Origin of the sequence: Azospirillum sp. RU38E, assembly GCF_900188385.1 — a bacterium.
In the GTDB taxonomy this organism is placed as follows: domain Bacteria; phylum Pseudomonadota; class Alphaproteobacteria; order Azospirillales; family Azospirillaceae; genus Niveispirillum.
This window is the reverse complement of the sequence record NZ_FZOI01000001.1, coordinates 1,085,035-1,141,267: the sequence shown is the minus strand read 5'-3', so window position 1 is coordinate 1,141,267 and position 56,233 is coordinate 1,085,035. Positions and strand designations below refer to the sequence as shown.

At 61.6% G+C, this 56,233-nt stretch carries 59 protein-coding genes and 1 pseudogene (2 of these 60 running past the window's edge); 20 read left to right on the top strand and 40 right to left on the bottom strand.

Going from position 1 to position 56,233, the window contains the following annotated elements; genetic code table 11:
* On the top strand, positions 1–451 hold the final stretch of the coding sequence (locus CHB97_RS04965) for a HAMP domain-containing sensor histidine kinase (RefSeq protein ID WP_089286771.1). 800 nt of this gene lie to the left of the window's left edge; only the last 451 of its 1,251 coding nucleotides appear in the window; the start codon falls outside the window, past its left edge; the stop codon is at positions 449–451.
* 42 nt (positions 452–493) lie between these two features.
* Here CHB97_RS04965 and gstA read toward each other — a convergent pair whose 3' ends face one another.
* Complete coding sequence (gstA, locus tag CHB97_RS04960) at positions 494–1,099, bottom strand: glutathione transferase GstA (RefSeq protein WP_089286770.1); 606 nt, start codon at positions 1,097–1,099, stop codon at positions 494–496.
* Between the two features lie 238 nt (positions 1,100–1,337).
* On the opposite strand from gstA, the gene CHB97_RS04955 reads away from it, so the two are divergent.
* On the top strand, positions 1,338–1,769 hold the full coding sequence (locus CHB97_RS04955; RefSeq protein ID WP_200819797.1) for an OsmC family protein: 432 nt from the start codon (positions 1,338–1,340) through the stop codon (positions 1,767–1,769).
* A gap of 172 nt (positions 1,770–1,941) precedes the next feature.
* Here the strand turns inward: CHB97_RS04955 and CHB97_RS04950 are convergent, their stop codons facing one another.
* The 4 genes from CHB97_RS04950 to purU all read right to left on the bottom strand — a co-directional run bounded on the left by CHB97_RS04950 (position 1,942) and on the right by purU (position 4,875).
* Positions 1,942–2,172, bottom strand: coding sequence for a hypothetical protein (locus CHB97_RS04950; protein WP_244559389.1), 231 nt, complete (start codon positions 2,170–2,172; stop codon positions 1,942–1,944).
* A gap of 58 nt (positions 2,173–2,230) precedes the next feature.
* Complete coding sequence (locus tag CHB97_RS25785) at positions 2,231–2,869, bottom strand: hypothetical protein (protein ID WP_143270711.1); 639 nt, start codon at positions 2,867–2,869, stop codon at positions 2,231–2,233.
* A 164-nt stretch (positions 2,870–3,033) separates the two neighbouring features.
* A complete protein-coding gene (locus CHB97_RS04945) occupies positions 3,034–3,651 on the bottom strand; it encodes a calcium-binding protein (protein ID WP_089286769.1) in 618 nt (205 codons plus the stop codon).
* 351 nt (positions 3,652–4,002) lie between these two features.
* Entirely contained in the window at positions 4,003–4,875 is an 873-nt protein-coding gene (gene purU / locus CHB97_RS04940) for a formyltetrahydrofolate deformylase (protein ID WP_089286768.1), read from the bottom strand.
* A gap of 226 nt (positions 4,876–5,101) precedes the next feature.
* Between purU and CHB97_RS04935 the strand changes: the two genes are divergently transcribed.
* The 4 genes from CHB97_RS04935 to CHB97_RS04920 all read left to right on the top strand — a co-directional run bounded on the left by CHB97_RS04935 (position 5,102) and on the right by CHB97_RS04920 (position 11,279).
* Positions 5,102–5,536, top strand: a complete 435-nt coding sequence (locus CHB97_RS04935; protein ID WP_244559388.1) for a MerR family DNA-binding transcriptional regulator — start codon at positions 5,102–5,104, stop codon at positions 5,534–5,536.
* A 101-nt stretch (positions 5,537–5,637) separates the two neighbouring features.
* Entirely contained in the window at positions 5,638–6,777 is a 1,140-nt protein-coding gene (locus CHB97_RS04930; RefSeq protein WP_089286767.1) for a thiolase family protein, read from the top strand.
* Positions 6,778–6,802: 25 nt separating this feature from the next.
* Positions 6,803–9,145, top strand: coding sequence for a 3-hydroxyacyl-CoA dehydrogenase/enoyl-CoA hydratase family protein (locus CHB97_RS04925; protein ID WP_089286766.1), 2,343 nt, complete (start codon positions 6,803–6,805; stop codon positions 9,143–9,145).
* Between the two features lie 340 nt (positions 9,146–9,485).
* Positions 9,486–11,279: an acyl-CoA dehydrogenase C-terminal domain-containing protein gene (locus CHB97_RS04920; protein WP_089286765.1), complete on the top strand. Its 1,794-nt coding sequence runs from the start codon at positions 9,486–9,488 to the stop codon at positions 11,277–11,279.
* Positions 11,280–11,515: 236 nt separating this feature from the next.
* Here CHB97_RS04920 and CHB97_RS04915 read toward each other — a convergent pair whose 3' ends face one another.
* From CHB97_RS04915 to CHB97_RS04900, 4 genes are all read right to left on the bottom strand, one after another.
* Complete coding sequence (locus CHB97_RS04915) at positions 11,516–11,878, bottom strand: argininosuccinate lyase (RefSeq protein WP_244559387.1); 363 nt, start codon at positions 11,876–11,878, stop codon at positions 11,516–11,518.
* Between the two features lie 111 nt (positions 11,879–11,989).
* A complete protein-coding gene (locus CHB97_RS04910) occupies positions 11,990–12,790 on the bottom strand; it encodes a DUF2189 domain-containing protein (RefSeq protein ID WP_089286764.1) in 801 nt (266 codons plus the stop codon).
* A 125-nt stretch (positions 12,791–12,915) separates the two neighbouring features.
* Positions 12,916–15,165 carry an excinuclease ABC subunit UvrB gene (uvrB, locus tag CHB97_RS04905; RefSeq protein WP_089286763.1) on the bottom strand — a complete coding sequence of 750 codons (2,250 nt, stop codon included), beginning with the start codon at positions 15,163–15,165 and terminating at the stop codon, positions 12,916–12,918.
* Between the two features lie 66 nt (positions 15,166–15,231).
* Positions 15,232–15,930 (bottom strand): hypothetical protein, encoded by a 699-nt coding sequence (locus tag CHB97_RS04900; protein WP_089286762.1) that lies wholly within the window; start codon positions 15,928–15,930, stop codon positions 15,232–15,234.
* Between the two features lie 187 nt (positions 15,931–16,117).
* Here CHB97_RS04900 and CHB97_RS04895 point away from each other — a divergent pair, with 187 nt between their 5' ends.
* Complete coding sequence (locus CHB97_RS04895; protein ID WP_089286761.1) at positions 16,118–17,320, top strand: pyridoxal phosphate-dependent aminotransferase; 1,203 nt, start codon at positions 16,118–16,120, stop codon at positions 17,318–17,320.
* Positions 17,321–17,531: 211 nt separating this feature from the next.
* On the opposite strand, the gene CHB97_RS04890 is transcribed toward CHB97_RS04895, so the two are convergent.
* A complete protein-coding gene (locus CHB97_RS04890) occupies positions 17,532–18,428 on the bottom strand; it encodes a bestrophin family protein (protein WP_089286913.1) in 897 nt (298 codons plus the stop codon).
* Positions 18,429–18,507: 79 nt separating this feature from the next.
* Positions 18,508–18,738 carry a hypothetical protein gene (locus tag CHB97_RS04885; protein WP_089286760.1) on the bottom strand — a complete coding sequence of 77 codons (231 nt, stop codon included), beginning with the start codon at positions 18,736–18,738 and terminating at the stop codon, positions 18,508–18,510.
* Between the two features lie 76 nt (positions 18,739–18,814).
* Between CHB97_RS04885 and CHB97_RS04880 the strand changes: the two are divergent.
* The 8 genes and pseudogenes from CHB97_RS04880 to CHB97_RS04845 form a co-directional block, all read left to right on the top strand.
* Positions 18,815–20,107: pseudogene (locus CHB97_RS04880) on the top strand (glutamate-5-semialdehyde dehydrogenase); the annotation flags it as partial.
* A complete protein-coding gene (locus tag CHB97_RS04875) occupies positions 20,088–20,801 on the top strand; it encodes a nicotinate-nucleotide adenylyltransferase (RefSeq protein ID WP_089286758.1) in 714 nt (237 codons plus the stop codon). The pseudogene CHB97_RS04880 and the gene CHB97_RS04875, both read left to right, overlap by 20 nt.
* Complete coding sequence (rsfS, locus tag CHB97_RS04870) at positions 20,798–21,238, top strand: ribosome silencing factor (RefSeq protein ID WP_371332957.1); 441 nt, start codon at positions 20,798–20,800, stop codon at positions 21,236–21,238. Before CHB97_RS04875 ends, rsfS begins: the two co-directional genes overlap by 4 nt.
* 128 nt (positions 21,239–21,366) lie before the next feature.
* On the top strand, positions 21,367–21,825 hold the full coding sequence (rlmH, locus tag CHB97_RS04865) for a 23S rRNA (pseudouridine(1915)-N(3))-methyltransferase RlmH (protein ID WP_089286757.1): 459 nt from the start codon (positions 21,367–21,369) through the stop codon (positions 21,823–21,825).
* Between the two features lie 85 nt (positions 21,826–21,910).
* On the top strand, positions 21,911–23,755 hold the full coding sequence (locus CHB97_RS25780; RefSeq protein WP_143270709.1) for a hypothetical protein: 1,845 nt from the start codon (positions 21,911–21,913) through the stop codon (positions 23,753–23,755).
* Positions 23,756–23,856: 101 nt separating this feature from the next.
* The gene (locus CHB97_RS04855; RefSeq protein WP_089286755.1) at positions 23,857–24,621 is read left to right on the top strand and encodes a glucose 1-dehydrogenase; all 765 of its coding nucleotides are present in this window, start codon (positions 23,857–23,859) and stop codon (positions 24,619–24,621) included.
* Between the two features lie 15 nt (positions 24,622–24,636).
* Entirely contained in the window at positions 24,637–25,419 is a 783-nt protein-coding gene (locus CHB97_RS04850; protein ID WP_089286754.1) for an SDR family NAD(P)-dependent oxidoreductase, read from the top strand.
* Between the two features lie 15 nt (positions 25,420–25,434).
* Positions 25,435–26,505: a phosphotransferase gene (locus CHB97_RS04845; protein WP_089286753.1), complete on the top strand. Its 1,071-nt coding sequence runs from the start codon at positions 25,435–25,437 to the stop codon at positions 26,503–26,505.
* 60 nt (positions 26,506–26,565) lie between these two features.
* Here CHB97_RS04845 and CHB97_RS04840 read toward each other — a convergent pair whose 3' ends face one another.
* The 5 genes from CHB97_RS04840 to CHB97_RS04820 all read right to left on the bottom strand — a co-directional run bounded on the left by CHB97_RS04840 (position 26,566) and on the right by CHB97_RS04820 (position 30,753).
* On the bottom strand, positions 26,566–28,194 hold the full coding sequence (locus tag CHB97_RS04840; protein WP_244559386.1) for a hypothetical protein: 1,629 nt from the start codon (positions 28,192–28,194) through the stop codon (positions 26,566–26,568).
* 241 nt (positions 28,195–28,435) lie between these two features.
* The gene (locus tag CHB97_RS04835) at positions 28,436–28,897 is read right to left on the bottom strand and encodes a GNAT family N-acetyltransferase (protein WP_089286752.1); all 462 of its coding nucleotides are present in this window, start codon (positions 28,895–28,897) and stop codon (positions 28,436–28,438) included.
* Positions 28,890–29,672 (bottom strand): PhzF family phenazine biosynthesis protein, encoded by a 783-nt coding sequence (locus CHB97_RS04830; RefSeq protein WP_089286751.1) that lies wholly within the window; start codon positions 29,670–29,672, stop codon positions 28,890–28,892. Before CHB97_RS04830 ends, CHB97_RS04835 begins: the two co-directional genes overlap by 8 nt.
* A 17-nt stretch (positions 29,673–29,689) precedes the next feature.
* A complete protein-coding gene (locus CHB97_RS04825; RefSeq protein WP_244559385.1) occupies positions 29,690–30,121 on the bottom strand; it encodes a GNAT family N-acetyltransferase in 432 nt (143 codons plus the stop codon).
* Between the two features lie 17 nt (positions 30,122–30,138).
* Entirely contained in the window at positions 30,139–30,753 is a 615-nt protein-coding gene (locus CHB97_RS04820) for a LysE family translocator (protein ID WP_160105565.1), read from the bottom strand.
* Positions 30,754–30,932: 179 nt separating this feature from the next.
* Between CHB97_RS04820 and CHB97_RS04815 the strand changes: the two genes are divergently transcribed.
* A complete protein-coding gene (locus tag CHB97_RS04815; protein ID WP_089286748.1) occupies positions 30,933–32,348 on the top strand; it encodes a PLP-dependent aminotransferase family protein in 1,416 nt (471 codons plus the stop codon).
* Here the strand turns inward: CHB97_RS04815 and CHB97_RS04810 are convergent.
* The 20 genes from CHB97_RS04810 to fabI all read right to left on the bottom strand — a co-directional run bounded on the left by CHB97_RS04810 (position 32,345) and on the right by fabI (position 50,010).
* Positions 32,345–32,776 (bottom strand): DUF3293 domain-containing protein, encoded by a 432-nt coding sequence (locus tag CHB97_RS04810; protein WP_089286747.1) that lies wholly within the window; start codon positions 32,774–32,776, stop codon positions 32,345–32,347. The genes CHB97_RS04815 and CHB97_RS04810 overlap by 4 nt on opposite strands.
* Positions 32,773–33,573, bottom strand: coding sequence for a bifunctional hydroxymethylpyrimidine kinase/phosphomethylpyrimidine kinase (thiD, locus tag CHB97_RS04805; RefSeq protein ID WP_089286746.1), 801 nt, complete (start codon positions 33,571–33,573; stop codon positions 32,773–32,775). Before thiD ends, CHB97_RS04810 begins: the two co-directional genes overlap by 4 nt.
* A gap of 5 nt (positions 33,574–33,578) precedes the next feature.
* On the bottom strand, positions 33,579–34,949 hold the full coding sequence (gene glmM / locus CHB97_RS04800; protein ID WP_089286745.1) for a phosphoglucosamine mutase: 1,371 nt from the start codon (positions 34,947–34,949) through the stop codon (positions 33,579–33,581).
* Positions 34,950–35,035: 86 nt separating this feature from the next.
* On the bottom strand, positions 35,036–36,028 hold the full coding sequence (gene folP / locus CHB97_RS04795; protein ID WP_244559384.1) for a dihydropteroate synthase: 993 nt from the start codon (positions 36,026–36,028) through the stop codon (positions 35,036–35,038).
* Between the two features lie 90 nt (positions 36,029–36,118).
* Positions 36,119–38,044, bottom strand: coding sequence for an ATP-dependent zinc metalloprotease FtsH (ftsH, locus tag CHB97_RS04790; RefSeq protein WP_089286743.1), 1,926 nt, complete (start codon positions 38,042–38,044; stop codon positions 36,119–36,121).
* A 98-nt stretch (positions 38,045–38,142) separates the two neighbouring features.
* On the bottom strand, positions 38,143–39,456 hold the full coding sequence (gene tilS / locus CHB97_RS04785) for a tRNA lysidine(34) synthetase TilS (RefSeq protein ID WP_089286742.1): 1,314 nt from the start codon (positions 39,454–39,456) through the stop codon (positions 38,143–38,145).
* Positions 39,447–40,361: a tol-pal system protein YbgF gene (ybgF, locus tag CHB97_RS04780; protein ID WP_089286741.1), complete on the bottom strand. Its 915-nt coding sequence runs from the start codon at positions 40,359–40,361 to the stop codon at positions 39,447–39,449. The genes tilS and ybgF overlap by 10 nt, the downstream gene beginning before the upstream one ends.
* Positions 40,362–40,556: 195 nt before the next feature.
* A complete protein-coding gene (gene pal, locus CHB97_RS04775) occupies positions 40,557–41,057 on the bottom strand; it encodes a peptidoglycan-associated lipoprotein Pal (protein WP_089286740.1) in 501 nt (166 codons plus the stop codon).
* 152 nt (positions 41,058–41,209) lie between these two features.
* A complete protein-coding gene (tolB, locus tag CHB97_RS04770) occupies positions 41,210–42,532 on the bottom strand; it encodes a Tol-Pal system beta propeller repeat protein TolB (protein WP_089286910.1) in 1,323 nt (440 codons plus the stop codon).
* A 41-nt stretch (positions 42,533–42,573) separates the two neighbouring features.
* Positions 42,574–43,569 (bottom strand): energy transducer TonB, encoded by a 996-nt coding sequence (locus tag CHB97_RS04765; RefSeq protein ID WP_244559411.1) that lies wholly within the window; start codon positions 43,567–43,569, stop codon positions 42,574–42,576.
* A gap of 23 nt (positions 43,570–43,592) precedes the next feature.
* The gene (locus tag CHB97_RS04760; RefSeq protein WP_244559383.1) at positions 43,593–43,991 is read right to left on the bottom strand and encodes an ExbD/TolR family protein; all 399 of its coding nucleotides are present in this window, start codon (positions 43,989–43,991) and stop codon (positions 43,593–43,595) included.
* 61 nt (positions 43,992–44,052) lie between these two features.
* Positions 44,053–44,784 carry a protein TolQ gene (gene tolQ, locus CHB97_RS04755; protein WP_089286737.1) on the bottom strand — a complete coding sequence of 244 codons (732 nt, stop codon included), beginning with the start codon at positions 44,782–44,784 and terminating at the stop codon, positions 44,053–44,055.
* Positions 44,785–44,806: 22 nt separating this feature from the next.
* Positions 44,807–45,292: a YbgC/FadM family acyl-CoA thioesterase gene (locus CHB97_RS04750; protein ID WP_244559382.1), complete on the bottom strand. Its 486-nt coding sequence runs from the start codon at positions 45,290–45,292 to the stop codon at positions 44,807–44,809.
* Positions 45,285–46,349, bottom strand: coding sequence for a Holliday junction branch migration DNA helicase RuvB (gene ruvB, locus CHB97_RS04745; RefSeq protein ID WP_089286909.1), 1,065 nt, complete (start codon positions 46,347–46,349; stop codon positions 45,285–45,287). Before ruvB ends, CHB97_RS04750 begins: the two co-directional genes overlap by 8 nt.
* 44 nt (positions 46,350–46,393) lie before the next feature.
* Positions 46,394–47,014 carry a Holliday junction branch migration protein RuvA gene (gene ruvA, locus CHB97_RS04740; RefSeq protein ID WP_089286735.1) on the bottom strand — a complete coding sequence of 207 codons (621 nt, stop codon included), beginning with the start codon at positions 47,012–47,014 and terminating at the stop codon, positions 46,394–46,396.
* Positions 47,011–47,442: a type II toxin-antitoxin system VapC family toxin gene (locus tag CHB97_RS04735; protein ID WP_089286734.1), complete on the bottom strand. Its 432-nt coding sequence runs from the start codon at positions 47,440–47,442 to the stop codon at positions 47,011–47,013. Before CHB97_RS04735 ends, ruvA begins: the two co-directional genes overlap by 4 nt.
* Positions 47,443–47,703: a type II toxin-antitoxin system VapB family antitoxin gene (locus CHB97_RS04730; protein ID WP_089286733.1), complete on the bottom strand. Its 261-nt coding sequence runs from the start codon at positions 47,701–47,703 to the stop codon at positions 47,443–47,445.
* Between the two features lie 79 nt (positions 47,704–47,782).
* On the bottom strand, positions 47,783–48,310 hold the full coding sequence (ruvC, locus tag CHB97_RS04725; protein WP_089286732.1) for a crossover junction endodeoxyribonuclease RuvC: 528 nt from the start codon (positions 48,308–48,310) through the stop codon (positions 47,783–47,785).
* A gap of 32 nt (positions 48,311–48,342) precedes the next feature.
* Entirely contained in the window at positions 48,343–49,095 is a 753-nt protein-coding gene (locus CHB97_RS04720) for a YebC/PmpR family DNA-binding transcriptional regulator (RefSeq protein ID WP_089286731.1), read from the bottom strand.
* A gap of 144 nt (positions 49,096–49,239) precedes the next feature.
* Entirely contained in the window at positions 49,240–50,010 is a 771-nt protein-coding gene (gene fabI, locus CHB97_RS04715) for an enoyl-ACP reductase FabI (RefSeq protein ID WP_089286730.1), read from the bottom strand.
* 206 nt (positions 50,011–50,216) lie between these two features.
* Between fabI and CHB97_RS04710 the strand changes: the two genes are divergently transcribed.
* Both CHB97_RS04710 and CHB97_RS04705 read left to right on the top strand, forming a co-directional pair.
* On the top strand, positions 50,217–51,335 hold the full coding sequence (locus tag CHB97_RS04710; protein ID WP_089286729.1) for a polymer-forming cytoskeletal protein: 1,119 nt from the start codon (positions 50,217–50,219) through the stop codon (positions 51,333–51,335).
* The gene (locus CHB97_RS04705) at positions 51,316–51,501 is read left to right on the top strand and encodes a DUF2256 domain-containing protein (protein ID WP_371332956.1); all 186 of its coding nucleotides are present in this window, start codon (positions 51,316–51,318) and stop codon (positions 51,499–51,501) included. The genes CHB97_RS04710 and CHB97_RS04705 overlap by 20 nt, the downstream gene beginning before the upstream one ends.
* Before the next feature lie 33 nt (positions 51,502–51,534).
* Here CHB97_RS04705 and CHB97_RS04700 read toward each other — a convergent pair whose 3' ends face one another.
* On the bottom strand, positions 51,535–52,026 hold the full coding sequence (locus CHB97_RS04700) for a YajQ family cyclic di-GMP-binding protein (RefSeq protein WP_089286727.1): 492 nt from the start codon (positions 52,024–52,026) through the stop codon (positions 51,535–51,537).
* 89 nt (positions 52,027–52,115) lie between these two features.
* Positions 52,116–52,274 carry a hypothetical protein gene (locus CHB97_RS26300; RefSeq protein WP_160105563.1) on the bottom strand — a complete coding sequence of 53 codons (159 nt, stop codon included), beginning with the start codon at positions 52,272–52,274 and terminating at the stop codon, positions 52,116–52,118.
* Between the two features lie 222 nt (positions 52,275–52,496).
* Here CHB97_RS26300 and CHB97_RS04695 point away from each other — a divergent pair, with 222 nt between their 5' ends.
* Positions 52,497–53,849, top strand: coding sequence for a TldD/PmbA family protein (locus CHB97_RS04695; protein WP_089286726.1), 1,353 nt, complete (start codon positions 52,497–52,499; stop codon positions 53,847–53,849).
* Here the strand turns inward: CHB97_RS04695 and CHB97_RS04690 are convergent.
* Complete coding sequence (locus CHB97_RS04690) at positions 53,846–54,247, bottom strand: DUF1465 family protein (protein WP_089286725.1); 402 nt, start codon at positions 54,245–54,247, stop codon at positions 53,846–53,848. The genes CHB97_RS04695 and CHB97_RS04690 overlap by 4 nt on opposite strands.
* A 293-nt stretch (positions 54,248–54,540) precedes the next feature.
* On the opposite strand from CHB97_RS04690, the gene CHB97_RS04685 reads away from it, so the two are divergent.
* Positions 54,541–54,999, top strand: coding sequence for an Hsp20 family protein (locus CHB97_RS04685; RefSeq protein WP_089286724.1), 459 nt, complete (start codon positions 54,541–54,543; stop codon positions 54,997–54,999).
* A 94-nt stretch (positions 55,000–55,093) separates the two neighbouring features.
* On the opposite strand, the gene CHB97_RS04680 is transcribed toward CHB97_RS04685, so the two are convergent.
* Positions 55,094–56,233 carry the 3' portion of a ribonuclease J gene (locus CHB97_RS04680; protein WP_160105561.1) on the bottom strand. 231 nt of this gene lie beyond the right edge of the window, so 1,140 of the gene's 1,371 nt are visible here — the last part of the coding sequence; the start codon falls outside the window, past its right edge; the stop codon is at positions 55,094–55,096.

The window sequence follows — 56,233 nt, the reverse complement described above, 5'->3', positions numbered from 1 at the left end:
AAAGGTCGATCTGATCGAACTGCTGGGGGCCATTGCAGAGGATGCAGGATTCGAGGCGGCGGCCAAGGGCGCGCGCGTCTGCCTTGCCAGCGATCCCGCCTTTGTCTCCTGGGTCAGCGGGGAAATGCTCTACCGCGCCTTTGAAAATATCGTGCGCAACGCGGTGAAATTCACCGATCCCGGTACGGAAGTGCGGATCGAGGCACGGGTGAGCGGGGAGCATCTGCATCTGACCGTCAGCGACCATGGCCCCGGTGTGCCACCCGACATGCTGGACAGTATTTTTGAACCCTTCAAGCGGCTGGAAACCACCGGCGATGTGCCGGGCCTGGGCCTGGGGCTGTCCATCGCCCAGCGCGCCGTGCAGATGCATGGCGGCCAGATCGCCGCGCTGATCGGTTCCCCGCGCGGGCTGATCATCCGAGTGGACCTGCCCCGGCGGGAGGGGTGAGGCAGGGGCAGGCCACGGCCCGCCCCTGCCCGCACCTGATCGTCAGATCAGCCCTTCGGCCTTCAGCGCCGCCTGCACCGCCGGACGGGCGGCAATGCGGGCACGGTAAGCGCTGAGATGGGTGAAGCCGGCCAGATCAATGCCGACAAAACCGGTCCAGCCCAGCACGGTGAACAGATAGGCATCGGCTGGGGTGAAGCTGCCCCCCACCAGATAGTCACGTCCGTCGGCCAGCAGCTTTTCCGTGAAATCCAGCCGGCGGATCAGCAGACCCTTGGCGGTTTCCTTGGCAGCCGCGTCAAAGCTGGGGTTGAACAGCGGGGAGAAGGATTTGTGCAGTTCGGTGGCGATGAACAGCAGCATTTCCGTCACCCGCGCCCGGCCCAGCGCATCGGCGGGCAACAGCCCGGCGGCCGGATTTTTCTCCGCCACATAAAGGGAGATGGCGGCCCCCTCTGTCAGCAGGCTGCCATCATCCAGCAGCAGGGCCGGGATATAGCCCTTGGGGTTAAGGGCTGTGAAGTCGGCACCGCTGGCCGTCTTCTTGGTTGCCAGATCGACAGCCTCGATCTCGAACGTTTCACCGGCCTCACGCAGGACGATATGGGGGGCCAGGGAGCAGGCACCGGCCTTGTAATAGAGCTTCATCGTTCCAACCATCTACAACGAATACTGAAAAGCCCGGAAATGGGCGGCGCAGCATCGCAGAGCCCTTTACCCGTTGTATAGGGGCCAGATGAGGCCGCCACCGCAGACCGGACGCGGCAGGTCGCCGCAAGCGGTTTATGATCGGATTATTCAATCTGACGCCAATACAGCCATGCGGGAACGCCGGGCGAAGATGCTATGTTGTTTTCTCCCCAGCGAGCGAACAAGGAGAACCGTAATGGCCCAGTTGAAGCGCACCGCCAAGGCCGTCTGGCATGGCACCGGCAAGGATGGCGACGGCACCCTGTCAACCCAGAGCGCCACGCTGGACAATGTCCCCTATTCCTTCCTGGCCCGCTTTGGCGACGGCAAGGGCACCAACCCGGAAGAGCTGATCGCCGCCGCCCATGCCGGCTGTTTTTCCATGCAGTTGGCCTTCATGCTGGCCGGTAACAATACGCCAGCGGCTGAGATCAACACCGGTGCGGTGTTGATCATGGAAAGCGACGGGCCGGGCTGGAAGATCGCCACCGTGGAACTGTCGCTGCAGGCCAGCGTGCCCGGCATCAGTGCGGAGAAATTCGCCGAGATCGCCAACAATGCCAAGGCGAATTGCCCGGTCTCCAAGGTGTTGAATGCCGAGGTGAAGCTGACGGCGAAACTGCTGTAATACCAACGGTCATAAATTATGACCGTTGGTACGGCGGCGACTGCCGCCGCGCCGCACGTGCGGCGTAGCCAAGCCAGCGGATGCTGGCGCCGGCGATTGAGGGGCACGAAAGCGTGACCAGCGGTCATGATTTCGTGCCGATGGTATAAGAGGCGGTGGGGGCCGGTGGCGGTTACAGGCCGCCGCCGGCAACCTTGCCATCCTTGCGGCGGGAGATCTGTACCTGCCCTTCCACGCATTTGACATAGGTGGTCTTGCCGGAAACCAGCCCGTCACAGATGCTGATCAGCGCGCGCGGCAGGGCCCCAAACTCCTTGGAGCCCCGCACACCGGCGTTATAGGTTTCCAGATATTGTTTCAGCGCCGGTTTGGTCACCGGCTTGCCATTCTGGTCGATCATCATTCCTCCAGGCCCAAACCCGGCAAAAATGACCGACGCCGGCAGATTGAGCAAGCCATTGTTACCCGGCAGTTTTTACCCGATCCAACATCTGCGACCGTTCCATAACCTCAATACCGGTGAAGCCAGCCAGACGACCGCCGAGACCAGGGTTCGGGAGGGTTGATTTTTTAGAAGGGTTCTTCAGAAAATCCTTTAAACCCTCCTCAGTATGCACACTAAAACTGTCATTTTCGGTTGGACCATTTGGATTTTTACTGAAATCATATACGCCGACCTCATGCGATTTTATACCTATTTTCTTCAATATCATGGAAATTTTCTGATCAGTTGTGGTGTTTTCATTATAAAAACCCGACGATTTCATGGATTCAATTCCTAATTTCCCTTGAAATGAATTTGGCATTGAAATTGAACCTCCTTCGTATATTTTAATCAACTCCTTTCCATTTTGATATATTATTGCATCAATTTTTTGTGATTTTGAGTAAGAATTATCACTTACAACAGAATTCATATGATCATACTGAATCTGCATTCTCTTGGATTCCTCCAATTCAGCAGCCGCTTCTATTGGATCATCTACTGATAAGAATTTGACATCACTTTGCAAATTAACTTTAATTCTATTACGAGGCTCATTAATGTCAACTTTCAATAAGTTCACATTCAGTGACGAGCTTAGATTAGATACTGACATTATAACCTCCCTAGGCTGTGATTCAGATTACATTACTGCACCAACTTGTGAAGATTACCACTTGATGAACTTACTTAGGAAAAATGGTATGCAATTTAAATGCCAAAAAGGGCGCCATCTTAAGATGGCGCCCTTTTAAATTAAACGCTCAGAAAGAAACCATATCACCCAAGATAGTACGAAAGGTTATCAGAACCATATATGTATTCCACCATATTGTTGTTATTCAAGTAGTGATTCTGTATAGTTATATAATTATCAAGATATCCATCAGCCGCATCAGACTGAGTTGATACTATAAGATCATTGCCATTTCTCTGAAGATATAGGTTGGCTTTTGTCACATTTTGGATGTACAGTCTATCTATTCCACCACCATTTCCCGTATTACTGGATGATCCAACATCCTCATTGATTATATCATTTCCCTCTCCCACACCAATTGAAGCGTAATATTTATCATCCCCTTGATTTCCGCGCAATAAATCAAATCCTTGACCTCCATAAAGGGAGTCATTTCCGTAGCCCCCTACAATTAGATCGTTTCCAGATTCTCCATACATTATATCTGATCCATCTTCTCCTAGAATGGTATCATCGCCATAACTCGCTTGAGCATAATCATTTCCAGAACCCAAAATTATCAGATCATTAATAGAGGAGCCATACACCGTATCATTACCTGCATCTGTATTTGTACCATGAGAATTTTCTCCAGGCCCCAAAACCAGGAGATACAATTTTATTTCATCATTTCCAGAGGTGCCCTGCCTAAATGCCATAATTTCCTCCTAAAGGTATCTTGTTTTGAAAAAGTACCACCCAACTCCCAAACGTCAAGTCTATTTAGGACACATATAAATCATGTCTTTCTAATATTTTATTGACAAAAAAATAGGAAAACTCAACATTATTCTTATTTTTTGAATCTGTTTGCATGTATTAAATAATAATAAATTATTTTCAAATAATTTTTGAGAAAAAGTTAACAATAAAATAATAAATTTTTTTATATTGTAATTATTTATTATTATAACTTTGAACGAAAATATATTGATAATTAATTATAATATCTGATAGAGATATAGAATCCTTTCATGAAGTTATTTTTACTTCTCTGTAGATAATTTTTATCACCGGAACACCACCGTCCGCTGACCATCCATAATAATCCGGCGTTCCAACTGCCAGCGCACGGCGCGGGCCAGCACGGCGCATTCCACGTCGCGGCCCATATTCACCAGATCTTCCGGCGTGTGGCTATGGTCCACGCGCTGGATATCCTGTTCGATGATCGGGCCTTCATCCAGCACATTGGTGACGAAATGCGCCGTGGCACCGATGATCTTCACACCGCGATCGTGCGCCTGGTGATAGGGCTTGGCACCCTTGAAGCTGGGCAGGAAGCTGTGATGGATATTGATGCAGCGCCCCGACAGAACCTCGCAGAATGCCGGTGACAGAATCTGCATGTACCGGGCCAGCACCACCAGATCGGCCCCGCTCTCCTGAATGATCCGGGTGAACTGCGCTTCCTGCGCGCCCTTATTGTCCTTGGCCACCGGCAGGTGATGATAGGGGATGCCGCTCCATTCCACGAAGCTGCGCATATCATCATGGTTGGACACCACGGCCGGAATATCCATGCGCAGGATGCCGGAGCGCTGGCGGTGCAGCAGGTCATAGAGGCAGTGCCCGAACTTGGAAACGGCGATCACCACCTTGGGCTTCACCGTCAGGTCGTGCAGTTCCCATTCCATATCATAGGCGGCGGCCACCGGGGCGAACCCGTCCTTCAACGCCGCCAAATCGGGGAAGCCAGCCCCATCAGGCCGGAAGACGACGCGCATGAAGAAACGGTCATTGATGGCGTCGTTGAAATGGTTGGATTCGGTGATCGAGGCATCGTGCGACGCCAGATAGGTTGATACCGCCGCCACGATGCCCTTCCGGTCCGGGCAGCGCACCACCAGAACGAAACGACCCTGCTCACCCTTCATCATCATGACCCAATCACTGGCTTATAAGAAAGAAACTGTCGGGCGGGGAGATTTGCGGCTGGCATAGGCCCTTGTCCACCCCCATATTGTTCTCTGCCATCAATCGGATGGCGGCCATGCAAAAACCACTTGACGCGCGCGTAAGGTTAATCTAACTATTACGTAAACGTAAGGCACTCTTACCCCACCGGGTTAAGGCACAGTGCCCTGTTGGCTAAGCAGGAACGGTCGGATGCTGAACAGCGCGGAAATGACCCGGTCCAACCCTCAGACGGAACGGACCTATTCCATCGGCCAGCTCGCGGAGGAGTTCGGGCTCACGCTGCGCTCCTTGCGTTTCTATGAGGATGAGGGGCTGATCTCCCCTGCCCGTGTCGGGCAGACGCGGGTGTATACTCATCGTGACCGGGCGCGGCTGAAACTGATCTGCCGTGGCAAGCGGCTGGGCTTCTCCATCGGGGAGATCAAGGATTTCCTGGATCTTTACGATACGGACGAAGCGCAGGTGGAGCAGATGACCTTTCTGTTGAAAGGGGCCCGCAACCGCATCGTCCATCTGGAACAGCAGCTGCGCGATGTGCAGCAGACCCTGAAGGAATTGCGGGAGATCGATGATCTCATCGTCTCCCATCTCCATGCCAAGGGGGTTTCGGTCCAGTCGGACTGAACCCCCTTGGCCCATTGGTGCCATTACCCAATCAAACCCACCATCGGCACACCGGGCTTAACCGGGGCCGAAGCCACACCAGGCGAGGAGCGCGGAAGATTATGAAGAATGTCGTGATTGCCGGTTATGCAAGGTCGCCTTTCCATCTGGCCAACAAGGGCGAGCTGACGAAGGTGCGCCCGGATGATCTGGCCGCGACCGTTGTCAAGGCCCTGCTGGAACGCACGGGTGTTGACGGCGCCGCCGTGGAAGATTTGATCGTCGGCTGTGCCTTCCCGGAAGGGGAGCAGGGCTTCAACGTCGCCAAGCTGATCGCCATGATCGCGGGCCTGCCGGCCTCTGTCGCCGGTGCCACGGTCAACCGTTTCTGCGGCTCCTCCATGCAGGCCATCCATCAGGCCGCTGGCGCCATCGCCCTGGGTGCCGGTGACTGCTTCATCGCCGCCGGTGTGGAAAGCATGACCCGCGTGCCGATGATGGGCTTCAACCCGATGCCCAACCCGGCCCTGCACGCCGCCAACCCCGGCGCCTATATGTCCATGGGCATCACGGCGGAGAACCTGGCCAAGAAGTTCGGCTTCACCCGCGCGCAGCAGGAAGCCTTCGCCGTGGAAAGCCACCGCAAGGCCGCCAAGGCCCAGGCCGAAGGCAAGTTTGAGGCGGAAATCGTCCCCATCACCACGCCGTCCGGCAAGGTGATCAGCCAGGATGGTTGCATCCGTGGTGACAGCACGGTGGAAGCGCTCTCCACCCTGAAGCCGGCCTTTGATGCCGCCGGCACCGTGACCGCCGGCACCTCCTCGCCGCTCACCGATGGTGCATCGGCCACGTTGATCTGCTCGGAAGATTTCGCCAAGGCCCATGGGCTGAAGGTGCTGGCCAAGATCCGCTCCATCGCCGTTGCCGGCTGTGATCCGACCATCATGGGCTATGGCCCGGTGCCGGCCACCACCAAGGCGCTGGCCCGCGCCGGCCTGAAAGTGTCGGATCTGGACATCATCGAAAGCAACGAAGCCTTCGCCGTGCAGGCCATGACCGTTTGCCAGGAACTGGGCTTCGACCCGGCCAAGGTGAACATTGACGGCGGCGGCATCGCCATGGGCCACCCGCTGGGCGCCACCGGTGCCCGTATCACCGGCAAGGCCGCCAGCCTGCTGGTGCGCGAAGGCAAGTCGCTGGCGCTGTCTACCCAGTGTATCGGCGGGGGCCAGGGCATCGCCACCGTTCTGGAAGCGGTCTGATCCGGGCTGGACGGGAGGAGCAACCATGACAATCAAGAAAGCCGCCGTCATCGGCGCGGGCGTGATGGGCAGCGGTATCGCCGCCCATATCGCCAATGCCGGCATTCCGGTCTATCTGCTGGATATCGTACCGCAATCCGTGAAGGATAGTGGCGGCGACCGCTCGGTGATCGCCAAGGGCGCCATCGAGAAGATGCAGAAGACCGACCCCGCTCCCTTCATGCACAGGAAGGCGGCCAGCCTCGTCACCCCCGGCAATATCGAGGATGACCTGGAAAAGCTGGCCGATGTGGATTGGATCGTGGAGGCCGTGCTGGAAAACCCGGCCATCAAGCACGACCTTTATGCCAAGCTGGAAAAGGTGCGTAAGGACGGGTCCATCATCTCGTCCAACACCTCCACCATTCCGCTGAACATTCTGTTGCAGGGCCAGACGGAACGGTTTGCCGCTGATTTCTGCATCACCCACTTCTTCAACCCGCCGCGTTACATGCGGCTGCTGGAAGTGGTGAAGGGTCCGAAGACCCGCCAGGATGCCTTTGATACGGTCAGCGCCTTCTGTGACAAGGTGCTGGGCAAGGGCGTGGTCGAGTGCAAGGACACGCCGGGCTTCATCGCCAACCGCATCGGCACCTATTTCATGGCCGCCGCCGTGAATGAGGCCATCGATGGCGGGCTGACGGTGGAAGAGGCTGATGCCATCACCAGCCGGCCCATGGGTATTCCCAAGACCGGCACCTTCGGCCTGATCGATCTGGTCGGCCTGGACCTGATGCCGCTGATCTCCAAATCGCTGCTGGCCACCCTGCCGGCCGATGATGATTACCGCCGCATCCACCGTGACAGCCCGCTGGTCACCAAGATGATCAGCGAAGGCTATACCGGGCGCAAGGGCAAGGGCGGCTTCTATCGCCAGACCAAGGCCGCCGATGGCCGTCGCGTCAAGGAAGCCATCGACCTGACCACGGGCGTCTATCGCGCTTCGGAAAAGGCGTCGCTGGTGTCCGCTTCCGCCAAGGGGCTGAAGGCCCTGGTGGAAACGGGCGACAAGGGCGGGGCCTATGCCTGGCGCGTGCTGTCGCAGGCGCTGTCCTATGCTGCCGATCTGGTGCCGCAGATTGCCGAACAGATCACCGCCGTCGATGAGGCGATGCGGCTGGGCTATAACTGGAAGGCCGGCCCGTTCGAGATGATCGACCAGTTGGGCACCGGCTGGTTTGCCGAGAAGCTGAAGGCGGAAGGCAAAAAGGTTCCCCACATGGTGGAAGTCGCCGCGGGTCGGCCCTTCTACAAGGTGGATGGGTCCAAGCTGCTGTTCCTGACCACCAGCGGCGACTATGCCGAGGTGAAGCGCCCGGACGGCGTGCTGTTGCTGACCGATATCAAGCGCGGCTCCAAGCCGGTGGCCAAGAATGGCTCGGCCAGCCTGTGGGATATTGGCGACGGCGTGCTGTGCCTGGAATTCACCAGCAAGATGAACGCGCTGGACCAGGACATCATGAACCTGATCCGCAAGGCCATCGGCATTATCGGCGACGGCAAGACCGGCCCTTATAAGGCGCTGGTGGTGCATAACGAGGCACCGAACTTCTCCGTCGGTGCCAATCTCGGTCTGGCGCTGTTCGCCATCAATATCGGCCTCTATCCCCAGATCGAGGCGATGATTGCGGAAGGCCAGCAGACCTATAAGGCGCTGAAATACGCCCCCTTCCCCACCGTGTCGGCGCCGTCGGGCATGGCACTGGGCGGCGGGTGCGAAATCCTGCTGCACAGCTCCGCCGTCCAGGCCCATGCCGAAACCTATACCGGTCTGGTGGAAGTGGGCGTGGGTGTCGTTCCCGGCTGGGGCGGCTGCAAGGAAATGGTGGTTCGCCATCTGGCCAACAAGAAGCGTCCGGGCGGGCCGATGCCGGCCTTGTCCGCCGCGTTTGAGGCGATCAGCACGGCCAAGGTCGCCAAGTCAGCCTTTGAAGCAAAGGATATGCTGATCCTGAAGCCAACCGACGGCATTACCTTCAACAAGGATCGGCTGCTGGCCGACGCTAAGGCGAAGGCGCTGGAACTGGCGGCCAATTACACGCCCCCGACCGCCCCGGAAATCCGCCTGCCCGGCCCCACGGCCAAGGCTGCCTTCGATCTGGCGGTGGATGGCTTCGCCCAGCAGGGCAAAGCCACGGCGTATGACGTGGTGGTCTCCAAGAAGGTCGGCCATATCCTGTCCGGCGGCAACACCGACATCACGGTCGTGATGAACGAGGATCAGTTGCTGGACATGGAACGCGAAGCCTTCCTGGAGTTGACCAAGACGACCGGCACCATCAACCGCATCGAACATATGCTGGAAACCGGCAAGCCGCTGCGGAATTGAGGATGAAAGGCGGGGCTGGTGGTGAGCCGGCCTCGCTTCTACCAAAACGGTTCATGCTTAGAGCACTGACGTAAACACCATCACTTCGTTGCCTCCCCCGCGAAAGCGGGGGTCCAGGGTCACAGGATCAAACCATGGTGCTTGTGGCCCCGGGTTCCCCGCTTTCGCGGGGAAGGCAGAAGGAGTGGCATTGATGCCCTCCCCCCCTTCCGTCCACCCTATCGACGCCCCGAGGTGCCCCATCTTCTTTCCCGTCTCGAATCCGATAATCCATCCATCGGTGCCGGGCGTGTCAGGGGGTGCGGGTCTGCCGCGGTAGCGGTCCACACGGAGAATTCAGATGCCGATCTACAAGGCCCCGCTGGAAGACATCAATTTCGTCCTCAACGACGTGCTGAACGCGCAGTCCCTGACCCAGTTGCCGGGTTACGAGGATGCGACCCCCGACCTGATCCAGTCGATCATTGAGGAGGCCGCCAAGCTGTGTGAGAACGAGCTGCAGCCGATCAACCTGTCCGGCCATGAGGAAGGCTGCCATTACGAGAATGGCGTCGTCCGCACGCCCAAGGGCTTCAAGGCAGCCTATGACAAATATGTCGAAGGCGGCTGGCAGGGCATGGCCTTTGATCCCGATTATGGCGGCCAGGGACTGCCCCACACGGTGGGCGTGGTGCTGGAGGAGCTTCTGTGCTCCGCCAACATGTCCTTTGCCATGTATCCGGGCCTGACCCAGGGGGCGATGAACGCCATCCGCGCCCACGCCAATGATGAGCTGAAGCAGCGCTATCTGCCCAAGATGGTCAGCGGCGAATGGTCTGGCACCATGTGCCTGACGGAGCCACATTGCGGCACCGATCTGGGCCTGCTGAAGACCCGCGCCACCCCCAATGAGGATGGCAGCTACAACATCACTGGCACCAAGATTTTCATCTCTGCCGGTGAACATGACCTGACCAATAATATCATCCATCTGGTGCTGGCCAAGCTGCCGGACGGCCCGCCGGGCATCAAGGGCATCAGCCTGTTCCTGGTGCCGAAATTCCTGCCGACCGAGGATAACGAGCCCGGCGTGCGCAATGGCGTGATGTGCGGTTCCATCGAACATAAGATGGGCATCATGGCCAACGCCACCTGCGTGATGAATTTCGACGATGCCAAGGGTTGGCTGGTGGGCGAGCCGCACAAGGGGATGCGCGCCATGTTCACCATGATGAACACCGCCCGTCTGGGCGTTGGGATGCAAGGGCTGGGCATCGGCGCCGTCGCCTATCAAAACGCCGTTGCCTATGCCAAGGACCGTATCCAGGGCCGCTCGCTTTCCGGCACCAAGGCGCCGGAAAAGGCCGCCGACCCGATCATCGTGCATCCCGACGTGCGCAAGAACCTGATGCAGGGCAAGGCCTTCTCCGAAGGGGCCCGCGCGTTGGGTTACTGGGTCGGCATGATGATCGACATGTATGAAAAGCACCCCGACCCGGCGGTGAAGCAGGAGGCCGAGGATTTCGTTGCCCTGCTGACCCCGGTGGTGAAGGCCTACTTCACCGACATGGGGTACGAGGTCGCCACCAACAGCCAACAGATGTATGGCGGTCACGGCTATATCCGCGAATGGGGCATGGAACAGTTCGTGCGCGATGCCCGCATTGCCATGATCTATGAAGGCACCAACGGCATCCAGGCTTTGGATCTGGTGGGCCGCAAGATGCCCCAGAATATGGGCCGCCTGCTGCGGCGCTTCTTCCACCCGATGCAGGCCGAACTGGAGCAGAGCCAGGAAGACGCAACCCTGCTGGAATTCGTGCTGCCGCTGGCAAAGGCGTTTGGCAAGTTACAGCAGGCAACCGCTGTCGTCGCGCAGAAGGGCATGGCCCGCCCGGATGAAGCCGGTGCTGCCTCCACCGACTATCTGCGCATCTTCGGTCTGGTTGCGCTCGGCTGGATGTGGCTAAAGATGGTGAAGGTGGCGCAAGCAAAGCTGGCCGAGGGTACGGACGGCAAGGAAGGCTTCTACGACGCTAAGATCAAGACCGCCCGCTTCTTCATGGACAAGATGCTGCCGGAGGTGGATTTCCGCTTCAAGAGCCTGATGGCCGGCGGCAAGAGCATGATGGAAATGCCGGTCGATCAGTTCTGATCGCTGACTTTTCCTGAAAAGCATATGGGCCGCCAGAGCGATCCGGCGGCCCATACTATTTCATCCTGACCGTGCGAAAGAAAGGATCATACCAACCCGCCTAAAGGCGGGTTGGAGGCCGGCGACTGCCGGCCCGCGGGCACATGCCCGCGTAAGCCAATCTGCCGGAGGCAGCGCCCGGCACCTGAGGGAACGTAAAATCTCCCTTGATCGGTCACGATCAAAAGAGATTGGGATCAGTTATATTCAGCCCAGGTCTGGTCCTTTTTGCGGTCATAGAAGATCGAAATGGTCGAAACCTCGCAGAGGTTGAACCCTTCCCATTCCGCAGGAGTCCCGTCGTCGTAAACGACCTTCAAGTCCCAGATGCAGCTCTTTTCTTTACGGCTGAAGGTAATGTCAACCCTCTCTCCTTCAGACAGCACATCGCGGCCCAGAATATCCTCCTCCCAATCATCCGATTTGGCAGGAGAGACATAGACTTCGGAAATGGTGTAGCCGGTACGGTTCTTCAGCGTGAAGTTCTGCTTTGCTTCAGCCCAGGCATTACCGACGAGAGCCGTCAGCACGAAGGCAGACATTATCATCCGCTTGAACAAGATTTCCCCCTTACCTCTATGACTGCTGAATGCAGTATCAGCAGTCATAAGGCGCAAGGAGGGTCGGATTCAACAACTAAATTGTGTTTGATCTGCCAAATAGCGGGGCACTTAAACCACCATTGCACGGTAAAGGTGCCATGTTGCATGGCCGAGGATGGGCATTACCACCGCCAACCCAACGAAAAGCGGTAAACAACCCAACAACAGCAGGCCGGCAACCATCAAGCCCCAGAGCAGCATCAGCGCGGGATTGCCGCGCACCGCAAGCACAGATACCTTTATGGCGCGCCAGATCCCGCCATTGCGATGCAGCAGGAAGGGAAAGGAAACAACGGTCAGGCAGAGCACGGTAAGCGCAAAGACGAACCCAACCGCATTGCCGATGATGATCATTGACCAGCCTTCCTGTGTGCTGATCAGCTGGCGCAAAAACTCCATGGAATCGGCAGGGGCCAATCCCCCCATCGTGGCGCCATAAATCCGTTCCGCGACCGCCAGCCAGCCGACAAACAGCGTCAATAACAGGGCACCCAGCCAGGCGACAGACCCCAGGGCCGGGGAATGGCGCACATCGAAGGCATTGCGCCAGGTCACCGGCTGCCCCATCTCCCGCTGCCGACTCACCTCATATAACCCTACAGCAGCCAAGGGCCCCATCAGGGTGATGCCGGCGATCAGGGGATAGAGCATGGGGATCACGTCGGTCTGGGCGGCGAAGGCAGCCGCCGCCCCGCCGACCACCGGATAGATCAGGCCCAGAAACAGAAGCTGAGTCGGGGCGGCCAGAAAATCCTCCACCCCCTTCCCCAGTGCCTGGAAAAGATCGGCCACACTGATCTGCCGGATCATCGGCATGGATGGATCACGGTCGGCAATGAAAACCGCCCCGCCACTGATACGCTGTGCCATATCGCCTCCTTCACCGGATAAAGTTCAGGCTGCGACGAATTGTATCAGATTGATATGTTAACCAAACCAATCAAGAACGGGAGGCTGAGGCCGCCGGCCCCGGCGAATTCACATGGGACGGGGGATCAGCGGCGGCGCTTGGTATTCTTGCCGCCAAACTCGATCCCCCCCACTTCCAGCCCGCCATCCTTGGTTTTTGCCGCCCCCTTGGTGCGGCCACCCGCCTTGCGCTCCGGCTTGGCCGGGCTGCGCGGGCGTTCCCCCTGGGCGGAGGCGCGGATGGGAGAGGCACCGGGCGCCAGCCCCAGATCGATGGCTTCCAGCCGGCGAATCTCGTCACGGATTCGGCCCGCCTCCTCAAACTCCAGATCCGCTGCCGCCGCGCGCATCTTCTTTTCCAGCTCGGCAATGATGGTCTTGATATCCTTGCCGGCCAGCCCGATGCCTTCGGCGGCCCCGGTATCCACCTCCACCCGGTCGCCGCGCTCATACACGCTGCCCAGAATATCGGCGATATTCTTCTTCACCGATTCCGGGGTGATGCCATGCTGGGCATTATATTCCAGCTGCTTGGCCCGGCGGCGCGCGGTCTCTTCCAAGGCGGCCTTCATGCTGTCCGTCTCCCGGTCGGCATAAAGGATTGCGCGGCCCTCTACATTGCGGGCAGCACGCCCAATGGTCTGGATCAGGCTGGTGCGGGAACGCAGATAGCCTTCCTTGTCGGCATCCAGAATGGCGACAAGCCCGCATTCGGGAATATCCAAACCCTCGCGCAGCAGGTTGATGCCGATCAGCACATCGAACACGCCCAGCCGCAAATCGCGAATAATCTCAATGCGCTCCAGTGTTTCCACATCGGAATGGATGTAGCGGACCTTGATGCCCGCCTCCATCATATATTCCGTCAGCGCCTCCGCCATCTTCTTGGTCAGGGTGGTGACCAGCACGCGCAGGCCGCGCGCCACCACCTCCCGCACCTCCGCCATCACATCATCCACCTGGGTATCGGTGGGGCGGATGATGACCTGCGGATCGACCAGACCGGTGGGGCGCACCACCTGTTCCACGAACACGCCACCCGTGCGCTCCATCTCCCAATTGCCGGGGGTGGCGGAAACGAACACGGTCTGCGGCCGCATCGCCTCCCATTCCTCAAACTTCAACGGGCGGTTATCGGCGCAGGATGGCAGGCGGAAACCAAAATCCGACAAGGTGGATTTGCGCATAAAGTCGCCGCGATACATGCCGCCGATCTGCGGCACCATCACATGGCTTTCATCGACAATCAGCAGCGCTTCCTGGGGCAGATATTCAAACAGGGTCGGTGGCGGTTCCCCCGGATTGCGGCCCGACAGGTAGCGGGAATAATTCTCGATCCCCGCACAAGAACCGGTGGCCACCATCATTTCAATATCAAAAGTGGTACGCTGTTCCAGGCGCTGCGCTTCCAGCAGCTTGCCCTGGGCCATGAATTCCTCAAGCCGGATTTTCAGGTCGCGCTTGATCTGTTCCACCGCCTGGAACAGGGTCGGCTTGGGCGTGACATAGTGGCTGTTGGCGTAAATCCGCACCTCCTTCATGGAGATGAGTTTCTCACCCGTCAGCGGGTCGATCTCATGGATCGCCTCCAGCTCATCCCCGAACAGGGAAAGCCGCCAGGCGCGATCTTCCAGGTGGGCGGGGAACAGTTCCACCGTATCGCCGCGCACCCGGAACGATCCGCGCCCAAACCCAACATCGGTGCGGCGATATTGCAGTTCCACCAGCCTTTGCAGGAATGGCTGCCGGTCCAGCCGCTGCCCCACCTTCAGCGGCACGGTCATTTCCGTATAGGTTTCAACCGAGCCGATACCATAGATGCAGGAGACCGAGGCGACGATGATGGCATCCCGCCGTTCCAGCAGCGCCCGCGTCGCCGCGTGGCGCATCCGGTCGATCTGTTCGTTGATCGAGCTTTCCTTCTCGATATAGGTGTCGGTGCGCGGAACATAGGCTTCCGGCTGGTAATAATCGTAATAGCTGACGAAATATTCCACGGCATTATTGGGGAAGAAGCTCTTCATCTCCCCATAAAGCTGGGCCGCCAGCGTCTTGTTCGGCGCCAGAACCAGGGTCGGCCGCTGCACCCGCTGGATGACATGGGCCATGGTGAAGGTCTTGCCGGAACCGGTGACGCCCAGCAGCACCTGATCCCGCTCCCCCTTGTTCAAACCGTCGGTCAGTTCCTCAATCGCGCGCGGCTGGTCGCCGGCGGGCGTATAGTCGGAAACAACCGTCAAAGGTTCCAGAAACGGCCGCTCCTCCAGCGCCACGCGCCAGGGCAGCGGGTTGGAAGCATCGGGCAGGGCGGCGGTGGGGGCGGCTGGCTTGCTCATGCAGGCTAATTTATGCCGAGCATGGCCGCTGTGGAAGGGGTTTTGATCCGTTTTTGTTCACGGGCGTCAGGGTTTGGCCCGCTTGCCGCGTTTTTTCTCCGGCAGGGCGTCGCCGCCCTGGCTCTGGCTGCTGCTTTTCTGGCCCAGGGCGGCGGATATGCTTTCCCAGGCGGCATCCATGGCCTGGTTGGGCACACCATCTTCTGCCGCCATTTCCCGGATAATGCTGGTCATGTTGTCGGGCGTGCAGCAGCCGCGCGGCGGGCGGCTGCCAAATTCCGCTGTACGGGGAAAGATGCACAAGACCCGCACCCGCACCAGCGGGAAGCGGGACCGGATGGCGCTGATCAGCGGATGCAGCTGCACCACGGGGTTCAGGAAGGCCCCCACGGAATGGTCAGGCTTCACATATTTCCATTGCCCGGCATTCTGGCTGCAGCGGGGCGTGCCGACCACATCCGGCGGGGAAGACACAATCAGCAGGATGCTGGCCGGCAGCCGCATGACCTGATCAATCTTTGTCGGTCCCGCCTTGCCGCCGCCGATCTTCACCTCGTTCAACATCGGATAGGAAAGCTCTTCCAGTTCCATCCGGCGCTTGAACAGTTCGGCATTATATTGGCGGGTGCTGACCGGCTTGAATTTGCGGGGTTTCACCGACAGGGCGAAGGTGATCATCAACACAATCACCACCACCGTGATCACGGCGATGGTGATCAGGTCCACAATGGAAATCCCGATCCAGGAGGCAAGTTCGCTCAGCATAGGATTTTGGATAGCCGATGCGGGCAGCTTTGTCACCCTTCCGCCCCCACCGCCGCCCTGGGCAAGCTGTCGCCCCACCCTTGCCCAAAACGCGCCCGTCCCATCCAAATCGGATGCTTGTTGCGCAATGACGGGGGGATTTAAGGTCCGTGCCCGGTCATAAACCGTCCCAACCAGGGGAATATAGATGTCGTTCCTTGCCGACCGCCTGTCCCGCATCAAGCCGTCACCGACCATTGCGGTGACCAGCAAGGCCCGCGCGCTGAAAGCCGCCGGCCGTGATGTGATCGGCCTGGGTGCTGGCGAACCCGATTTCGATACGCCGGAAAATATCCGCGCCGCCGGCATCCGCGCCATCGAAGGGGGCCAGACCCGCTACACCGATGTGGATGGCACGCCCGAACTGAAAAAGGCGATCTGCGCCAAGTTCCTGCGGGAGAACGGCCTGACCTACACGCCTGATCAGGTAACCGTCGGCGTCGGTGGCAAGCAGGTGCTGTACAATGCCCTGATGGCCACCCTGAATGCCGGGGATGAGGTGATCATCCCCGCCCCCTACTGGGTCTCCTACCCGGATATGGTGCTGCTGGCCGAGGGTACGCCGGTTTCCGTCGCCTGCCCGGCCGAAAACGGCTTCAAGCTGCAGCCGGCTGATCTGGAAGCCGCCATCACGCCGAAGACCAAGTGGCTGATCCTGAACAGCCCGTCCAACCCGACGGGTGCGGCCTATACGGCGGATGAGCTGAAGGCCCTGGGTGCCGTGCTGCTACGCCACGCCCATGTCTACATCATGACCGACGATATGTATGAACATCTGGTCTATGATGATTTCAAGTTCACCACCATCGCCCAGGTGGTGCCGGAACTCTATGACCGCACGCTGACGGTCAATGGCGTTTCCAAGTCCTATTCGATGACCGGCTGGCGCATTGGTTATGCCGCCGGTCCGAAGGCGTTGATCAAGGCCATGGGCGTGATCCAGAGCCAGTCGACCAGCAACCCGACCAGCATTTCCCAGGCCGCCGCCGTGGAAGCGCTGAACGGCCCGCAGGACTTCATCAAGGAACGCGCTGCAGTGTTCCAGAAACGCCGCGATCTGGTCGTCTCCATGCTGAACCAGGCGACCGGCCTGCACTGCCCCAATCCGGAAGGCGCCTTCTACGTCTATCCGTCCTGCGCCGGCACCATCGGCAAGACGGCCCCCACCGGCAAGGTGATTGAGACGGATGAGGATTTCGCCTCTGAACTGCTGGAAGCCGAGGGCGTGGCCGTGGTGCATGGCGCCGCGTTCGGCCTCTCGCCCTTCTTCCGCATCTCCTATGCCACCAGCACCGACGTGCTGGAGGAAGCCTGCACGCGCATTCAGCGTTTCTGCGGCAGCTTGAAGTAAGAGACGTAATACCAACGGTCATCATTCATGACCGTTGGTACGGCGGCGACTGCCGCCGCGCGGCACGTGCCGCGTAGCCAAGGGCGCGGATGCGCCCGCCGGCGATTGATGCGCACGAAAGCGTGACCATCGGTCATGATTTCGTGCCGCTGGTATAAGTCTCTAAGCAAAAAGGCCGGTCCCTGGTGGGGCCGGCCTTTTTCATGTCCGCTCAATGCAGCACGAAATTCTTCGGCAGCAAGGGCGGCGGCAACTCGGTCGCGCCGGCAGCCTCCAGCAATTCGCGCTCCAGCATCCGGGTCAGCGCATCCAGCGGCAGGTCATTCTTGTCGGCCCCGAACGGGTCTTCCAACTGATCCCCCAACGCATCCAGCCCGAAGAAGGTGTAGGAGACGATGATCACCACCGGCAGGGTCCACCAGCCGAGATTGTCGGCCAGTGCAAAGGGCAGCAGCACGCAGAACAGATAGGCCGTGCGGTGCAGCAGCAGCGAATAGGCGAAGGGGACCGGCGTTGTCTTGATCCGCTCACATCCCCCCTGCACGGCTGCGAAATTGGCAAGCCGGGCTTCCAGCAGCGAATGGTGGATATCGCTGATCACCCCCTCCCGCACCAGGGCGAAACAATCCCGCCCCACCTGTCGCAGGGCGGCATCGCTGGGGTTGATGCTGCCGGCCGCCACCGGCTGGCTGAACCAGGGGGCGATGGCCGCCTGCTCATCGCCATCGCGCAGCCGCGCCGCCAAGCCGTGGATGAAGCCGGACAGGCCGCGCAGCAGCGGCTCCGCCCGGCCCGGCGGCAGGTCGGCGGTCTGGCGGATGAAGGACCGCACATCGATCACCATCTGGCCCCAGAGCTTTCGCCCCTCCCACCAACGGTCATAACAGGCATTGTTGCGAAACCCCATGAAGATGGAGAGCGACAAGCCCAGCAGGGTGAAGGGGATTGCACTGACCTGGGCCAGCGACTGCGGTTGCCATTCCCCCACCAGCACCGCGCCGGCGGCGATCAGAGCAATGGTAAGGATGCGGATAATGATCTGCGGCATGATGGAGCCACGGACAGCCAACAGCACGTCAAGCGCACCGGGCTTTGGGCGGACAATCATTTGGAACAGGGCCTTGATAAAGGGCGACAAGAGCGCCCGAGATTAGGCCCCGCCCTGCCCCGCCACACCTGCGGAAAAATCAGGCCAGCACGTCCAGCAACCGTTGAAAATTCTTCTGGTCGGCCTTCAGGACGGCGGCGCTGACCCCGGCCTTCACCTCGGCCCCTTTCAGGTCAAGGATGACGGCCGGATCGGCATCGCCGCCGGCCACCGCCTCTGTTGCGGCCTGCACCACAGCCTGGGCATCCGCGAAACCGCTGACAGCGGTGCGGGCGACATCGGGGGTGCTATTGGTGAGGCCACTGATCATCTTTCCATCTTAGCATGGCCGGCATCCGGGCGGCAGGGGTGAAATATGACGAATAAACGGTTAGCATCCGCGTAACAATTCACCGGGTGGAACCATGACCAGCACCGACAGTCAGGATATTGCGCGCCTTATGGATGATCTCGGCCGCCGCGCTCGCGCCGCCGCCGGGGAGATCGCCCTGGCGCCAGGCCCGGTGCGCGACCAGGCGTTGCGTGCGGCGGCCCAGGCCATCCGCGCCAATGCCGAAACCATCCTGGCCGCCAATGCCCAGGATATGGCGGCGGGTGAGGCCAAAGGCCTGTCAGCCGCCCTGCTGGACCGGCTGCTGCTGAACCCAGCGCGGCTGGAATCCGTCGCCAAGGGGCTGGAGGAAATCGCCGACCGGCCCGATCCGCTGGGGGCGGTGCTGGAGGAATGGACGCGTCCCAACGGCCTGCGCTTTAGCAAGGTGCGGGTGCCGCTGGGCGTGATCGCCATCATCTTTGAAAGCCGGCCCAATGTGACGGCGGATGCCGGCGCTCTGTGCCTGAAATCCGGCAATGCCGCCATCCTGCGCGGCGGGTCAGAGAGCATCCGTTCCGCCCGCGCCATTCTGGCCTGTCTGCATCAGGGGCTGGATGCGGCGGGGCTGCCGCGCGATGCCATCCAGATGCCCACCACCACCGACCGCGCCGCCGTGGGCGAATTGCTGACCATGACCCGCTGGGTGGATGTGGTGATCCCGCGCGGCGGCAAGTCGCTGACCGGGCGCGTGGCCGCCGAAAGCCGGGTGCCGGTGATCTATCACCTGGATGGCATCTGCCATGTCTATCTGGACAAGGATGCCGACCCGGAAAAGGCCCGCCGCGTGGTGCTGAACGCCAAGATGCGGCGCACCGGCATTTGCGGGGCGGCGGAAACCCTGCTGGTACATCAGGATGTGGCGGCAAACCTGCTGCCCGCCATCCTGGATGATCTGATCAAGGCCGGGTGTGAGGTGCGGGGCGATGCCGGGGTGCAGGCGCTGGATGCCCGCGTCCTGCCCGCTACGGAGGAGGATTGGGACACCGAATATCTGGATGCCATCCTGTCAGTGAAGCTGGTAGCGGATGTGGATGCGGCCATCGCCCATATTGCCCGCCACAGCAGCCACCATACGGACAGCATCATCACCGAAAATGCCGACGCGGCGGAGCGGTTCCTGGCGCGGGTGGATAGCGGCATTGTCCTGCACAATGCCTCCACCCAGTTCGCCGATGGCGGCGAATTCGGCTTTGGCGCAGAGATCGGGATTTCCACCGGCAAGCTGCACGCGCGCGGGCCGGTGGGGGCCGAACAGCTGACCAGCTATAAATATGTGGTGCGGGGCGATGGGCACACCCGCCCCTGATGCACGCACGCCCGACGCGACCGACCTGACCGCCACGCATGGCACAGCCCTTCCCACGCCCCCCCGCCCCCTGGCGGGGGGGCTGTGGCGGGGGTTGCGCGTCGGCCTGTTGGGCGGGTCGTTCAACCCTGCGCATCGGGGGCACCGGCACATGTCGCTGATGGCCCTGCGGATGCTGGGGCTGGATGAGGTGTGGTGGCTGGTCAGCCCACAGAACCCATTGAAATCATTGGATGGAATGGCCCCACTGGCCCAGCGGATGGCCGGTGCCGCGCGGGTGGCCAACCACCCGCGCATCCGGGTCAGCGATATCGAAACCCGTATGGGCACGCGCTATACGGTGGACACGCTGGCGGGGCTGAAACGGCATTTTCCGGGAACGGATTTCGTCTGGCTGATGGGAGCCGACAATCTGGCCCAGGTGCCGCGCTGGCGGGGCTGGACGCGGATATTCGGGATGGTCCCCGTTGCGATATTTCCGCGTCAGCCTTATTCTGTCGGCGCGCTGGGCGGAAAGGCCGCCCGGCGTTTCGCCAAAGCGCGATGGCAGATGTCGGCGGCCAAGCACCTTGCGGGGGCAAAGCCACCGGCCTGGGTGTTTCTGGAAGCACCCCTGCATCCTGCTTCGGCCACGGCGATACGGTGCCAGGGTGGTGCTGGCGGCGTGGATCATCAAGGACGGATTATTCGGTGAATACGACAGCGAGCGCAGAGATCAATACCTCCACCCAGACCGGCCACCTGGCCGCCGCCGACATGCCGGAACGCACGCGCGATCTGGTTCTGACGGTTCTGGATGAGAACAAGGCAGAAGACGTCATCACCATCGACCTGCGCGGCAAGACCACGATGGCGGATTATCTGGTGGTCGCCACCGGTAACTCGGCCCGTCAGGTCGGTGCCATGGCCGAACAGCTTATTTCCAAGCTGCGCGATATCGGCGTCCATGCCGGCAACGCGGAAGGCTATCCGCAATGCGACTGGGTGCTGGTGGATGCTGGCGATGTGATCGTGCATCTGTTCCGCCCGGAAGTGCGCGCCTTCTACAGCATCGAAAAGATGTGGGGCGTGGAACTGCCGGCCTCGCTGAACAGCCTGGCCCCCGGCTACGACATGCTGCCGGCGCAATAACACGCGCCGTTTATCAGAGCTGGTTTGCGACAGGGCGCCGGGCAACAGCCTGGGCGCCCTTGGCTTGTCTGCCCTGCCGCTTGTCTTGCTGCTGTTCCGCCGCTACCCGTACCTTTAAGGACTCCCCCATGCGCCTGTGGCTTGCCGCCGTCGGGCGGGCCAAGCCCGGCCCGGCGCGCGATCTGTTTGAAGAGTATAAATCCCGCCTCTCCTGGCCCTTCACCCTGCGAGAGGTGGAGACGAAAAAGCGGCTGGAGGGGGAGGAGTTGAAGAAGGCGGAAGCCGAGTTGCTGCTGGCAGCATTGCCCCCCTCCGCCACGCTGGTGGCGCTGGATGAACGCGGTCGGATGATGGGGTCGGAGGATTTCGCCGCCCGCGTCGGCCAGTGGCGCGACACCGGCATCAGCGATCTAGCCTTCGTCATTGGCGGTGCCGACGGGCTGGATGCCAGCATCCGCCAGCGCGCCGCCCTGGTGCTGGCCTTCAGTCCCATGACCTGGCCGCACATGATGGTGCGCGGCATGTTGGCCGAACAGCTCTACCGCGCCCAGCAGATCATCGCCGGGCACCCGTACCATCGGGCGTGATAAAGGCATCAGCCCAACGCATAATTCCCTTTTGGCGCGTATGGATGTAGCCTTCCCCTGACAAATAAGTCCGGGGTGGGGAATAATGCGTATTCGGGGGCTGTTGGGTTTGGTGATTGTGCTTGCAACATGGCTGCCGGTTTTGCCGGCGCGGGCGTTGTCCTTAGTGCCACCAGACCCTGTTTGCGATGGGGAACCTGTTGTAACCAGACCATCCAGTTTCGATCTGACGGCCATGGCAGATGCGATTGTTATCGCCCGTGCTGAAGAGATTGTTGAATCTAAAGGGAATACACGCGATAGAGAGGGATGGGAGCCAGGAACTGTTACCTTACAGACCAGCCGGACGTTGAAAGGCGACATACCGGAGCACTTCACTCTAACACTGGGATTTCAATTTAATAATGTGGAATCTCTAGAACCCTTTAAAAATCAGGGTATTTTGTACAATGGACAAAAATGTGAAGATTTCATACCAGAAAATGGAAAAACATACATACTTTATTTAAGAAAAAATGAAAATAATATCTCTATATTGCACCTTAAAAATTCTCAAATTGTTTCTTTATATAACGATGAAAAGCCTTTTTTGGCTAATCTGATTGAATTATATCTCAATATACAGCGTGGGAACTCAACCGAGAGGCAGTTGGCTGTTTTGGATGAATTAGCGCAGAAACGACTGCGCCAAGACGCAACGGAGGAGGAACAATATCAAGCCCGGCATATGTTAGATCACCTGAGATCCATCAGCCCGCTGATGCCAAGCAAGCATCTTATCGAGATGTACACATTGATCAGCCAGAAAAAAATGCCGAAATGGGGCTTTCGAAGCGATATCAGCCTAGATTTATCTCCTTGGCCCGATTTTTTGAAGCGTATTAATTTAGAGTATACTAAAAATATACAAGACCCAGATAGTGAATATTATTTCGAGATCAAAATTTTAAATTCGCTTGCGAAAGGAAACCATCCTGACGCCCGTGAGATATTTATAAATTATCTTAACAAAAACAACGGCGTAGATGCAATCATGCTGAGCGCTCAATATTTTTCTGCAAGCGGTCAATATAAATACATAAATCATATCATAGACAATTACTTTGTAAAATTTCTCAATAAACAGAAAAATAATAATTTTTACGATAGAGGGCCATATAATTTTATAGTTGAATTTGTATCTGTTGTTAATAAAAATTTTACAAATAAAAATGATCACGTTTTAGAGCTTCAAAATTTTAAACAAGAATGGCCAAAAATTGTTCTAAAAATGTTGATGGTATGTGAAATACAAGATTTTTATGACACAAAGTCAAGTCAGCAATTAAATTTAGCCTTATCAACCAGCGAAATGGTTGATAAGGCTGATATTGAATATCAAAAAAAGGTATTAATTCTATCTTATTTCAAGGTAGAGAAGGTGATAAACTGGGCAAAATTGGAAATTATTGATATGCTTGAAGGAAAATACTATATGCCAATAACACTCCCCTATACCAATAAGGAATACGATGAATTTACAGGATTTATCCCGTACAAATCCCTGATGATTGCAAAAAATGATGATTTTATTAGAAAAATAATAAATATTTTATACTGCAGAAAAATAGAAAATAAGAAAGAATATTCATATGAAAATTCTGATATGTTTTACAACATAGTTGATCATTACGGAGCGTATGGAAATAAATATGAAATAATTGCATCACTTATTTCCTCAAGAAACATAAGTAGAGCCCAAGAGGCTATCGCGCTACGAGCATTAATAAAAATGTATTCAAGGTGGGTACAGGATGAAACAAATAAATTTTATTCCATAGACCCTATCAATCCGCCAGGTCGCACTCAATTCACCCTTCTGGAGGCGGTTATCCGTGGGGACAAAATACCGGCCGAGCCCCTCACATGTCCTGCCCCTCCGCTTCAATAACTCACCCCCCTTCCCTGTTGCCCTCCCCCGCCTTTCATGCCTACACTCAAACAAACGTTTGACACGCCGGGGCGTTGCACCCGGCGGCAGGGGAGGAAAAGATGGCTGGCAGAGTGCAGGATCGAATCATCCTGGTAACGGGTGGTGCCTCGGGCATCGGGCTGGCAACGGCGCGGGTGCTGCTGCGCGAAGGGGCGCGGGTGGTCATCACCGACCGCAATGTCGCCGGTGGGGAGGCTGCTGCCGCTGAACTGGGCGAAGGTGCCCTGTTCCTGCCCCAGGATGTCACCAGCGAGGCCCGCTGGGTGGAAGTAATATCCGAAATCGGGGAACGGTTCGGCAAGCTGGACGGGCTGGTCAATAATGCCGGCTGCGGATCGCTCCGTAATATTGAGGAAGAGACGCTGGAAGGCTGGCGGCTGGTCCATGCGGTGAATACCGAATCCGTCTTCCTGGGCTGCAAGCACGCCATCCGCGCCATGAAGCACACGGGCGGCGGGGCCATCGTGAACGTTTCCTCCGTCGCCGGGCTGCGCGGCGCGCCGGACCTGCCGGCCTATTGCTCTGCCAAGGGGGCGGTGCGGCTGCTGTCCAAATCGGTGGCGCTGTGGTGCGCCCAGAACAAGTACAATATCCGCTGCAATTCCGTGCATCCCAGTTTTCTGAAGACGGCGATGGTGCAGCAGATGCTGGACCTCTCGCCCGACCCGGAACGCCTGCGCCGCCGCCTGGAACGCACCGCCGCCCTGGAACGGATGGGGGAACCGGAAGATGCGGCCAACATGATCCTGTTCCTGTTGTCCGATGAAAGCAGCTTCCTGACCGGCGGCGAATTCGCCGTCGATGGCGGCACCACAGCGCGGTAAGGGAGAGACGCCAACATGACCCATCCATTGTTCGATCTGTCCGGCAAGGTTGCCCTGATCACTGGTTCGTCGCGCGGCATTGGCCGTTCGATTGCGGAGGAATTTGCCCGCGCCGGGGCCAAGGTCGTCATCTCTTCCCGCAAGCTGGACGCCTGTGTGGCCGTGCGCGATGCCATCATCGCTGACGGGGGGGAGGCCATCGCCGTCCCCTGCAATATCGGGCGGAAAGAAGAACTGCAAAATCTGGTGGATACCACCATCGCCCAATGGGGCCGCATCGACATTCTGGTCGCCAATGCCGCCATCAACCCTGCCTATGGCCCCTTGGGCAGCCTTAGCGATGAGGCATGGGACAAGATCATGGGCAGCAACCTGCGCAGTACCTGGTGGCTGTGCAACATGGTGCTGCCCGCCATGGCCGAACGGCGTGACGGCTCGGTGATCGTGCTGTCCTCCATCGCCGGGCTGCGCGGCAATCCGGTGATCGGTGCTTATGGCGTGTCCAAAGCGGCAGAGGCGGCGCTGGTGCGCAATCTGGCGGTGGAGTTCGGCCCGTCCAACATCCGTGTCAACGCCATCGCCCCTGGCATCGTGGAAACGGATTTCGCCAAGGCCCTGACCGACAATCCCGATATCGCCCGCGCTGTGCGTAAACGTGCGCCGCTGGGCCGCTTCGGCAAACCGCAGGAGATTGCCGGCGTGGCGCTGATGCTGGCCGGCCCGGCGGGTGCCTTTGTTACAGGACAGTTGATCGTGGCCGATGGTGGGGCGACAATAGCGGACCCAACAGTCATCTGAAGGGGAGTGAACGCCATGACGGATGCCCGCCAGACCAGCGCCAGCGTGATTGAGGTTCTGCCCCAGCACCGGTTTGATGAGGCGGCGCTGGCCGCCTTCCTGGACCGCCACCTGCCGGAAATACCCGGCCCCTGGCAGGTGGGCCAGTTCCAGGGCGGGCAATCCAACCCCACCTTCCTGCTGACTGCCACAGATGGCACAAAGCTGGTGCTGCGTAAGAAGCCACCCGGCAAGCTGCTGCCCAGCGCCCACATGATTGAGCGGGAATATCGCATCATGCGGGCGCTCGCCGGTTCCGGCGTGCCGGTGCCCAATGCCCGCTTGATCTGTGACGATCAAGAGGTGATCGGCACGCCCTTTTACCTGATGGACCATATTGACGGGCGCGTTCTGTCCGATGTGGCGCTGCACAGGCTGAGCCCTGCGGAGGCCGCCGCCACCTATGATGCGATGAACGCCACCCTGGCCGCCTTGCATAATGTGGATTGGCAGGCGGCGGGCTTAGGCGATTTCGGCAAGCCGGAAAACTACATCGCCCGGCAGGTCGACCGCTGGTCCAAGCAATTCATTGCCGCACGTGGGGACAGTGACATCCCCGCCATGGACCGGCTGATGGCATGGCTGCCCGCCCATGTGCCGGCCGGGGATGAAACCAGCATCGCCCATGGCGATTTCCGCCTGGGCAATCTGATGCTGCACCCCAGCGAACCGCGCGTGCTGGCGGTGCTGGATTGGGAATTGGCCACGCTGGGCCATCCCCTGTCCGATCTGGCCTATAATTGCATGGCCTATCACCTGCCCGCTGGCATCAAACAGTTCCCCGGTCTGGTGGGCATCGATCTGGCGGCCCGGGGCATCCCGACAGAGGCCGACTATGTCGCGGCATATTGTCGGCGTACCGGGCGTTCCGGCATTCCAGACTGGCCCTATTTCATGGCGTTTGCCTTTTTCCGCATCACCGCCATTTGCCAGGGCGTCTATGCCCGCGCGCTGGCGGGCAATGCGGCGGATCGGCGGGCGCTCGCCTATGGGGAGGTGGCGCGGGCCGCAGCAGAAACGGGCTGGAAATTCATCTCCGACAAATAGGCTGGCAACCGCCAGCCCGGCGCGTGAGGGACATTGGTAAAGAAGGTGCCGCGGGGGCGTTCAGCCCTGCGGCACCAGCGATTTATCCACCAGACCCGACTCCGCCATGGCGCTGCACAGTTTGAAATAAGCGTCACGCCGTTCCTGCGCGCCGGGGAACCGTTCCAGATAGTTCAGGATGAATTCCGGCCGTTTCAGCGCCTGGGTCAGCTGGTCCCCCGCCAGCTGACGCGCCCGCCCCTCTGGCAAACCGCCACAGAGGCGGATGATAGCCAGGATGCGGTCAGTATAGTTCATCGTCTGGCTGCTGAGGATTTCGGTGCGGATATTCTCAAAAATCGCCGTGTCGAGAATATCCAGCATCTCCCGCCGCAAGCCCACCGGCATCCCGGACATGGCGACGCGGCGGGCCAGGGTCGCCAGCGTCTTGATTGCCTCCAGCCGGCTTCCCTCTTCCCGGATAATATCCTCCGGGGCGATCAGCGGACGCAGATATGTCGCAATCTTGGCCCTGGGCGCGTCGCCCGGCGCGCTTTCCGCCAGGCTCAACACGGTTTCGGCGCGGGTCAGCGTGCTGCGGATCGGCCCGATCAGTTCCGACATGGCCTCGGGCTGGATCAGGCGATCCGCGCGCTGGGACAAAGCCTCCAGCACCTCCTCATCCCGCGCCAGGGCTGGGGCCTTGCGCCGCAGATGGGTCAACACCTCCACCGTGGCCTGCATCTCATCTCGGATGCCGCGATCACTGCGCAGGGGCAATCTTGCGTGCAGGTGGCGCAACAGGCCCAGCCGCAGCTCCGCCAGGGTGCGGGGCAGCGCGCCATCCGCCAGCAGGGTGGACAGGGCGCGCACGCCGGGTAACTGCACCCCGCCGTCGCGGGCCAGATTGCCGACATAAAGATCGATGGCTTTCAGTACCAGATCCAGGCGCGTCGTCTCCTGCCCCGCCAACTCCTTCAAGGCAAAGGGGGAAGCCAGGATTTCCGCCGCCAGACTGTCCAGCAGCCGCATTTCCCGGCTGCTCAGTGCCGGGTTGGCCAGCTGGAACAGCCGATCCAGCTTTTCCACCCAGTTCTTGGTATCCGCCAGATAGGCGGCCAAAGCGCGGTAAAGCGCCGGCACCAGCTGATCCGCCGGCCCCTTATAGGCATCGAACAGGGCGGCCAAGCCGCCGGGCCCAATGGCCAGGGCGGGGCCGGCCTTGGCATTGCGCAGCAGCCGGGCCAGACCATTATCGGCCAGGGCCATCAGTTCCTTCATGCGCGACACGGCCGTCTGCTTGGTGCCACGCACCTGGATGGAGGCAAGACGTTGCAAGGCCCCCTGCACCACCGTGCCCGCCCCGTCCAGCGCCTTGGCATGGACCTCATAGGTCAGCACTTCCAGCGGGGTCAGCCGCTTTTCATCCAGATATTTGGCGAAGAAGACGCGCATCACCTGCCGCTGCACATCACCCAGCACATCATCAGGCTGGTCGCACCAGGATGCATCGCGGCCCGGATTGGCCCGAGCCAACGGATCAGCCTCCTGCACGCCGGCGCGCAGCCGCTTCACCATGGTGACGGTGGTGGTAAATTCATGATCGATATAGTCAGTGCGCCGCACCAAACGGATGCCATCCACCTCCGCGCGCTGCACCAGCATGGCGGCCGACGGTTCCAGCTGACGCAGGTCAGGCGATTCCCGCACGACAAGCCAGGTGTCGCCGTGAAAGCTATGCAGTTCGAAGACCGTACGGACGGTTCCGATTAATTTGTCTTTATCCACAGACAATGCCCAGAAATGACCGTCCACCGGACCGCATAACCGCTTTACGCGCAGGGCGCGAAGTGTCAGCGGAAAACCAAAAGCATTTTGCTCAATTCCTCAGATAAGGTAAACAAGGTAATACGCATTTCGGCCAGCCGCTCAGGGCTGGGCTATTTTGTTGTCATGCGCGGCTGGGCAGCCTTGCCATCACCCGGTCAGGCTCCACCAGACCGGAAAAACCAAATTGCTGATAAAGCCCATGGGCATCGGCGGTAAATAACAGCCAGCGCCGCACTGCCCGCCAAGCTGGAATGCCGGTGACGGTGCCGACCAGGAACTTGCCCAAACCCAAGCCGCGCAAGCCGGGCTCAACCCAGACATCGGCCAGATAGGCGAGTGACACCTGATCAGTGATCACCCGGCAATAGCCCACCTGCCTTCCATCAGGCGCATAAAGCCCAAAGGGAATGCTATGGGCAGCGGCCATCTCCACCGCCTGCCGGCTGATCCCTGGCGACCAGTAGCTGGCCGCCAGAGAGCGATGGATGAAGTCGAAATCCAGTCTCTCCCGGTCGCAGGAAATGACATGGCCATCGTCCCGCCGGCAGTGCCAGCCGGCGGGTGGGAAGCTGCCCTCAGACATGGATAGTGCCTTCCAGATACAGCACGGCGTGGCCGGCAATCTGCACCCGCGGCCCCTCCATCCGGCACCAGAGCTGACCGCCACGGGCGGAAATCTGCCGGGCGGTCAGCTCAGGTTTGCCCAGCCGATCCGCCCAATAGGGGATCAAGGTGCAATGGGCCGAGCCCGTCACCGGATCTTCGGCAATGCCAACGCTGGGGGCAAAGAAGCGGGAAACGAAATCAACATCGTCGCCGGGGGCGGTGATGATGATTTTCCGGCCCGTGCGGGCCAGGGCGGCGAAGTCCGGCTTTACCGCCGCCACCTGTTCCGCCCGATCATAGACCAGCATCAGGTCGCGGGCAGCAAAGGCGGCCGGTGGTGCTGCCACGCCCAAGGCCGCCAGCACATCCGCCGACACCTCTGCCACCGCCCCCGGCCGGGCCGGGAAATCCAGGCTGAAGCGTTCCCCCTGGCGCGTGACGCGGAGTTCCCCCGCCACCTGGGTGGAAAAGCGGATCAGCCCTGCCCCCGGTTTCAGGAAATGCGCAATGACAAAGGCACTGGCCAGCGTGGCATGGCCGCACAGATCAATTTCCGCCTCCGGCGTGAACCAGCGGATGGCCCAACCATCCCCATCGGGCAGGATGAAGGCGGTTTCGGCCAGATTATTCTCTGCCGCGATCTTCTGCATCACCGTATCCGGCAGCCATTGCGACAGGGGCACCACGGCAGCCGGATTGCCGGCGAACAGCTGGTCGGTAAAGGCATCCACCTGATAAAGGGGCAAGCGCATCTTGGGGCCTCAGCGGGTCAGAGGTTGGTGAAATCGAAGGCATTCTCCAGCCGGGCCAAGCCCGCCTTGGGGTAATAGCCCATGGCGGCGGGGGCGGAGAGCAACAGGCAGCGCAGCGGCCGCCCGCCATCATCGGCAATGTCGCGGCTGGCGGCATCGCGGGTTTCCCGCATCAGGCGCCGACCGATGCCCCTGCCTTGCCAAGCCTTATCCACCGCCAGATCAGAGAGATAGCAACAGAACGAAAAATCGGTGACGGCGCGCGCCACCCCCACCAGCAGCCCCTCGGCACGGGCGGTGATGATCAGGTTGGCATGGCGCAGCATGGCATCGATGCGGGCAGGATCATCCACCGGGCGCCGCTCAGCCAAACCGGAGCGGCGCAACACATCAATGAATTCGGCGGTGCGCAGACGGCTTTCGATGGCATAAAGGACGTTGGGTTGCATCTTCTGAACCTCCATCGCTAAACCAGCAGCAACAGGGCGCTGGCCGCCGTGGCCAGCCCCAGGGCACCGTTGAACAGGCGCAACCGCCTATCATCGCGCAGCCAGCGCCCCACCCCTTGCCCGAACAGCGCCCAGACCAGGGTGCAGGGCATCCCGACGAACAGGAACATGCCGGTCACCGTCAGGATGCTGCCCCATTCCCCCAGTTCGGGGATGCGGAAGGTGGCATGGGATGAGATCGCCATGGCCAGCCCCTTGGGATTGATGAACTGGAAGGCCATTGCCTGCCAGAAGGTAAACGGACGTGAACGCGTCCCCGCCTCTGCCCGACCGGCCGTGCCGATCTTCCAGGCCAGATACAGCAGATAGGCCATACCGGCCCATTTCAGCACCACGGCCAGCAGCGGCACGGCGCGCATCAAGCTTTCGCCACCGATCCCCGCCAGGAAGACCAGCCCGATGAAGCCGACAATAATGCCCGCCATGTTGGGCAGGGTCCGACGAAAGCCGAAGGTGGCCCCGCTGGCCGCCAAAATCATATTGTTCGGGCCGGGCGTGATGGATGTGGCGATACAATAGGCGGCCAGCGCCACGATATGCTCAGTAAGACCGCCGGTGACAGGTTCATTCATGTCAGCCCCCTGATTGTCACCGCACAATCCTTCCATCATCCACCGGCATTGCGCTGCGACATTCCTGCAAGCCAGCCCCATGCCCCTTGAAACCGTCCGACCATCGGCATAATATCAGGACAATCTTCAAGCAATCGACTGATTGTATTGGTTACAATTATCCAGACCGGACGAAAATCATGAACCAGCCCGCGACAATCGCCTGGCGCCCCGCCTTGGAAGGCCGGTCTGGTCCGCTTTACCGCGCCATTGCCACCGCCCTGTCCGATGATATCGCCGCTGGTCGGCTGGCCCCGGGCACCCGCCTGCCCACCCACCGCGATCTGGCCTGGGAGTTGAAGGTGACGGTGGGCACCATCACCCGCGCCTATCAGGAGGCGGAGCGGCTGGGCCTGATCGGGGGGGAGGTCGGACGCGGCACCTTTGTGCGCGACCCGCGCCGCCTGCTGGAACCGGTTTCAGAGCAGGGCGGGTTGCTGGCGCTGGGGGGCCTGATCGATCTGTCGGTCAATGCGTCGGCGCTGTGGAATGATGGGGTGGCCTTGACCACGGCCACCATGGCGGTGGCACAGCAGCCGGACCTGCTGGACCTGATGTCCTATCAGACGCCCATGGGCCATCCCCGCCTGCGGGCCAGCATCGCCAGCTGGTTGGCGGAAAGTGCCGGGCTGGAAAGCTCCCATGATCAAATCCTGCTGGCTACTGGCGGCCAGGGGGCGATGCATGCTGCCCTGGCCGCCGTTACCCATCCGGGGGATGCGCTGCTGGTGGAACAACTGACCTATCCCGGCATCCGCTCCCTGGCGCTGCATCTGGGCCTGCGGCTGATCCCGGTGGCGATGGATGGGGACGGGCTGCTGCCCGATGCGGTGGAACAGGCGGCGCGCAACCATGGGGCGCATGTGCTCTATTGTATGCCAACCCTGCAGAACCCGACCACCATCACCATGCCGCTGGAACGCCGCCGGGCGCTGGTGGATGTCGCCCGGCGCATCGGCCTGATGCTGGTGGAAGATGATGTTTATGGCTTCCTGAAATCCCCCTCGGTGCCCACCCTGGCGAGCCTGGGGCCGGATGTGACGCTGCATGTCTCCAGCGTCTCCAAAAGCCTGTTTCCCGGCCTGCGTACCGGCTATGTCGTCGCCCCCCGCCCGTTGCTGGACCGGTTGGCGACGGTGCTGCGGGCGACCGTGCTGACACCGGCCCATCTGGGCATGGTGGTGACGGCGGAATTGATCGACAGTGGTGAGGCCAGCCGCATCGCCGCCCGCCGCCGCCAGCAGGTGGCCAACCGCCAGCATCTGGCCCGCGCCATCCTGGATGGCGACCGGCTGGCTCATTCCGACCCGGATGTCACCCATCTTTGGCTGCCCTTGCCCGATCATATCCGGCGGGAAGATCTGGTGCGGGTGGCGCTGGAACGCGGCGTGAAGATCACCCCGGCCGATGCCTTCGCTGCCGGCCGGGGGGAGATTGCCAATGCTGTGCGCATCTGCCTGCTGGGGGTGGAGCAGGAAAGCACCCTGGAAAAGGGGCTGGATATTCTCTCCACCCTGATTGAACACCCGGTGGCCAGCAGTGCGGCACTGGTTTAAACTGCCAGCGTGGTGAACATCAGATGGGCCGGCTGGCCCTGGCCCTGCCAGACAATGGCATATTGCCCCAGCATTTCCGCCAGTTGCAGCGCATCGAATGGGGCCAGGTCGAAAATGGCAAAGCCCTTTTCCACCGGCCAATCCTTAGATGCTGGCCGGAACTCCGCCGGCAGATAATCCAGGTCTTCCTCTTCCAGAATATCCCGCAGCTTGGCGGTCGCCTTCTCATTGGCCTCAGCACTGGCGGGCTTGGATTTCGGGTTCCAGGCGGTGACGAAGACAATTTCCGCCGATCCGCGCTTTTCCAGCAGCGCGTCGATCTCCCCATTAAGGGCCATCACGCGGGCAGTGGCGCTGCGCTTGCCCTCCAGCACAACATAGGATGTCGCCTGATAGGCATCCAGCAGTTTGGCGTCAATCCGGCTCATGCGAAGGCCCCCACGGTATGGCTGTGATTCAAGGGGCCATGCCCCTGGCCGTAACCCGGCGCGGTGCGGATGGCGATATCGACATAGCGACGCGCCCGCGCCACGGCCGCCACCACATCCAGCCCCTGGGCCAGCCCGGTGGCGATGGCAGAGGCCAGGGTACAGCCGGTGCCATGGGTGTGGCGGGTATTCAACCGCTCCCCCTGGAAAGCGTGCTCCCCGTCCGCCGTCAGCAACAGGTCGGTCAGCACCGGGCCTTCCATATGGCCGCCCTTCATCAGCACGGCCCTGGCCCCGCGCGCCAGCAGGTCACGCCCGGCGCGGCGCATATCCTCAACCGTGCGGATGTCCAGACCGGTCAGCGCCTCGGCCTCCGGCACATTGGGGGTCAGCACGCTGGCCAGCGGCAGCAGGCGGGTCAGTACGGCATCGGTGGCGTCCATATCCAGCAGCCGGTGCCCCCCCTTGGCCACCATCACCGGGTCCGCCACCAGCTTCACACCCGGTGCGCGCGCCGCCAGCGTGTCGGCCACGGCGTGGATCACCTCCGCCGTGGCCAGCATCCCGGTTTTCACCGCATCGGCCCCCAGATCGGCCAGCACCAGTTCCATCTGCTGCACCAGGAACGGTACCGGCACCGTGTGGATGCCATGCACGCCATGGGTGTCCTGCGCCGTCAGCGCGGTAATGGCGGTCATGGCATAACCATCAAGGGCGGTGACCGCCTTGATATCGGCCTGAATGCCCGCCCCGCCGCCACTGTCCGACCCGGCGACGATCAGAACCCGTCCCTGCATTGCCCTTACTCCGCCGCCACCTTGGCCGCCGCCGATTGTACGGCGGCGCAGATATCATCCACCACGTGCTTCACCAACCCCTCATCCTCCCCTTCCGCCATCACCCGGATCAGCGGTTCGGTGCCGGATTTGCGGATCAGCACACGGCCACGCTCGGCCAGCCTTGCCTCCCCCTCGGCGATGGCAGCCTTGACCTGCACATCCTCTAGCGGCTGCACGCCCCCACCGGCCTCATAGCGCACATTCTTCAGCAATTGCGGCAGCGGCTGGAACACGCGCAACACCTCAGAGGCCGGGCGCCCTGCCTTGCGGATGCAGGCCAGCACCTGCAAGGCCGCCAACAACCCGTCACCGGTGGTGGCGAAATCCGACAGCACCACATGGCCGGACTGTTCACCGCCGACATTGAAGCCATGTTCCCGCATATGTTCCACCACATAGCGGTCACCAACGGCGGTGCGGGCCAGGCTGAGGCCCAGTCCCTTCAGATAAAGTTCCATGCCCATGTTGGACATGACCGTGGCCACCACACCACCGCCGCGCAGCCGGCCGCTTTCCGCCCAGCTGGCCCCGATCAGAGCCATGATCTGGTCGCCATCGATCTGACTGCCATTTTCATCGGCCAGGATCAGCCGGTCAGCATCGCCATCCAGGGCGATGCCGATATCGGCCTGATGTTCCAGCACCGCCGCCCGCATGGCCGCAGGCGCCGTGGCACCGCATTTATCATTGATATTGAAGCCATTCGGCTGGTTGAACAGGGTCACCACCTCGGCCCCCAACTCATACAGCACACGCGGCGCGACCTTGTAAGCGGCCCCATGGGCGCAATCGAGGACGATTTTCATCCCGTCCAGCCGCAGCCCCCGCGGGAAGCTGCTTTTCACCACCTCAATATAGCGGCCGGAGGCATCTTCCATCCGCTGGGCACGGCCCAGGTCGCGCGGATCGACCAGATCAACCGCGAAGGGCTGGGCCATCCGCGCCTCCATCCCCCGCTCAATCTCATCGGAGAGCTTATACCCATCCGGCCCGAACAGCTTGATGCCATTATCATGATAGGGATTATGGCTGGCCGACAGCATCACCCCCAGATCGGCCCGCATGGAGCGGGTGAGCATGGCAACGGCGGGCGTGGGCAGCGGCCCCACCAGGATCACATCCATGCCCATGGAGATGAAGCCGGCCGTCAGCGCCGGCTCCAGCATATAGCCCGACAGGCGCGTATCCTTGGCGATCACCACCGTATGGCGATGGTCACCGCGCCGGAACTGCAAGGCCGCCGCCATGGCGACTTTCAGGGCGGTTTCCGCCGTCATCGGCTCGGTATTGGCGGTACCGCGAATGCCATCCGTGCCGAATAATTTACGCGACATCGATCAGAAATCCCTGTGAGCGCCGGGGTGTATGTCACTTTATAGCACGCCCGGCGGCAGCGGCGGCAATGACGATAAATATTGTATCAGGCCGATTGCAGCGCCTGCCAGACGGCCACTGCCTGCACGGTCGCCGCCACATCATGCACCCGCAGGATCTGCGCCCCCTGCCCCAGCGCGTGCAGGGCGGCGGCGATGGAACCCGCCACCCGATCCTTCGGCGCTTCCCCTTTCGACAGGGCGGCGATGAACCGCTTGCGGCTGACCCCGATCAGGAGGGGGCAGCCCAGCCCGTGCAAGCTGGCGGTGCGGGCCAGCAGATCAACATTATGGGACAAGTCTTTGCCAAATCCGACGCCGGGGTCGATGGCAATCTTCTCCCGCGCGATGCCCGCCCCCCTCGCTGCCTCGATCCGCGCGGTCAGCCAGTCAAAAACCTCCGCCGTCACATCCGCATAGCGGGGGGCCAGCTGCATGGTCTGCGGCTCCCCCTGGATATGCATCAGCACCAGGGGCAGGCCGCTGGCTGCCGCCACCGACAGGCTGTCCGGGTCACCGGTCAGGGCTGTCACATCATTGATGATCTTGGCACCGGCCGCCGCAGCGGCCTGCATCACGGCGGCATGGCGGGTATCGATGGAGATGACGGCCCCATCCGCCGCCAGGGCCGCAATGACCGGCACCACACGGGCGATCTCCACATCCACCGGAACTGGCTCCGCACCGGGCCTTGTCGACTCGCCGCCAATATCCAGAATATCCGCCCCCTCCGCCAGCAGCCGGCGACCATGGGCGATGGCCGCCGCCACGCTGGCATGGTCGCCGCCGTCGGAAAAACTGTCCGGCGTGACATTGACGATACCCATGATCAGGGGCCGCGACAGGTCGAACCCGGCCCAGGCCAGGCGGGCCGTGATCAGCGGATGGCCGGCGGCAAGCGCGTTGGCCGGCTGGATACCGTCGGCCGTCTCAACTAATGAAAAGGCCAACGGCCCCCCCGCCAGCAGCTGGGCTGTACCAGCGGCCACAGCGGCACGGGCAGCCCTGCCGGAAAGCAGGGCGAGCGGGCGATGATGCATGGTGAAAACTTCGTCTGACGGGGCGACCAAAGCACAAACCCCCGGCATTTCCATGCCGGGGGCCTGCAGCTCAACATAAACTCATCCAGTTTACACGCCCGGCTGAGGCTCCGGCTCACCGCTCCCCGTGGTAGGCACGGAGGAGCGGCGGCCGCCTGTGGATTTGGGCGGTTCCACTGCCGGCGGACGCGGGGCCGGCGGATCGGTGCGCACCACCTCTTCGCCCCGCAGCAGTGCCCGAACCTCGTCACCCGACAGGGTTTCGAATTCCAGCAGCGCCTCGGAAACCTTGTGCAGATCCTGCAGATGCGTGGTCAGGATGGTACGCGCCTGCACCTCGCCCTCTTCGATCAGACGGCGGATTTCCTCGTCGATCAACTGGGAGGTCGCTTCAGAGACATTCTGCTGCTGCGCCACCGAATGACCCAGGAAAACCTCCTGCTCATTGGCGTTATAGCGCACACGGCCCAGCTTATCGCTCATGCCATATTCAGCCACCATGGCACGGGCCCAGCGGGTGGCCTGCTGGATGTCGCTGGCCGCACCGGTAGTCACATTCTCCGGCCCGAAGATGATTTCTTCGGCCACGCGACCACCAAAAAGCACGGCCAGACGCGACTCCATCTCTCGCTTGGTATAGTTGGTGCGGTCGCGTTCCGGCAGGTTCATGGTCACGCCTAGGGCGCGGCCACGTGGAATGATCGTCACCTTATGCAGCGGATCATATTCCGGAACCATCAGGGAGACCAGCGCATGGCCAGCCTCGTGATAGGCGGTAAGCTTGCGCTCCTTCTCGCTCATCACCATGGAGCGGCGTTCCGCCCCCATCATCACCTTGTCCTTGGCGGCTTCGAAATCGGCCATGCCGACGACCCGCTTGCCGGCACGGGCCGCCAGAAGGGCCGCTTCATTGACCAGATTGGCCAGATCCGCACCGGAGAAGCCGGGGGTGCCACGGGCAATGATCTTCGGGTCCACGTCCGGTGCCAGCGGCACCTTACGCATATGGACCTTCACAATCTTCTCACGCCCCAGCACATCGGGGTTCGGCACCACGACCTGACGATCGAAGCGGCCGGGACGCAGCAGAGCCGGGTCCAGCACGTCGGGGCGGTTGGTGGCGGCGATCAGGATCACGCCCTCATTCGCCTCAAACCCGTCCATCTCCACCAGCAGCTGGTTCAGCGTCTGCTCACGCTCATCATTGCCGCCGCCCAGGCCGGCACCGCGATGACGGCCAACGGCGTCGATTTCGTCGATGAAGATGATGCAAGGCGCGTTTTTCTTGCCCTGTTCGAACATGTCGCGGACACGGGACGCACCCACACCGACAAACATTTCCACGAAGTCAGAACCGGAAATGGTGAAGAAGGGCACATTGGCTTCACCGGCCACGGCGCGGGCGGTCAGGGTCTTACCCGTGCCCGGCGGGCCGACCAGCAGAACGCCCTTGGGGATCTTGCCGCCCAGGCGCTGGAATTTCTGCGGGTCTTTCAGGAAGTCAACAACCTCTTCCAGCTCCTGCTTTGCCTCATCGATGCCGGCCACATCATCAAAGGTGACGCGGCCGACTTTCTCCGTCAGCAGGCGGGCGCGGGATTTACCAAAGCCCATGGCCTTGCCGCCGCCCGACTGCATTTGGCGCATGAAGAAAATCCACACGCCGATCAGCAGCAGCATCGGGAACCAGCTGAGCAGGATGCTGAGCAGGGAGGGGTTGGTATCTTCCGGCACGACAGAAACGCGGACATTCTTATCGACCAGCCGGTCGGCAACATTGCTGCCCTGGGGCGCGATGGTCGAGAAGGTCCGGCCGTCATTGGTGGTGCCGGTGATCTGGTCCCCCTTGATCATCACGGATGTGACGATGCCGCGATCCACCTCCGCCAGCAGCTCACTATAGGCGAGCCCGGACTGGGGCGAACGGGTGGAAGAGCTTTGGAACAGGTTGAACAGGGCAATCAAGAGCACCCCGATCACCAGCCAAAGCGCCAGATTCTTGCCGAAATTATTCACGTCACAAGCCTTTCATCCACCGCATCCCTTCCGGTGCCCTGCGCAATAGCCGACAGGACGGCTGACAGGCGGGTAACCCCGGATGGGGGAACATCCCATTAGATAATGTCATTCGCGGCGCTGACAACAGCGAAGCGTGGTCCAAATGCAGGAACTGCTACTTCCGGAAGGATATAGCAGCTTAGCGTGGCCCGGTCCGCCCTGTTAAATCCCAAATGGGGAATGGCGCATATTTCGTCACGCTCGGTCAAAACCGGGCAGGTGCGGCGGATGGCTGCGGCCAGCGGGGCGCGTTTCAGTGCCGGTTCCAGGTCCGTGGCCCGCTGCCACAGCAGATCATCCAGCGCCTGCACCTGCCCTTGCATAGTCCCTTGGATCGACAGACGGAATCGACCATCCCATGTCACGATGCCCCCCCCGGGCGGTACCGTAACCGGGCCTTCCAGATGGCGTTCCTCCCGCATCAGCTGCCAGCCACCCACCGTGGCAGCCAGACGACAGCCGGCCAGGGTGGCGCCCGTCCGCGCATCTGCCACCATCCGCTGCCAGAGCGCGGCGACAGCAGAGGGGGACGGTGGATAAGCGGCACCGCCAATGGCGCGCAGCAGGCTGGTCAGCAGCCGGGGCCCCATGCCAGCGGCATCAGACACAATGCCGGCAGACAGCATGGCCCAGCCTTCCGGCTGGAATCGGACATGGCGGGCGGCCAGCCCGGCCAGCGCCTGATCCAGCATGGCGCGTTCCTGCCCGGCGGCGGCGGCATCCTGAAAGGCCGAGTCTGTATCTGGCCCCTGCTGACGCAGCGCCACGCGGGCATAGCGGGAATCGCGGTTGGAGGGATCTTCCACCCAGGCTTGGTCCAAGCCCCGGCAGGTTGCCAGCAGCCGCGTCTTGGGAACGGGTAAGAGCGGCCGGATCAGCCGCACTGACCCCAATTCCCGAATCAGCGGCATCCCGGCCAGCCCATCCCCGCCGCTGCCACGTGCCTGCCGCAACAGGGCGGTTTCCGCCTGATCATCGGCATGGTGGGCCAACGCCAGATGCAGGATGCCCTGCGCGGCGGCCGCCTCAGCCAGCAGGCGCAAGCGGGCGGTGCGGGCGCCGGCCTGAATGCCGGTGGTCGGCTTGCACCCTTCCCAGGCCAGGATCTGGTGGTCGATTCCCCGGTCCCGCATCCAGGCGGCCACCTGGGCCGCCTCTTGCCGGCTTTCCGGCCGCAGGCCGTGATCAACCGTCAGCGCCAGCAGCCGTCCACCCCTTTGGCGACACCAATCGGCCAGCAGCAAGGCCAGGGCCATGCTGTCGCCACCGCCGGAAACACCAACCGCCAGATGGGGTTCAGGCTCGAAGGGACCGGCGGCGGCCATGCAGGCCGCGAACTGATCCGGTCGAACCGGTTCCATCAGCTGCATTTCAGACGATTCTTCTCCTGCTCGGCGCGGCGCCGGGTGGTGGCGGACGCGTCCTTGTACTTGCCAAGCAATTCGCCCAGAGCCGCACAGGCATCTTCATTCGCCTTCATGGCGGACAGGGACAAGGAAAGCTTCAGCAGCGAATCCGGCGCTTTGCCACTCTTGGGGAATTTCTGATAACCCTCGGCAAAGGCGACGGCCGCTTCCTTGAACTTGTTCCGGACATAGAGCGATTCGCCCAGCCAATATTGCGCATTGGATGCCAGGGGGTCACTGGGATGGGCCTTCAGGAACTGCGCGAATCCCTTCTCCGCATTCGCGTAATCGCCCTGCCGCAGCAGGTTGAAGGCTGCGTTATATTGATCCTGCGAAGAACCACTGGGCAGGGAGCCGCCCGCCTCCGGCTCCGCCGCAGGGCTTGCCGCCGCTGCCTTATCCGCCTTTCCGCCGGCGCCCTTTTCCGGTGCGGGGGCTGCGGCCGGTGCCGCGGCACCCAGACCGCCGCCGGACTGCTGTTCCAGGCGGCTGAGGCGGAAATCGATATCCGTCTGCATCTTGGTCAGCTGCTCCCGCAACTGACCTACCTGGAACGCCGCTTCCTCATAACGCCCGGTCAAGGTCTGCATCTCCGACTCCAGGCGCTGCAAACGCACCTCGAATCCGGCAGCGACATTGCCGGTCGGCGCAGAGCCCGAGGCGGCGGGCGGCGTGCCGCCATTGCCGCGATAAACCTCGCGGCTAATGGTCTGCATCTCATTTTCCAGCCGCTGCAGCCGATTCATCAGCTCCCGCGTGTCACTCTGCCCAAAGGCCGGGCCGGTAAGGGACAGGGCGGTCAACGCGATGGCGGCCACCGCCAGGCGACGGCGCAAAAACAGGCGTTGGGTGCGGAGCGGGCTGATCATCTAGGGACCGGCTGTAACAGGGTGGAGGTTGGTCCGCACCCTATCGCGTCGGGCGGACGGGTGGAAGGGTGCAGCAGCGATGGGGCGGGATTGTGGCCGCATTGTCGGTCGCCAGCGCCAAGAAAAAGGGCGCCGCTGGAAACCCAGCGGCGCCCGATTTCATCGGCCATGGCCGAAACGTCGGTCAGACAGTGATCAGTTGATCACGGTCACGCCACGACGGTTCTGCGTCCAGGCGGCTTCGTTGGAACCAACAACAGCCGGACGCTCCTTGCCGTAGGAGATGGTCTGAACGCGGGCACCGTCAACGCCCAGGGCGGTCAGGTAGTTCTTGACCGCGGTGGCGCGACGCTCGCCCAGGGCCAGGTTGTACTCACGCGTACCGCGCTCGTCGGCATGACCTTCAACGGTCACGGTGACGCCCTGGTACTGCTTCAGCCAGGCGGCCTGACGGTCCAGCGTAGCGGTCGCTTCCGGGGTCAGGTCGGACTTGTCGAAGCCGAAGAAGACGCGGTCGCCGACATTGACGACGAAGTCTTCAGCGGAACCCGGAACCGGGCCGGTCGGCTTGGCAGCGGCCGGAGCGGCCGGCGCGGAGGTGCCAGCGGTCGTGGCGGTGGCGGTCGGCTCCTTCTTGGAGCTGCAGGCGGTGGCCAGCAGGGCAACCGCGACGAGGCTGACGATCTTGAAGTTCATTTTGAGACCCCCTAGGTGGAACTCAGTTCAGTGTTGAGATAACGCATTTGCCCCACGAACCGTGCCATCGCAGCCAGTCGCCGCATTTAACGATCTTAGTGACTGGAAGGATTTGAGCACTGTTCTTGCGATGCGAACGTAGTGTGACGCAGTCACGGAATCAAGGGCGACCACGCAGGGTCAGACGCATCAGTGGGCGTTAAGACCTGCCTCTCATTGAACCCTGTCAGGTCAATTGAGTATAGCTTGGCCTGACGCTGCTTGCCACCGGCCCCGGCGGGACGCTCCTTGAAGAACATCAGAACGCGGCCATTGGGCGCCCAGGTCGGCCCTTCGACGTGGAACGCCTCCGTCAGGATACGCTCACCGGTACCGTCGGGCCGGATAACACCAATATAGAACTTACCGTCGGCCAGACGGGTGAAGGCAATCAAATCACCGCGCGGCGACCAGACGGGCGTAGCATAACGCCCGGAGCCGAAAGTAATGCGCTTAACGTCGCCGCCATCGGCGTTCATCGTGTACAGCTGCTGCGTACCACCCCGGTCGCTTTCAAACACGATTTTGCTGCCATCCGGGGAATAGCAGGGCGACGTATCAATGCCGGGATGGTTGGTCAGCTGGGTTTGACGGCGGGTGCGCAGGTCCAGCGCATAGATATCGGTGTTGCCATTCTGGGCCAGCGACATGATCACCTTGTTGCCGTCCGGCGAGAAACGCGGCGCAAATGTCATGCCCGGAAAATCGCCCAATACTTCCTGGCGACCGGTATCGATATTGAACAGATAGACCCGAGGCTTGTTGTTGAAGTAGCTCAGATATGTAATTTCCTGGGTGCTGGGCGAAAAACGCGGGGTCAGTACCAGCACACGGCCATCGGTCAGGAAACGATGGTTCTGCCCATCCTGATCCATGATGGCCAATTGCTTGACGCGCTGCAGCGCCGGCCCGGACTCGGCGATATAGACGACGCGGGTATCGAAATAGCCTTCTTCACCGGTGATGCGCTTATAGATCGCGTCGGAGATGATATGGGCGACTCGTCGCCAGCCATCGGCCTGCACCGTATAGGCCAGGCCCGTAAGCTGTTGGTCCGCCGTCACATCCCACAGGCGGAATTCGATGCGGGTGCGCCCATCGGGCGACTGGGTCACGGTGCCGGTCACCAGACCCTGCGCCTGGATCAGGCGCCAGTCGGCATAGCGCGGGCCGGCGCGCAACTGCTCCGGCGTCTGGATGAACTTGGCCGGATCAATGGGCCGGAACAGGCCGGATCGTTCCAGATTGGCCGAAATGACCGCCGCGATATTCTGCCCGGTCTGCTGGGCCTGCGGATTGTCGCCGGCGAAATTCGTCACGGCGATCGGCATCGGCTGCGGGTTGGCCTTGGTGATGTCAATCTCTAGCTCGGCATGGGCCGGCAGGGTGGCCGCACCGCTGGCGGCCACAACACCCATCATGGCCAGCGACCGCATGACGGTCCGGCGCCCCAGGGAAAAATCGGCTTTGGCTGGCATCAGAACATATCCTTCGGGCTGAACTTCATCAGGATTGACCCTTTGTCCGCATATTTTTCCCGCGGAATGTTGAGCGTATTGCACCCTGGCAACAACGGTGCGCGAAGCGCCGATTCAACGAAGGCACGGTAGTGCGGATCGCTGTTCGGGTTACCATTGCCGCCAACATACTGAACATTCGTGACGCGCATATTGGTATCGTAGCTGACGCGGATTTCCGCGATCATCTGCTCTACCCCTTTCGCGCCGATCGGGGCATTCCAACATTGGGCAATCTGGCGACGCAGCGCATCTTCCTCGCTGATCGTCAGATGATCACCGGTCTTGGCATTGCTCGGCTGCGGCGGCGGAGAACTCTCCTGCTTTGCCGTTTCCTTGGCCGGCGGGCTGTCAGGTTTCAGCTTGGCCACACTCTTGAGAACGCTGTCGAAGGACTTTTTCGGTTCTTCCTTCTTCGGCTCCTCTTTCTTGGGCTCCGGCTTCTTCTCTTCCTTCTTCGGTTCCGGTTTCGGCTCAGGCTTGGGCTTCGGCTCCTCCTTCTTCGGCGGCTCAGGCTTGGGCTCTTCCTTTTTCGGCTCCGGTTTGGGTTCGGGCTTGGGTTCCGGCTTCGGCTCCGGCGGCGGCGGCTTGGGCGGTTCCGGCTTCGGCTCGGGCTTGGGCTGCGGCTTCGGCGGTTCCGGCTCGGGCAGCTTCTGCGCCACCTGCGGGGGTGGCGGCTCCGGCGTCTTGATGTCCGGCGGCGGCGGTTCTTCCTTGGCCTGCACAGGCGGCGTGGGCGGCTGCGGTTTGGGCGGGGTCGGGTGCGGGGGCTGGGGGCGCGGCGGGGTCGGCTGCTGCAGCTTGGCAATGGTGGCCGGGCCGATTTCCACAATATCGACCGGTACTTCCTGCAGCTGGATCACCTCCCGCTCCCGCATCAGATGCGGCAGGCCGATCAATGCCAGCAGAATCAGCGCCAGATGCAGCAGGCCGGAAAGGATGAGGGGCGTGCGCATGATCGGGTTCGACCCATTCCCCCTTACCGGCGACCGTCGGATTCGATGACGAGCTTGGCTTCCGACAGCCCGGCGCGGCGCGCCTCGCTCAACACATCAACGATGCTGGCATATGTCGCCTGCCGATCACCCCGGACCAGCACCTTGCGTTCCGGATTTTCCTGCGCCACCACCGCCAGACGCGGTGCCAACTCCGCAATGGCGAACATGTCGTTGTCGAAAACCTTCTTATCCTTGAAGGAGACCTTGCCGTCGGCCGTCACCGTCACCCAAAGCGGATCTTCTTCCGATTTCAGTGCCTGGGCCGCCCCTTTGGGCAGATTGACGGGAATACCGGCGGTCAGCAGCGGGGCCGCTACCATGAAAACGATGAGCAACACCAGCATCACGTCCACCAGGGGCGTGACATTGATGTCCGACATGGCACCCCGGCCGCGGCGGCGGCCGCGGCCGGAGGATTTACCGGGAAGGCTTGCCCCCATTTCAGCCCCGCTCCTCAAGATGACGCTGAAGGATCGCGGAGAATTCTGTCACAAATGAGTCGAGCCGGTCACCGAAACGGCCGATTTCCGACGAGAAGTAATTATAGGCCAGCACGGCCGGAATGGCGGCCACCAGACCGATGGCGGTGGCGAACAGTGCCTCCGCGATACCCGGCGCCACCACGGCCAGCGAGGTATTCTGCTGGGCGGCGATGTTGGTGAAGGCCCCCATGATGCCCCAGACGGTGCCGAACAGGCCGACGAACGGACCAGCAGATCCAACCGAGGCCAGCACCGTCAGGTACCGTTCGGTATTCGCCATCTCACGGTTGACGGTGACCGACATTACCCGTTCGATCCGCTGGGCCAGATTGGCGCGCATGGCGCCGGTGCTGGTCAACCCGCGCTCGGTGGCATGGCGCCATTCGCGCATCCCGGCGGCGAACACGGCCGACAGCGGGTCGGCGGGATTGGCCGAGACCTGATCATAAAGCTGATCCAGGGAGCCGCCCGACCAAAATTGTTCTTCGAAATCGGCCGCCGCCGCCTTGATGCGACGCAGCTTCTTGACCTTGTCGTAGACAATGGCCCAGGTCCAGACCGAGGCGAAAACCAGGCCCAGCATCACGAGTTTCACAACCGGATCGGCCTGCATGAACAGGCCCCAGGCGGTCAGTTCATGGGCTGGAACGGCACCGCCCAGCGGGGCGGCCTGCAACAGGGTGGGATACATTCGGTTCAGTCCTGACCTAGCTTTACGACAGCACCCGTTCCAACACATCCCGCAACGCTGCGGGCAGCCGGACCGGCCTTCCGTTCTGATTGATCGCCGCCAAACGCAGAGAGACACGCACCAGCATGTCTCCCGGCAGCCGCTCAATATCCGAGCCCGCCTGCGGCGGCAAGCCGGCGCGACGGACCTCCTGTTCCATATCCACGGTGGCAGCCGCAATGGCCGTCACCCGGCTCCACACTTCCAGCGGTTGATCCAGCTTGGCCGGCGCGCGGAAATCCATCTCGCAATGACGCACGGCCAGGGCTGTCCCCAACGTGTTAACCATTTCCGCATGGGGAAAACCCGCCAAACGCAGCATTTCATTGCGCGCACGCTCACAAAAGCGCAAGTAATTTGCGTGATAGACAATGCCGCCGGCGTCGGTGTCCTCGTAATAGACACGCACGGGAAAGATGTGGTTCTTGCCCTCCGTCCAGCCGGCCGGCGGAACATGCATATCAGGCATCGACATCCCCAGCGAACAGATCGGCCCCCAGCGGCACCGCATTGCCCAACAGATCCAACTGGCGGGCTGGTGTTGCCGGCACGGGCAATCCCAGATAGCGGTATCCGGTATCCGTCAACATGCGCCCGCGCGGTGTGCGCTGCAACAGGCCCTGTTGAATCAGATAGGGCTCGATGGTTTCCTCCAGAACGTCGCGCTGTTCGCCCAGCGCCGCCCCCAGCGTTTCCACACCGACCGGACCACCACCATAATGGTCGGCGATGCAGGACAGATAGCGCCGGTCCATGGCATCAAAGCCCAGCCGGTCCACCTCCAGCCGGGTCAAGGCGCGGTCGGCGGCTTCCGCATCGGTGACCAGCAAGCCGGTGACGGCGGAAATATCCCGCACCCGGCGCAGCAGCCGGCCGGCCACGCGCGGGGTGCCACGCGACCGGCGGGCAATTTCCAATGCCCCCTCATCCGTCAGTTCCATGCCCAGGATGCGGGCGCCACGGCTGACGATCAGCTGCAGCTCTTCCGGTTCATAGAACTGCATCCGCAGCGGAATGCCGAACCGTTCCCGCAAGGGGCGGGTGATCAGCCCGGACCGGGTGGTCGCCCCCACCAGGGTGAAGGGCGGCAGGTCGATACGCACGCTGCGCGCCGCCGGCCCCTCCCCGATGATCAGGTCGAGCTGGAAATCCTCCATCGCCGGATAAAGGATTTCCTCCACCGCCGGGGACAGGCGGTGGATTTCATCGATGAACAGCACGTCCAGCGGCTGCAAATTGGTCAGCAGGGCGGCCAGATCGCCGGCCCGCGCAATGACAGGGCCGGAGGTGGCGCGGAAGCCGACATTCATCTCCTTGGCGACGATCTGGGCCAGCGTCGTCTTGCCCAGGCCGGGGGGGCCGAACAGCAGTACATGGTCCAATGCCTCCCCGCGCGACCGGGCAGCCTGGATGAACAGAGCCAGATTTTCGCGCACCTGTCGCTGGCCGGTGAATTCCGCCAGCGACAGCGGACGGATGGAATTCTCTGCCGATGCATCGCCGCCGATCCGGTCCTGATCGACCATACGTTCGGGCTTGGGCGCTTCCGGCTTGGCTTTGGGGGCGCGGCTCACTGGCTCAGTTCCTTCAGGCCGGCACGGATCAGGGCGGAGACATCAGCCCCCTCCCCCAATGCCTGGGCCGCCTTGTTGACCGCCGTAAAGGCATCGATCCGCTTGTATCCCAGATTGACCAAGGCCGACACCGCATCTCCAACCGCGCCACTGGGGGCCGCTGGCTGCGGCCCGCCTTTTATCGCTGTGGCCGCTGCCATGGGGGCAACAGCCAATGTGGCCACCTTATCCTTCAATTCGTTCAAAATTCGGGCAGCCAGTTTCGGCCCCACCCCATCCGCCTCACACAGGCTGGTCTTGTCCTGCGCGGCAATCGCACTGGTCAGTCGGTCGGGCGCCAGGGCGGAGAGCAGATTCAGCGCCACCCGCGCGCCCACCCCCTGCACCGTCGTCAACAGCCGGAACCAGTCACGTTCGCCTGCATCGGCAAAGCCATAAAGGGCGATCTTATCTTCCGACACCCACATGTCGGTCAGCACCGACGCCCGGTCGCCGGGGGTGCCCAGCCGGCGCAGCGTGCGCGATGAGGCGGAAAACAGATAGCCGACGCCATTCACGTCGATGATGGCCCAATCGAGACCGGTGGAATCGAGCAGGCCGGAAAGTTTGGCGATCATTGGCTTATCCCCGCCTCCGGCACCAGCAAAGGCAGTGCCGCGATAATGTCGGTATGGATGAAATCCTGGCCCTTGAACAGCAAGGGGGCATCCTGGCTCTTGGCCAGGGCATAGGCGGCGCAGTCGCCCAGATTAAGCTGGGCCTTATGGCCCCGCCCCTTGCCATAACGCGCATAGGCGGCCGATGCCGCCTCGGCCTGCGCGGCGTCAAAGGGCGCGACTTCAACGCCCAGCGCCTGCATCAATTGGTCCACATCATCCGCCGCGGCCGCACCATAACGGCCCATCACCACCGTGCGCGCTTCAAACAAGGTCACCGCCGACAGAACAAGTCCAGCCGCGTTCCGCATCGCCGTCAGATAATAGCTGCCATCCGGTTCCCGGAACAGAAAGGCGGCCAAGGCCGATGTATCCAGCACGGTACGCATTCAGTCGAACGTCCCTTGCTGATTATAGCCGATGATTTGATCCGGGGACCGGGCGTCCTGCACCGGGTTTGCCTGGATTCGCCGGATGATTTCTTCTGCCTTGGCCCAGCGGGCCCGTTTCAGCGCCAGCTCTTCCGCGGACAGACGCTCCAGCCGTTCTCGCACGGCCTTATGCATGGCCTCCGTCAGGCTCTCACCCGTCAGTTCGGCCAGCCGGCGGACATCGCGTTCCGCCTCTGGGGATTTAATGTTCAGGGCCATGGCGTCGCCATCCTTTCTTCCCTATGGGGAAGAATTCTACACCATATGAACAAAACGGCAACGGCGTGGCGCCGCTTTTTCAGCGCCGCACGCCCAGGATAGCGTCATCCACCTTGCGGCGGGTCTGGGCATAATGGGCGTGGCAGATGGCGACGGCCAGCGCATCGGCGCTGTCGGCGCTGGTGCGCTGGATGCCGGGCAGCAACATGCGGACCATGTGCTGCACCTGCACCTTATCGGCATGGCCGGTACCGACGACGGATTTCTTCACCGCCATGGGCAGATATTGTTGCACCGGCAGCCCGGCCTTGGCCGCACTCAGCAGTGCCACGCCGCGCGCCATGCCCAGCTTCAGGGTGGAGGATGGGTTGACGTTGGAAAGGGTTTCTTCCACCGCCGCCTCGTCGGGCTGCCAGGATGCGATGACATCGGCGATGCCGTCATGCAGTTCCAGCAACCGGATGGCCAGATCATCGCCGCTGTCGGTATTGATCGTACCGTTGGCCACATGGCTCAACCGGTTGCCGCAGACGTCAATCACGCCCCAGCCCAAATGCCGCAGGCCGGGGTCGAGCCCCAGGATACGGGTCGTCACCTGCCCCGCCATTCCCGTCCCTCCCCGGCCTGCAACAATATCAATCAGCTCAACTTTTCCAGAATCTCGGCCGGAATGTCGAAATTGCCCAGCACGGTCTGGACATCGTCATTGTCTTCCAGCACGTCCAGCAGCTTCAGCAGCGTCTGGGCCGTATCTTCCGCCGGGACCGGCACCAGATTCATCGGCGTCCAGGTCAGCTTGGCGCTTTCCGGGGCACCAAACTTGGCTTCCAGCGCGTCACGCACCTCGCCCAGCGAATCTGTGCCGGTGGTGATGGCGTGGCCGCCTTCATCCGACTGCACATCCTCCGCCCCCGCCTCGATGGCGGCTTCCAGCATCGTGTCGGCATCGGCCGCACTGGCCGGATAGGTGATCTGGCCGACGCGGTTGAACATGAAGGAGACCGAGTTGGTTTCCCCCAAAGTGCCGCCATGCTTGGTGAAGGCCGAACGCACTTCCGACGCGGTGCGGTTGCGGTTATCGGTCAGCGCTTCCACGATCAGCGCCACGCCGCCGGGGCCGTAACCCTCGTACCGCACTTCATCATAGTTGGTGTCATCACCGCCGCCGGGCTGACCCAGCTTGATGGCGCGGTCGATGCGATCCTTCGGCAGGTTCTGCGCACGACCGGCCTGGATGGCGGCCCGCAGGCGCGGATTCATGGCCGGGTCGGGCAGGCCCGACTTCGCGGCCACGGTGATTTCGCGCGCCAGCTTGTTGAAGATCTTCGACCGCTTGGCGTCCTGCGCGCCCTTACGGTGCATGATGTTCTTGAATTGGCTATGACCGGCCATGGGACCCCAGACGCCTGTAAGTGATATCGTTCAGATATATGGGCTGAATCTGGGGCTATGTACCATATCTTGGCCGGCTTTGGCACCTGTTGCGCGCAACGGCCCCGCCATGCGGCTGGCGGGACCGTGCGGCGCAGGCAATCATTAGCCCAGAATATTGTACCCGCCATCGATATAGGGCACCGAGCCAGTTATGGCGCGGGCATCGTCGCTGGCCAGGAAGGCGGCATAGGCGCCAACATCGGCCACGCCTACCTGCTGACGCAGCGGGGCCTTTTCCGCTGCGCGGGCCAGCAGCTCGTCAAACCGGTCGATACCGCTGGCGGCGCGGGTCTTCAGCGGGCCGGGCGACAGGCAATGCACGCGGATATCCTTCGGCCCCAGCTCGGCCGCCAGATAGCGGGTCACCGACTCCAGGGCCGCCTTCACCGGGCCCATCAGGTTATAATGATCAACCACCTTTTCCGAACCATAGAAGCTGACGGTCTGCAGGCAGCCGCCATCCTTCATCAGCGGTTCAGCCAGCCGTGCCATACGGATGAACGAATGCACCGACACATCCATGGCCGTCAGGAAGCCATCACGCGAACAGTCGGTGACGCGGGCGTGCAGATCTTCACGCGGGGCGAAGGCGATGGAATGCAGCAGGAAATCCAGCTTGCCCCATTCCGCCTCGATCCGCTCGAACACAGCCTCCAGCTGGCCCGGCTCCCGCACATCGCAGGGCAGGATCAGCGTGGCGCCCAGCGCCTCTGCCAACGGGCGGACATGCGGCTCCGCCTTGGCGTTCAAATAGGTGACGGCCAGATCGGCGCCCATGGCGCGGAATGCATGGGCACAGCCATGGGCGATACTGCCCTCATTGGCGATACCCACCACCAGACCGCGTTTACCAGCCAAAGAAAACAGAGCCATATCATTCCCTCACATCATCATTCGGGCACTATCATGGTGCAATGCAGCATAATAGGTGTGTCTCGCTACAGCCAGATGACAAAATGAGATGTTGCGGATTTGTATCGCACTGGCCCCAAAAAGCGCCCGCATACTGGGACTTGGCGGTAAAGCATTATAGGAAGATCATGGTTTCATCCGCCGTCGCTCCAGGGAAGGTTCCGCCCTTGTCCATCCTGCACCGCCTCCTCCCCCTTCTGGCCCTCATCTGCCTGTGGCTGACCGGTCAGACCGGCCAAGCCGCCGAATTTCGCAACGGGGAGGATGTGCGTGTCACCAGCCCGGTGAGCGACAATCTGTTTGCCGCCGGCAGCAAACTCACCATCGCCGCACCGGTGGATGGGGATGTGATCGCGGCCGGCTTTAATCTGGACCTGAAAGCCCCGGTCAGTGGCGATGCGATCCTCGCCGGCTTTGATCTGCGGGTGGCAGCCCCGGTGGCGGGTGATCTGCTGGCGGTGGCTGCCGATCTTGACATTAAAAGCAGCATCAGTGGCGATGCCCGGGTCACCGGGGCGGAGGTGCGGTTGAGCCGGGGCGCCACCATCAGTGGTGATTTCAGCGCCAGCGGCGGGGAAATCACCCTGGAAGGCGACGTGGCCGGGAACGCACAGCTGGCTGCGGAAAAGGTGGTGATTGCCGGCAGCATCGCCGGCAATCTGGACGTGGCAGCGGTGGAACTGGAACTGCTGCCCGGTGCGCGAATCACCGGCAGCATCCGCCATACCGGCCCCCGCTCCGTTCCTGTGCCCGATGGGGTGGATGTCGGTGGCACGGTGGAATTCCGCGCCAAGGAAGACCTGGACACCGATGGTCCCGGCGTGATGACGCTGCTGGGCACCATGGCAGCCCTGTTCATCCTGGGGCTGGCGGTGCTGTGGCTGTTCCCGGCGCTGGTGGCGGGCAGCAGTGCCGCCATCCGCCGCAATCCGCTGGGCCGGGTGCTGGTGGGCCTGGGCCTGCTGCTGGTTGTGCCGCCGCTGGCCATCCTGCTGATGTTCAGTGTGATCGGCCTGCCGCTGGGCCTGCTGCTGGGCGGCCTCTATCTTCTGGCCTTCCCGCTGGGGCTGGCCGTGGCGGCCCTGGGGCTGGCGGAAAGCCGGCAGGGGCGCAATGGCCGCGACGGGCCGCCCGCCCGCGTGCTGGGCCGTTTCGCCCTGGTCACCCTGGCCCTGGCGCTGGTGTCGCTGGTCCCCTATCTGGGGGCTATCGGCTTGCTGCTGGCAGTGGCCCTGGGTCTGGGGGCTATGGCGGGGGCCGTGCTTAATGCAAGGCGGGCGGGCTGAGATGCCGCGCGGTGTCGCCAAAGCCGATCTGCCGCAAAAAATTTGCGCCCATTGCGGCCGCCCTTTCACATGGCGGCGCAAATGGGCGCGGGACTGGGAACAGGTGAAATATTGTTCCGACGCCTGCCGCCAGGGCAAAATGCCCAAGCGGCAAGCGGAAAGCTAAAGCTGTTTCCGCTGACCGGAAATACGCTCCCACTCAGTCGCGGAAGTTCAAATATTGCAGCGGCTGTTCGATGTTCAGCCCCTTCACCAGCGCGATGGCGGCCTGAAGATCATCGATCTTCTTGCCGGAGATGCGCAGTTCATCGCCCTGAATGGCGGCCTGCACCTTCATCTTGCTGTCCTTCAGGGCCTTGACGATCTGCTTGGCCAAAGCCTGCTCGATCCCCTGCTTCACCTTCACCACCTGGCGCTTGGTGCCACCGGCGGCATTCTCTTCCTTGGACCAGTCCAGACAGCCGGGATCCAGCTTGCGGCGCACGAAATAGCCTTTCAGCATTTCCTGCAGCTGCTCCAGCTTGGTGTCATCCTCTGTCTGGATGATGATCTCGTTTTCCTTCTCCTTCAGTTCCATGGTGGATTTGGAACCTTTGAAGTCGAATCGGGTCTGCAGCTCACGCAGCACACCCTGAACGGCGTTATTGACCTCGGCGATCTCGGTCTTGGAAACGATGTCGAAAGACGGCATGGCTCTGAACGTCCATCCTTTTAGGCAACGAACAAACGGGATGGCCGCAGCTTACCACCGCACCACCCGTATCGTCACGGAAAAGGCCGTCAGCCCCCAATGACAGCGGAGGCACCTGCCGCGCTGGCGGCATCTTTCTGTACGGCCCTGTCGGTCGCCGACAGGGCGACCACCAACACCAGACCGGCCAGCAGCAGGGCCTGCAGGGCCAATGTGGTCCGGTGGTTTAATCGTTTCATCCCCCGCATGATCGGCCTCCCTGGCAGCACGCAAACGCTTTTGGTCTGATACGCACCATATCCCCCTCACCCTTTCTGAAAGATGACGCGGATCATTCCGATCTTGTCGAATTGGTAACAGTCTCCCCCTGTGACATGATCGCCACAGAATGGGGGCTTCTACCCCTGGGGCGGCGGTGCTAGATGAGAGGGACAGCCCCGGACGAGGGCGCCCAAGATGGACCCGTGCCGATGACCAAGCCGCGCTTTGACGCCGATTCAGCCAACCTGCTGGAAGATTTGATCCGCCGCGCCCGTGCCGCCGGGGCCGACGCGGCCGATGCGCTGCTGGTGGATGGCGCCTCGCTGTCGCTTTCCACCCGCCTGGGCAAGCCGGAGGGAATCGAGCGGTCGGAAGGCGGCGATCTGGGGCTGCGGGTCTTTGTCGGCCAAAGCATGGCCATGGTCTCTTCCACCGACCGCTCCCCGGCGATGCTGGCGGAACTGGCAGAACGCGCCGTGGCCATGGCGCGGGCCGTGCCGCCCGATGCCTATTGCGGCATCGCCGATCCGGATGCCATCACCCATGACTGGCAGGATCTGGACCTGTGCGACCCGGCAGAACCCACCGCCGAGGAACTGATCGAGGCGGCGCAACGGACGGAGGATGCCGCCCGCGCCGTGGCCGGCGTCACCAATTCCGACGGGGCCGATGCCAGCTGGAGTCGCAGCCATGTGGTGCTGGCGGCCAGCAACGGCTTTGTCGGCGGCTACAGCGTCTCCCGCCGTTCGCTTTCCGTCTCCGTGCTGGCCGGCCAGGATACGGGCATGGAGCGGGATTATGATTACCATTCAACCGTTTATGGCAGCGATCTGGAAGACCCCGCGCTGATCGGCCGCCGGGCCGGCGAAAAGGTGGTGGCCAAGCTGAACCCCCGCAAGGTGAAAAGCCAGTCGGTGCCGGTGATCATCGATCCGCGCTTGTCCGGCGGCATGATCGGCTCCCTCTGCGGGGCGATTTCCGGCGGGGCCATTGCGCGCGGCACCAGCTTCCTGAAGGACAAGCTGGGCCAAGCCGTGTTCGCCCCCGGCATCACCATCGTGGAAGACCCCCATCTGCGGCGCGGCCTGCGCTCCAAGCCGTTCGATGCAGAGGGGATTGCCAACCAGCGGCGGGAGCTGATTGCCGACGGGGTGCTGACCACCTGGCTGCTGGACCTGCGTTCAGCGCGTCAGCTGGGGCTGACTACCACCGGCCACGCGTCGCGCGGCACGGGCGGCCCGCCCTCCCCCAGCCCCACCAATGTTTATATGCAGCCGGGCAGCCTGTCGCCCAAGGAGCTGATGGCAGACATTAAGCAGGGTCTCTACATCACCTCCCTGATGGGCCAGGGCGTCAATGGGGTGACGGGCGATTATTCGCGCGGCGCTGCCGGCTTCTGGATCGAGAATGGGGAGATTGCCTATCCGGTCAGTGAGATCACTGTGGCCGGCAATCTGAAGGACATGTTCCGCAACCTGACCCCGGCCAGCGATCTGGAGCGCCGCCATGGTATCGACGCGCCGACCCTGCGGATTGAGGGGATGACGGTGGCGGGTATCTAAGCTACCGCCTGCCGCACCATGTCTTCCAGGCGGCTGACCCGCATATAAAGGCTGTGGCTGCGTTCCAGCAGGGAACGCAGCCCCGTCGGCAATTCAGCATTATCCGGCCCGGAAGGGTCGGAGCAGATTTCACCACCGGAGAGGGCAAACTCCTCCCCCACGGCGCGGGCCTGCGTCATCTCCCCGGCATAGACGGCCTTCTGCGCCAACATCCAGGCCATCACCTGGGTCAACCGGCTGGTGACGCGCATCGATTCGTAGGAGACCTGCAGGCGTTGGCCCGGTGCCAGACTGCGCTGATCAACCCCTTCCTGGAAGGCGACATAATTGCGCGCCTCCACCAGCAGGGACATTGTTTCGTCATAGGCCTTATCGATGAAGGGGCTCGGTCCGCTCACCCTGATCTCCCCTCTGACGGCGCTCCTCGCGCCGTTTCGCTGCTAAACAGTCTAAGGTCTAACAGCACCGGCTGGCAACCAATCCCAAAGCGTATGGTGTAGGCCGCTTGCGATTTCCACCAACCCGGCCGGGGTACGATTTTTTCACCCCGCCCCCCTCTTGAAGCGGCGGCGGGGCCTGCTTAACTCAATAGCATGGACGGGCAGCCCAAGCGGGGGTCCGGGACCATATAGCCAGGGAACCGGCCGAGATCGGGGGTTCCCGTCACCTGTATCGCTCGTGGAGGATACCTATGCGTAGCTATGACCTGTCGCCTTTGTTCCGTTCCACCGTCGGCTTTGACCGCGTGACGCGCCTTCTGGAGGCTGCGATGAACGGGGAGGATAATGGCAGCGCCTATCCGCCCTATAATATTGAAAAGCTGGGTGACGATAATTATCGCATCAGCATGGCGGTGGCCGGTTTCGCCATCGACGATATCGACATCACTGCCCACCCTAACCTGTTGATCGTGCAGGGCAAGGCTAAGGAGCAGGAGGGCGGTACCTTCCTGCATCGCGGTATTGCCGGCCGCGCCTTCGAGCGGCGTTTCCAGCTGGCCGACCATATCCGCGTGACGGAAGCCAATCTGGAAAACGGCCTGCTGCATATCAGCCTGGTTCGGGAAGTGCCGGAAACCCTGAAGCCCCGGACCATTCCGATCATCGCCAATGTCGCCCAGAAGGCGGTTCCCGCCCCTGTCGCCGCGTAACAAATTTAACGGAAGCGACCAGCGATGGGATATCCCATCGCTGGTCGCATGATTCGGCATAAAAAAAGGGGGCCAAGACCGGCCCCCTTTTTCTTTAACCCAGCGCCATCCGGGGGCGGTACGGCACCCGGTCGCCGTTTTCATCCGCTTCCAGATGCAGCAGCGGGGCATCCACGTGGCCCAGCACGCGGGCACCGGCAGGCGTCAGGCGGATCAGCTCCGCCTCTTCCGTCACCAGCGCTGCCTCCACCCCGGCCTCACGGGCCAGACGGGCATGGGCCGTCAGGTGCATTTCCGTGCCATGCACCGGCAGGGCAAACCGCGGACGCACCAGTTCATAGAGTTCCCGCAGCTCATTGGCCCCGGGATGGCCGGAAACATGCAACGGCAAGCCGTTCAGCAGATCCGTGCCCATCAGGATTTCCACCCCGCGATGCCGCAGTTTGGAGACAACCTTTTCCACCGCCTCCTCGTTGCCAGGGATGATGCGGGCGGAGAGAACCACCGTGTCACCCGCGCCGAAGGCGGGGAAACGACGGTCACCACGGGCCAGACGGGCCAGCGCCGCACGCTCTTCGCCCTGCCCACCAGTGCAGACCAGCGCCACTTCGGACTTGGCCAGACCCTTCAGATGGGACGGCTCGGCCAGGAAGTCCGGCACACCATCCAGCAGGCCCAGGGAACGGGCCACCGCCTCGGAATTGCGCATGGAACGCCCGGCCAGCGCCACCTTGCGGCCAGCGGCCACACCGGTGACGGCAGCAGAGGCCACGCGGGCCACATTGGTGGCAAAGCAGCAGATGGCGATCTGCCCCTTGCGGGTAGCGAACAACCGGGCGAAGGCGGCGCGGACCTGCGCCTCCGACGTGACCGGCATATCCTTGTGGGCGTTGGTGCTGTCGCACAGCATGGCCAGCACGCCGGCATCGCCCAGACGGCGCAGTTTTTCCTTGTCGGTCGGCTGGCCGATCATCGGATCGGGATCGAACTTCCAGTCGCCGGTATGCAGCACCGTGCCCACCCCGGTCTGGATGGCCAAGGCCACCGGCTCGGGAATGGAGTGGGTCAGCCGCACCGTATCAATGGTGAAGGGACCAACCTTGAAGCTGGAGCCGACAGTGAACACATGCCGGGTCACCGCATCCAGATTGTCCTGTTCTTCCAGCCGGCGGGAGATCATGCCCATGGCAAAGGGCGTAGCCCAGATCGGCACGTTCAGCGCAAAGGGCCACAG

Coding starts and splice junctions, on each gene's coding strand:
- tilS (WP_089286742.1), bottom strand. CDS start 39,456: ATGCAGCTGATGGAACCGGTTCGACCGGATCAGTTCGCGGCCTGCATG.
- CHB97_RS04815 (WP_089286748.1), top strand. CDS start 30,933: ATGAACCAGCCCGCGACAATCGCCTGGCGCCCCGCCTTGGAAGGCCGG.
- CHB97_RS04850 (WP_089286754.1), top strand. CDS start 24,637: ATGACCCATCCATTGTTCGATCTGTCCGGCAAGGTTGCCCTGATCACT.
- CHB97_RS04750 (WP_244559382.1), bottom strand. CDS start 45,292: ATGCCTGATATGCATGTTCCGCCGGCCGGCTGGACGGAGGGCAAGAAC.
- CHB97_RS04730 (WP_089286733.1), bottom strand. CDS start 47,703: ATGGCCCTGAACATTAAATCCCCAGAGGCGGAACGCGATGTCCGCCGG.
- fabI (WP_089286730.1), bottom strand. CDS start 50,010: ATGGCTCTGTTTTCTTTGGCTGGTAAACGCGGTCTGGTGGTGGGTATC.
- CHB97_RS04895 (WP_089286761.1), top strand. CDS start 16,118: ATGTCGTTCCTTGCCGACCGCCTGTCCCGCATCAAGCCGTCACCGACC.
- CHB97_RS04885 (WP_089286760.1), bottom strand. CDS start 18,738: ATGATCAGTGGCCTCACCAATAGCACCCCCGATGTCGCCCGCACCGCT.
- ybgF (WP_089286741.1), bottom strand. CDS start 40,361: ATGATCAGCCCGCTCCGCACCCAACGCCTGTTTTTGCGCCGTCGCCTG.
- CHB97_RS04825 (WP_244559385.1), bottom strand. CDS start 30,121: ATGCAACCCAACGTCCTTTATGCCATCGAAAGCCGTCTGCGCACCGCC.
- CHB97_RS04735 (WP_089286734.1), bottom strand. CDS start 47,442: ATGCGTACCGTGCTGGATACATCGGCCTTGGCCGCCTTTCTGTTCCGG.
- CHB97_RS04685 (WP_089286724.1), top strand. CDS start 54,541: ATGCGTAGCTATGACCTGTCGCCTTTGTTCCGTTCCACCGTCGGCTTT.
- glmM (WP_089286745.1), bottom strand. CDS start 34,949: ATGTCGCGTAAATTATTCGGCACGGATGGCATTCGCGGTACCGCCAAT.
- CHB97_RS04845 (WP_089286753.1), top strand. CDS start 25,435: ATGACGGATGCCCGCCAGACCAGCGCCAGCGTGATTGAGGTTCTGCCC.
- CHB97_RS04955 (WP_200819797.1), top strand. CDS start 1,338: ATGGCCCAGTTGAAGCGCACCGCCAAGGCCGTCTGGCATGGCACCGGC.
- uvrB (WP_089286763.1), bottom strand. CDS start 15,165: ATGAGCAAGCCAGCCGCCCCCACCGCCGCCCTGCCCGATGCTTCCAAC.
- CHB97_RS26300 (WP_160105563.1), bottom strand. CDS start 52,274: ATGCGGGGGATGAAACGATTAAACCACCGGACCACATTGGCCCTGCAG.
- CHB97_RS04695 (WP_089286726.1), top strand. CDS start 52,497: ATGACCAAGCCGCGCTTTGACGCCGATTCAGCCAACCTGCTGGAAGAT.
- CHB97_RS04935 (WP_244559388.1), top strand. CDS start 5,102: ATGCTGAACAGCGCGGAAATGACCCGGTCCAACCCTCAGACGGAACGG.
- CHB97_RS04950 (WP_244559389.1), bottom strand. CDS start 2,172: ATGATGATCGACCAGAATGGCAAGCCGGTGACCAAACCGGCGCTGAAA.
- CHB97_RS04820 (WP_160105565.1), bottom strand. CDS start 30,753: ATGAATGAACCTGTCACCGGCGGTCTTACTGAGCATATCGTGGCGCTG.
- gstA (WP_089286770.1), bottom strand. CDS start 1,099: ATGAAGCTCTATTACAAGGCCGGTGCCTGCTCCCTGGCCCCCCATATC.
- folP (WP_244559384.1), bottom strand. CDS start 36,028: ATGCATCATCGCCCGCTCGCCCTGCTTTCCGGCAGGGCTGCCCGTGCC.
- CHB97_RS04890 (WP_089286913.1), bottom strand. CDS start 18,428: ATGATTGTCCGCCCAAAGCCCGGTGCGCTTGACGTGCTGTTGGCTGTC.
- thiD (WP_089286746.1), bottom strand. CDS start 33,573: ATGCAGGGACGGGTTCTGATCGTCGCCGGGTCGGACAGTGGCGGCGGG.
- CHB97_RS04875 (WP_089286758.1), top strand. CDS start 20,088: ATGGGCACACCCGCCCCTGATGCACGCACGCCCGACGCGACCGACCTG.
- CHB97_RS25780 (WP_143270709.1), top strand. CDS start 21,911: ATGCGTATTCGGGGGCTGTTGGGTTTGGTGATTGTGCTTGCAACATGG.
- CHB97_RS04705 (WP_371332956.1), top strand. CDS start 51,316: ATGCAAGGCGGGCGGGCTGAGATGCCGCGCGGTGTCGCCAAAGCCGAT.
- rlmH (WP_089286757.1), top strand. CDS start 21,367: ATGCGCCTGTGGCTTGCCGCCGTCGGGCGGGCCAAGCCCGGCCCGGCG.
- CHB97_RS04925 (WP_089286766.1), top strand. CDS start 6,803: ATGACAATCAAGAAAGCCGCCGTCATCGGCGCGGGCGTGATGGGCAGC.
- CHB97_RS04830 (WP_089286751.1), bottom strand. CDS start 29,672: ATGCGCTTGCCCCTTTATCAGGTGGATGCCTTTACCGACCAGCTGTTC.
- CHB97_RS04760 (WP_244559383.1), bottom strand. CDS start 43,991: ATGTCGGACATCAATGTCACGCCCCTGGTGGACGTGATGCTGGTGTTG.
- tolB (WP_089286910.1), bottom strand. CDS start 42,532: ATGCGGTCGCTGGCCATGATGGGTGTTGTGGCCGCCAGCGGTGCGGCC.
- purU (WP_089286768.1), bottom strand. CDS start 4,875: ATGATGATGAAGGGTGAGCAGGGTCGTTTCGTTCTGGTGGTGCGCTGC.
- ruvB (WP_089286909.1), bottom strand. CDS start 46,349: ATGGTCGATCAGGACCGGATCGGCGGCGATGCATCGGCAGAGAATTCC.
- pal (WP_089286740.1), bottom strand. CDS start 41,057: ATGAACTTCAAGATCGTCAGCCTCGTCGCGGTTGCCCTGCTGGCCACC.
- CHB97_RS04900 (WP_089286762.1), bottom strand. CDS start 15,930: ATGCTGAGCGAACTTGCCTCCTGGATCGGGATTTCCATTGTGGACCTG.
- CHB97_RS04945 (WP_089286769.1), bottom strand. CDS start 3,651: ATGGCATTTAGGCAGGGCACCTCTGGAAATGATGAAATAAAATTGTAT.
- CHB97_RS04930 (WP_089286767.1), top strand. CDS start 5,638: ATGAAGAATGTCGTGATTGCCGGTTATGCAAGGTCGCCTTTCCATCTG.
- CHB97_RS04835 (WP_089286752.1), bottom strand. CDS start 28,897: ATGTCTGAGGGCAGCTTCCCACCCGCCGGCTGGCACTGCCGGCGGGAC.
- ruvA (WP_089286735.1), bottom strand. CDS start 47,014: ATGATCGCCAAACTTTCCGGCCTGCTCGATTCCACCGGTCTCGATTGG.
- ruvC (WP_089286732.1), bottom strand. CDS start 48,310: ATGGCGGGGCAGGTGACGACCCGTATCCTGGGGCTCGACCCCGGCCTG.
- CHB97_RS04920 (WP_089286765.1), top strand. CDS start 9,486: ATGCCGATCTACAAGGCCCCGCTGGAAGACATCAATTTCGTCCTCAAC.
- CHB97_RS04910 (WP_089286764.1), bottom strand. CDS start 12,790: ATGGCACAGCGTATCAGTGGCGGGGCGGTTTTCATTGCCGACCGTGAT.
- CHB97_RS04700 (WP_089286727.1), bottom strand. CDS start 52,026: ATGCCGTCTTTCGACATCGTTTCCAAGACCGAGATCGCCGAGGTCAAT.
- CHB97_RS04810 (WP_089286747.1), bottom strand. CDS start 32,776: ATGAGCCGGATTGACGCCAAACTGCTGGATGCCTATCAGGCGACATCC.
- CHB97_RS04720 (WP_089286731.1), bottom strand. CDS start 49,095: ATGGCCGGTCATAGCCAATTCAAGAACATCATGCACCGTAAGGGCGCG.
- CHB97_RS25785 (WP_143270711.1), bottom strand. CDS start 2,869: ATGTCAGTATCTAATCTAAGCTCGTCACTGAATGTGAACTTATTGAAA.
- CHB97_RS04765 (WP_244559411.1), bottom strand. CDS start 43,569: ATGCGCACGCCCCTCATCCTTTCCGGCCTGCTGCATCTGGCGCTGATT.
- tolQ (WP_089286737.1), bottom strand. CDS start 44,784: ATGTATCCCACCCTGTTGCAGGCCGCCCCGCTGGGCGGTGCCGTTCCA.
- CHB97_RS04855 (WP_089286755.1), top strand. CDS start 23,857: ATGGCTGGCAGAGTGCAGGATCGAATCATCCTGGTAACGGGTGGTGCC.